The 57539-nt window shown below is 67.4% G+C and carries 50 protein-coding genes (1 of these 50 only partly in view); 33 read left to right on the top strand and 17 right to left on the bottom strand.

Annotated features, from left to right (window positions below; genetic code table 11):
- The 6 genes from cobT to GGR47_RS01625 form a co-directional block, all read left to right on the top strand.
- Positions 1-1025, top strand: partial view of a cobaltochelatase subunit CobT gene (gene cobT, locus GGR47_RS01600; protein WP_147036105.1) — the 3' portion only. It extends 802 nt beyond the left edge of the window; 1025 of the gene's 1827 nt are visible here — the last part of the coding sequence; its start codon lies beyond the left edge, outside the window; it ends in the stop codon at positions 1023-1025.
- A 180-nt stretch (positions 1026-1205) separates the two neighbouring features.
- Positions 1206-2423 carry a dipeptidase gene (locus GGR47_RS01605; RefSeq protein WP_147036106.1) on the top strand — a complete coding sequence of 406 codons (1218 nt, stop codon included), beginning with the start codon at positions 1206-1208 and terminating at the stop codon, positions 2421-2423.
- A 12-nt stretch (positions 2424-2435) separates the two neighbouring features.
- Positions 2436-3374 (top strand): bifunctional riboflavin kinase/FAD synthetase, encoded by a 939-nt coding sequence (locus GGR47_RS01610; RefSeq protein ID WP_147036107.1) that lies wholly within the window; start codon positions 2436-2438, stop codon positions 3372-3374.
- A 39-nt stretch (positions 3375-3413) separates the two neighbouring features.
- Positions 3414-6203: an isoleucine--tRNA ligase gene (gene ileS / locus GGR47_RS01615; RefSeq protein WP_147036108.1), complete on the top strand. Its 2790-nt coding sequence runs from the start codon at positions 3414-3416 to the stop codon at positions 6201-6203.
- On the top strand, positions 6196-6705 hold the full coding sequence (gene lspA / locus GGR47_RS01620) for a signal peptidase II (RefSeq protein ID WP_116462034.1): 510 nt from the start codon (positions 6196-6198) through the stop codon (positions 6703-6705). Before ileS ends, lspA begins: the two co-directional genes overlap by 8 nt.
- Positions 6698-7114: a DUF3035 domain-containing protein gene (locus GGR47_RS01625; protein ID WP_017977575.1), complete on the top strand. Its 417-nt coding sequence runs from the start codon at positions 6698-6700 to the stop codon at positions 7112-7114. The genes lspA and GGR47_RS01625 overlap by 8 nt, the downstream gene beginning before the upstream one ends.
- A 376-nt stretch (positions 7115-7490) precedes the next feature.
- Here the strand turns inward: GGR47_RS01625 and metC are convergent, their stop codons facing one another.
- The 3 genes from metC to GGR47_RS01640 form a co-directional block, all read right to left on the bottom strand.
- On the bottom strand, positions 7491-8705 hold the full coding sequence (gene metC, locus GGR47_RS01630) for a cystathionine beta-lyase (RefSeq protein WP_147036109.1): 1215 nt from the start codon (positions 8703-8705) through the stop codon (positions 7491-7493).
- Positions 8695-9549: a 3-mercaptopyruvate sulfurtransferase gene (gene sseA, locus GGR47_RS01635; protein ID WP_147036113.1), complete on the bottom strand. Its 855-nt coding sequence runs from the start codon at positions 9547-9549 to the stop codon at positions 8695-8697. The genes metC and sseA overlap by 11 nt, the downstream gene beginning before the upstream one ends.
- Before the next feature lie 67 nt (positions 9550-9616).
- Positions 9617-11161, bottom strand: a complete 1545-nt coding sequence (locus GGR47_RS01640; protein WP_167509738.1) for a cryptochrome/photolyase family protein — start codon at positions 11159-11161, stop codon at positions 9617-9619.
- Between the two features lie 29 nt (positions 11162-11190).
- On the opposite strand from GGR47_RS01640, the gene queF reads away from it, so the two are divergent.
- From queF to GGR47_RS01655, 3 genes are all read left to right on the top strand, one after another.
- The gene (queF, locus tag GGR47_RS01645; protein ID WP_147036110.1) at positions 11191-11637 is read left to right on the top strand and encodes a preQ(1) synthase; all 447 of its coding nucleotides are present in this window, start codon (positions 11191-11193) and stop codon (positions 11635-11637) included.
- Between the two features lie 123 nt (positions 11638-11760).
- The gene (locus tag GGR47_RS01650) at positions 11761-14037 is read left to right on the top strand and encodes a glycosyltransferase family 4 protein (protein ID WP_147036111.1); all 2277 of its coding nucleotides are present in this window, start codon (positions 11761-11763) and stop codon (positions 14035-14037) included.
- Positions 14038-14090: 53 nt separating this feature from the next.
- Positions 14091-15371, top strand: a complete 1281-nt coding sequence (locus tag GGR47_RS01655) for a glycoside hydrolase family 130 protein (RefSeq protein ID WP_043059863.1) — start codon at positions 14091-14093, stop codon at positions 15369-15371.
- Between the two features lie 236 nt (positions 15372-15607).
- Here the strand turns inward: GGR47_RS01655 and GGR47_RS01660 are convergent, their stop codons facing one another.
- Positions 15608-15775, bottom strand: coding sequence for a hypothetical protein (locus GGR47_RS01660; protein WP_156002590.1), 168 nt, complete (start codon positions 15773-15775; stop codon positions 15608-15610).
- A gap of 144 nt (positions 15776-15919) precedes the next feature.
- Positions 15920-17899, bottom strand: coding sequence for an OPT family oligopeptide transporter (locus GGR47_RS01665; RefSeq protein ID WP_183949413.1), 1980 nt, complete (start codon positions 17897-17899; stop codon positions 15920-15922).
- A 138-nt stretch (positions 17900-18037) separates the two neighbouring features.
- Here GGR47_RS01665 and GGR47_RS01670 point away from each other — a divergent pair, with 138 nt between their 5' ends.
- Positions 18038-19333 carry a homoserine dehydrogenase gene (locus GGR47_RS01670; RefSeq protein ID WP_147036606.1) on the top strand — a complete coding sequence of 432 codons (1296 nt, stop codon included), beginning with the start codon at positions 18038-18040 and terminating at the stop codon, positions 19331-19333.
- 155 nt (positions 19334-19488) lie between these two features.
- Here GGR47_RS01670 and GGR47_RS01675 read toward each other — a convergent pair whose 3' ends face one another.
- The 5 genes from GGR47_RS01675 to GGR47_RS01695 form a co-directional block, all read right to left on the bottom strand.
- Positions 19489-19926, bottom strand: a complete 438-nt coding sequence (locus GGR47_RS01675; RefSeq protein WP_147036605.1) for a hypothetical protein — start codon at positions 19924-19926, stop codon at positions 19489-19491.
- The gene (locus GGR47_RS01680) at positions 19923-20270 is read right to left on the bottom strand and encodes a hypothetical protein (protein ID WP_063687601.1); all 348 of its coding nucleotides are present in this window, start codon (positions 20268-20270) and stop codon (positions 19923-19925) included. The genes GGR47_RS01675 and GGR47_RS01680 overlap by 4 nt, the downstream gene beginning before the upstream one ends.
- Positions 20271-20350: 80 nt before the next feature.
- On the bottom strand, positions 20351-20626 hold the full coding sequence (locus GGR47_RS01685; protein WP_017977587.1) for a hypothetical protein: 276 nt from the start codon (positions 20624-20626) through the stop codon (positions 20351-20353).
- A gap of 60 nt (positions 20627-20686) precedes the next feature.
- Positions 20687-21118: a CoA-binding protein gene (locus GGR47_RS01690; protein ID WP_063687603.1), complete on the bottom strand. Its 432-nt coding sequence runs from the start codon at positions 21116-21118 to the stop codon at positions 20687-20689.
- Positions 21119-21341: 223 nt separating this feature from the next.
- Complete coding sequence (locus tag GGR47_RS01695) at positions 21342-22289, bottom strand: Mrp/NBP35 family ATP-binding protein (protein WP_147036604.1); 948 nt, start codon at positions 22287-22289, stop codon at positions 21342-21344.
- Positions 22290-22360: 71 nt separating this feature from the next.
- Here GGR47_RS01695 and hflK point away from each other — a divergent pair, with 71 nt between their 5' ends.
- The 7 genes from hflK to GGR47_RS01730 all read left to right on the top strand — a co-directional run bounded on the left by hflK (position 22361) and on the right by GGR47_RS01730 (position 30987).
- On the top strand, positions 22361-23491 hold the full coding sequence (hflK, locus tag GGR47_RS01700) for an FtsH protease activity modulator HflK (protein WP_017977590.1): 1131 nt from the start codon (positions 22361-22363) through the stop codon (positions 23489-23491).
- Between the two features lie 32 nt (positions 23492-23523).
- Positions 23524-24363, top strand: a complete 840-nt coding sequence (gene hflC, locus GGR47_RS01705; RefSeq protein WP_017977591.1) for a protease modulator HflC — start codon at positions 23524-23526, stop codon at positions 24361-24363.
- A gap of 153 nt (positions 24364-24516) precedes the next feature.
- A complete protein-coding gene (locus GGR47_RS01710) occupies positions 24517-26073 on the top strand; it encodes a Do family serine endopeptidase (protein WP_147036603.1) in 1557 nt (518 codons plus the stop codon).
- Positions 26074-26220: 147 nt separating this feature from the next.
- Entirely contained in the window at positions 26221-27870 is a 1650-nt protein-coding gene (locus tag GGR47_RS01715; protein ID WP_147036602.1) for a helicase HerA-like domain-containing protein, read from the top strand.
- 206 nt (positions 27871-28076) lie between these two features.
- Positions 28077-28808: a DNA repair protein RecO gene (gene recO, locus GGR47_RS01720; protein ID WP_147036609.1), complete on the top strand. Its 732-nt coding sequence runs from the start codon at positions 28077-28079 to the stop codon at positions 28806-28808.
- Positions 28809-28842: 34 nt separating this feature from the next.
- Positions 28843-29880: a 3-isopropylmalate dehydrogenase gene (leuB, locus tag GGR47_RS01725; RefSeq protein WP_147036608.1), complete on the top strand. Its 1038-nt coding sequence runs from the start codon at positions 28843-28845 to the stop codon at positions 29878-29880.
- A 9-nt stretch (positions 29881-29889) separates the two neighbouring features.
- Positions 29890-30987: a glycosyltransferase family 2 protein gene (locus GGR47_RS01730; protein ID WP_017977596.1), complete on the top strand. Its 1098-nt coding sequence runs from the start codon at positions 29890-29892 to the stop codon at positions 30985-30987.
- On the opposite strand, the gene GGR47_RS01735 is transcribed toward GGR47_RS01730, so the two are convergent.
- Positions 30984-32204: a phospholipid carrier-dependent glycosyltransferase gene (locus tag GGR47_RS01735; RefSeq protein ID WP_147036601.1), complete on the bottom strand. Its 1221-nt coding sequence runs from the start codon at positions 32202-32204 to the stop codon at positions 30984-30986. The genes GGR47_RS01730 and GGR47_RS01735 overlap by 4 nt on opposite strands.
- Positions 32205-32368: 164 nt before the next feature.
- On the opposite strand from GGR47_RS01735, the gene GGR47_RS01740 reads away from it, so the two are divergent.
- From GGR47_RS01740 to GGR47_RS01755, 4 genes are read left to right on the top strand one after another with little or no spacing between them, the layout of a single operon-like run.
- Positions 32369-33574, top strand: coding sequence for a trans-sulfuration enzyme family protein (locus GGR47_RS01740; RefSeq protein WP_043059852.1), 1206 nt, complete (start codon positions 32369-32371; stop codon positions 33572-33574).
- 7 nt (positions 33575-33581) lie between these two features.
- Complete coding sequence (apaG, locus tag GGR47_RS01745) at positions 33582-33980, top strand: Co2+/Mg2+ efflux protein ApaG (protein ID WP_043059851.1); 399 nt, start codon at positions 33582-33584, stop codon at positions 33978-33980.
- Positions 33977-34765 carry a LysR family transcriptional regulator gene (locus GGR47_RS01750; protein ID WP_147036600.1) on the top strand — a complete coding sequence of 263 codons (789 nt, stop codon included), beginning with the start codon at positions 33977-33979 and terminating at the stop codon, positions 34763-34765. The genes apaG and GGR47_RS01750 overlap by 4 nt, the downstream gene beginning before the upstream one ends.
- A complete protein-coding gene (locus tag GGR47_RS01755) occupies positions 34762-35277 on the top strand; it encodes a GNAT family N-acetyltransferase (RefSeq protein WP_147036599.1) in 516 nt (171 codons plus the stop codon). The genes GGR47_RS01750 and GGR47_RS01755 overlap by 4 nt, the downstream gene beginning before the upstream one ends.
- Here GGR47_RS01755 and GGR47_RS01760 read toward each other — a convergent pair.
- Both GGR47_RS01760 and GGR47_RS01765 read right to left on the bottom strand, forming a co-directional pair.
- The gene (locus tag GGR47_RS01760) at positions 35255-36589 is read right to left on the bottom strand and encodes a serine hydrolase (RefSeq protein WP_147036598.1); all 1335 of its coding nucleotides are present in this window, start codon (positions 36587-36589) and stop codon (positions 35255-35257) included. The two genes, GGR47_RS01755 and GGR47_RS01760, sit on opposite strands and share 23 nt — an antisense overlap.
- Positions 36547-37401 (bottom strand): ABC transporter permease, encoded by an 855-nt coding sequence (locus tag GGR47_RS01765; RefSeq protein WP_017977603.1) that lies wholly within the window; start codon positions 37399-37401, stop codon positions 36547-36549. The genes GGR47_RS01760 and GGR47_RS01765 overlap by 43 nt, the downstream gene beginning before the upstream one ends.
- Positions 37402-37467: 66 nt before the next feature.
- On the opposite strand from GGR47_RS01765, the gene GGR47_RS01770 reads away from it, so the two are divergent.
- Positions 37468-38172 (top strand): GcrA family cell cycle regulator, encoded by a 705-nt coding sequence (locus GGR47_RS01770; RefSeq protein ID WP_063687627.1) that lies wholly within the window; start codon positions 37468-37470, stop codon positions 38170-38172.
- Between the two features lie 329 nt (positions 38173-38501).
- On the opposite strand, the gene GGR47_RS01775 is transcribed toward GGR47_RS01770, so the two are convergent.
- The gene (locus GGR47_RS01775) at positions 38502-39335 is read right to left on the bottom strand and encodes an outer membrane protein (protein ID WP_063687629.1); all 834 of its coding nucleotides are present in this window, start codon (positions 39333-39335) and stop codon (positions 38502-38504) included.
- A 181-nt stretch (positions 39336-39516) separates the two neighbouring features.
- On the opposite strand from GGR47_RS01775, the gene parE reads away from it, so the two are divergent.
- The 5 genes from parE (at position 39517) to GGR47_RS01800 (ending at position 46392) form a co-directional block, all read left to right on the top strand.
- Complete coding sequence (gene parE, locus GGR47_RS01780) at positions 39517-41499, top strand: DNA topoisomerase IV subunit B (RefSeq protein ID WP_043059846.1); 1983 nt, start codon at positions 39517-39519, stop codon at positions 41497-41499.
- Positions 41500-41562: 63 nt separating this feature from the next.
- Positions 41563-42708 (top strand): hypothetical protein, encoded by a 1146-nt coding sequence (locus tag GGR47_RS01785; protein WP_244305286.1) that lies wholly within the window; start codon positions 41563-41565, stop codon positions 42706-42708.
- Positions 42709-42818: 110 nt separating this feature from the next.
- Positions 42819-44015 carry an aspartate aminotransferase family protein gene (locus GGR47_RS01790; protein ID WP_147037288.1) on the top strand — a complete coding sequence of 399 codons (1197 nt, stop codon included), beginning with the start codon at positions 42819-42821 and terminating at the stop codon, positions 44013-44015.
- 146 nt (positions 44016-44161) lie between these two features.
- A complete protein-coding gene (gene argF, locus GGR47_RS01795; protein WP_147035744.1) occupies positions 44162-45079 on the top strand; it encodes an ornithine carbamoyltransferase in 918 nt (305 codons plus the stop codon).
- A 98-nt stretch (positions 45080-45177) separates the two neighbouring features.
- Entirely contained in the window at positions 45178-46392 is a 1215-nt protein-coding gene (locus GGR47_RS01800; RefSeq protein WP_147035743.1) for a M20 metallopeptidase family protein, read from the top strand.
- Positions 46393-46528: 136 nt separating this feature from the next.
- On the opposite strand, the gene GGR47_RS01805 is transcribed toward GGR47_RS01800, so the two are convergent.
- A complete protein-coding gene (locus GGR47_RS01805) occupies positions 46529-47494 on the bottom strand; it encodes an isopenicillin N synthase family dioxygenase (protein WP_147035742.1) in 966 nt (321 codons plus the stop codon).
- A 342-nt stretch (positions 47495-47836) separates the two neighbouring features.
- Here GGR47_RS01805 and GGR47_RS01810 point away from each other — a divergent pair, with 342 nt between their 5' ends.
- The 6 genes from GGR47_RS01810 to mtnP all read left to right on the top strand — a co-directional run bounded on the left by GGR47_RS01810 (position 47837) and on the right by mtnP (position 53569).
- The gene (locus GGR47_RS01810) at positions 47837-48976 is read left to right on the top strand and encodes a M23 family metallopeptidase (RefSeq protein ID WP_241769102.1); all 1140 of its coding nucleotides are present in this window, start codon (positions 47837-47839) and stop codon (positions 48974-48976) included.
- 253 nt (positions 48977-49229) lie between these two features.
- Entirely contained in the window at positions 49230-49562 is a 333-nt protein-coding gene (gene erpA, locus GGR47_RS01815) for an iron-sulfur cluster insertion protein ErpA (protein ID WP_017977613.1), read from the top strand.
- 4 nt (positions 49563-49566) lie between these two features.
- Positions 49567-50337: an exodeoxyribonuclease III gene (gene xth / locus GGR47_RS01820; RefSeq protein WP_147035741.1), complete on the top strand. Its 771-nt coding sequence runs from the start codon at positions 49567-49569 to the stop codon at positions 50335-50337.
- The gene (locus GGR47_RS01825) at positions 50334-51128 is read left to right on the top strand and encodes a transporter (protein ID WP_147035740.1); all 795 of its coding nucleotides are present in this window, start codon (positions 50334-50336) and stop codon (positions 51126-51128) included. Before xth ends, GGR47_RS01825 begins: the two co-directional genes overlap by 4 nt.
- Positions 51129-51323: 195 nt before the next feature.
- Positions 51324-52715 (top strand): amino acid permease, encoded by a 1392-nt coding sequence (locus GGR47_RS01830; RefSeq protein WP_017977616.1) that lies wholly within the window; start codon positions 51324-51326, stop codon positions 52713-52715.
- Positions 52712-53569, top strand: coding sequence for an S-methyl-5'-thioadenosine phosphorylase (gene mtnP / locus GGR47_RS01835; protein ID WP_147035739.1), 858 nt, complete (start codon positions 52712-52714; stop codon positions 53567-53569). The genes GGR47_RS01830 and mtnP overlap by 4 nt, the downstream gene beginning before the upstream one ends.
- Before the next feature lie 202 nt (positions 53570-53771).
- Here the strand turns inward: mtnP and acnA are convergent, their stop codons facing one another.
- A complete protein-coding gene (gene acnA, locus GGR47_RS01840; protein ID WP_147035738.1) occupies positions 53772-56459 on the bottom strand; it encodes an aconitate hydratase AcnA in 2688 nt (895 codons plus the stop codon).
- Between the two features lie 157 nt (positions 56460-56616).
- Positions 56617-57336, bottom strand: coding sequence for a L,D-transpeptidase family protein (locus GGR47_RS01845; protein ID WP_244305003.1), 720 nt, complete (start codon positions 57334-57336; stop codon positions 56617-56619).
- Positions 57337-57539: the final 203 nt, after the last annotated feature.

Genomic DNA, 57539 nt, shown 5'->3' on the forward strand with positions numbered 1-57539 from the left:
AGGACTCGATGGACGACCTCGACGGCGAGGCAGGCGAGGATGGCGACGACGGCACGCAGCCCGTCCGCCCCAACCGGCCGAGCGGCGACTATATGCCGCAGTTCGACTACAAGCCGTGGACGACGCAGTTCGACGAGGTGATCGCGGCGACCGATCTGTGCGACGCGGACGAACTGGCGCGGCTGCGCGGCTATCTCGACCAGCAACTGGCGCATCTGCAATCGGCGGTGTCGAAGCTCGCGAACCGGTTGCAGCGCCGCCTGATGGCGCAGCAGTCGCGCAGCTGGGATTTCGATCAGGACGAGGGCATGCTGGACGCCGCGCGGCTCGCCCGCGTCGTCGTCAACCCGACGCAGTCGCTGAGCTACAAGATCGAACGCGAGACCGACTTCCGCGACACCGTCGTCACGCTGCTGATCGACAATTCGGGCTCGATGCGCGGCCGCCCGATCGGCATCGCTGCGATCAGTGCCGACATCCTTGCACGCACGCTGGAGCGCTGCGGCGTGAAGACCGAGATCCTCGGCTTCACCACCCGCGCCTGGAAGGGCGGGCAGAGCCGCGAGACGTGGCTTGCTGCCGGTCGCCCGCCGCAGCCGGGCCGCCTCAACGACATCCGCCACATCGTATACAAGAAGGCCGACGAGCCGTGGCGGCGCGCGCGCAACAACCTCGGCCTGATGATGCGCGAGGGGCTGCTCAAGGAAAATATCGACGGTGAGGCGCTGCTGTGGGCGCACAACCGCCTGATCGCGCGACCAGAGGATCGCCGCATCCTGATGGTCATCAGCGACGGCGCGCCGGTCGACGATTCGACGCTCTCGGTCAATTCGGGCAGCTATCTCGAACGGCACCTGCGCCAGGTGATCGGCTGGATCGAGAGCAAAAGTCCGGTCGAACTCGTCGCGATCGGTATCGGGCACGACGTCACGCGCTATTACGCACGCGCCGTCACGATCATGGATGCCGAACAGCTGGGCGGCACGATCATCGAACAGCTCGCGGCGCTCTTCGATACGCCGTGAGGATGGCCGGGGGGCGGACACATCGGCTCTGGATTGCATCGCTCCGCTCGCAATGACGACTCCCTGCGATGCCTCCGGCCCTAGCACTCCCTTCGGCGTAGCGATTTCGGGTGGCTCATGCTCCGGCGATTGCCCATAGTCGGCTCCAGGGGGCGGACGATCCCCGCGGGAGACGGCGGCATGCGCAAATGGCTGATCGGCGGCGGTGTGATCCTCGCGCTGGCACTCGCCGGCTTCTTCGGCATCGCGCCGGTATTGATCGACCGATCGATGAACCGCGTCATACCCGTGCCGATCCGCGTCACACCGCAGGCCCGCGCGCTGCACCGCACGCTCGCCATTGCCGACATGCACGCCGATACGTTGCTATGGCGCCGCGACCTGCTCGATCGCGCCTCGCGCGGTCAGGTCGACCTGCCGCGGTTGCAGGCGGGCAATGTCGCGCTTCAGGTGTTCTCGTCGGTCACCAAGACGCCCAAGCACCAGAATTACGACGCCAACGGCGCCGATACCGACAATATCACCTTGCTCACGATCGCGCAGATGCAGCCGCCGCGCACCTGGGGGTCGCTGCTGCAACGCTCGCTATGGCATGCGGAGAAGCTGGACCGCGCCGCTGCGGCGTCGGGAGGACAACTGCGCCTGGTGCGCGCGCCCGCCGACGTCGACCGTCTGCTCGCCGATCGCAAGGCGTGGACGCAATGCTATGGCGACCATTGCCTCACCGCCGCGCCGGTCGGGGCGATGCTGTCGATCGAGGGGTTGCAGGACCTCGAAGGGCGGCTCGACAATCTCGATCGCCTGTATGCGGCGGGCTTTCGCATGGCGGGGATGGCGCATTTCTTCGACAATGACGTCGCGGGATCGATGCACGGCATCGCCAAGGGCGGCCTGACGCCGTTCGGCCGACAGGTGATTGCGGCAATGGAAGCGAAGGGCATGATCGTCGACGTCGCGCATGCCAGCCACGCCGCGGTCGCCGACATCCTGCGCGTCGCCAGGCGCCCCGTCGTCTCCAGCCATGGCGGCGTGCAGGCGACTTGCCACGTCAACCGCAATCTGACCGACGCGGAGATCAAGGGCATCGCCGCGACCGGCGGGGTCGTCGGCATCGGCTATTGGGACGCGGCGGTCTGCGCGACCGATCCCGCCGCCGTCGCCCGCGCCATCGCGCATGTCCGCGACCTCGTCGGCGTCGACCACGTCGGCCTCGGCTCCGATTTCGATGGCGCGGTGACGACCGGGTTCGATACCAGCCAGCTCGTCGGGATCACGCAGGCTTTGCTCGATCGCGGCTTCACGCCGGATGATATCGCCAAGGTGATGGGTGGCAACGTGCTGCGGCTCCTGCGAAACGGTCTTGCGCCCGCTCTTGCTCCGGGGGCGCCACGGTCCTAGGGCGCGCATGACATGGAGCGGCTGGACGGCGGCTCGACGGTGCCGCCGCATCTGGCCGGGGGGATCGTCGCGCTCGGCAATTTCGATGGCTTTCACCTCGGTCACCAGGCGGTGGTCGGGCAGGCGGTCGCGCGGGCCCGGGCCGAGGGGCGGCCGGCGCTGGTCGCGACCTTCGATCCGCACCCCGTCCGCCACTTCCGCCCCGACACGCCGCCCTTTCGCCTGACCACGCTCGACCAGCGCGAACGCCTGTTCGCGGCGGCGGGAGTGGATGCGATGGTCGTCTTCGCGTTCGACGCGGCCCTCGCGGCCTTGTCTGCTGAGGCCTTTGCCGAACGGCTGGCGGCGCGGTTGCAGGTGGCGGGCGTCGTCACCGGCGAGGATTTCACCTTCGGCCAGGGCAAGCGCGGCGACGTCGCGATGCTGGCGGCGCTCGGCACGGCCCATGGCTTTACCGCGGAAACGGTCGGTGCCGTGACGCTGGACGGGGAGACGGTGTCGTCCAGCCGCATCCGCGCGTTGCTGCGCGCCGGCGATCCGCGCGGGGCCGCACGCCTGCTCACCCGCCCGTTCGTGATCAAAGGCACCGTGCAGCACGGCGACAAGCTGGGCCGGACGATCGGCTATCCCACCGCCAATCTCGACTTGGGCAAATATCTCCGCCCCGCCTACGGCATCTATGCCGTCACCGCGCGATTGCCCGACGGGCGACAGGTGCAGGGCGCTGCCAATCTCGGCATCCGCCCGACCTTCGATCCGCCCAAGGAATTGCTCGAACCCTATTTCTTCGACTTTTCCGGCGACCTGTACGGCCAGACGATCGAGGTCGCGCTGATCGACTATATCCGCCCCGAAGCGAAGTTCGACAGCCTCGACGCGCTCACCGCCCAGATGGAGGCGGATTGTGCCGAGGCACGGGCGCGGCTCTCCGCTGGGCCCCGAGCATTGTGAATGACACGTTCACACCTTGCCGCTAAGCCGTAACGACCTATGAGCGACACGCCCGACACTGCCAAAGATTGGCGCGACACCGTCTTCCTGCCGAAGACCGACTTTCCGATGAAGGCGGGCCTCGCCGCGAAGGAGCCCGCGATCCTGGAGCGCTGGGCGCGGATCGGCGTGTACGATCGCCTGCGCGAACAGCGTAAGGGCCGGGATTTGTTCGTTCTTCACGACGGCCCGCCCTATGCCAACGGCGACATCCACATGGGCCATGCGATGAACAAGGTGCTGAAGGACATCATCGTCCGCAGCCAGTCGCTGATGGGCAAGGATGCCCCCTATGTGCCCGGCTGGGACTGCCACGGCCTGCCGATCGAATGGAAGGTCGAAGAGGCGTATCGCGCCAAGAAGCAGAATAAGGACGAGGTGCCGGTCGCGCAGTTCCGCGCCGAATGCCGCGCCTATGCCGATCGATGGGTGGGTGTGCAGCGCGACCAGTTCCAGCGCCTCGGCGTGATGGGCGACTGGGCCGACCCCTATCTCACGATGAATTACGACGCCGAGGCGACGATCGTCGGCGAGTTGCTGAAATTCGCCGAAAGCGGCCAGCTGTACCGCGGCGCCAAGCCCGTCATGTGGTCGCCGGTCGAAAAGACCGCGCTGGCCGAAGCCGAAGTCGAATATGAGGACATCGTCTCGACGCAGATCGACGTCGGGTTCGAGATCGACCATGCGCCCGAAGCCGACATCCTGGTCGGCGTGACCGCGGTCATCTGGACGACGACGCCGTGGACGATTCCCGTCAACCAGGCGCTCGCCTATAATCCGGCGCTCGATTACATCCTCTTCGGCTGCGGCGGCCGGCGTTTCCTCGTCGAGGAAAACCTGATGGGTGCGTTCATGAAGCGCACCGGTCTGAAGATGGAAGAGTTTATCGCGCTGGTGAAGGGCGCGGTGCTGGAAGGCGCGACGGCGAAGCATCCGATGCATGGCCTCGGCGGCTTCTTCGCCAAGCCGCGGCCGTTCCTGGCGGGCGAGTTCGTGACGCGCGATGCCGGCACCGGCCTCGTCCACATGGCGCCCGACCACGGCGAGGACGACTTCCTGCTGTGCAAGGCGCATGGCATCGACCCCGTGTTCGCGGTCGATGGCGCGGGCATGTACCGGCCGGACTGGGCGTGGCTCGGCGGACAGGGCAGCGTCATCAACAAGAAGTTCACCAGCGCCGAAGGCCCGATCTGTTCGGACCTGCGCGCGGCGGGCGCCTTGCTGTCTGCGAGCGACGATTTCGCGCACAGCTACCCGCATTCGTGGCGGTCGAAGGCGAAGGTGATCTTCCGCGCGACGCCGCAATGGTTCATCCCGATGGACCGCCCGATCCTGAACGATGGCGAGGGCCGCGCCAGCAACGGCGCGACGCTGCGCGAAACCGCGCTCGATGCGATCGAGCATACGCGCTGGGTGCCCGAACGCAGCCGCAACCGCATCCGGTCGATGGTGGAGGGGCGCCCGGACTGGGTGATCAGCCGCCAGCGCGCCTGGGGCGTGCCGATCGCGCTCTACGTCAATCGCACGACCGGGGAGTATCTGAACGACGCTGCGGTCAACGCGCGCATCGTCGCCGCCTTCCGCGATGGCGGTGCGGATGCGTGGTTCACCGCGGACCACCAGACGCTGCTCGGTGCCGATTACGATCTCGCCGACTTCGAACCGCAGAACGACATCCTCGACGTGTGGTTCGACAGTGGCTCGACCCACGTCTTCACCGTCGAGGCGCGGTACGGCGCCGACGTGCGCGCCAACCTGTACCTCGAAGGCAGCGACCAGCATCGCGGCTGGTTCCAGTCGTCGCTGCTGGAAAGCTGCGGCACGCGCGGGCGCGCGCCCTATGACGCGGTGCTGACCCATGGCTTCGCGCTCGACGGGCAGGGGCGCAAGATGTCGAAGAGCCTCGGCAACGTCGTCGATCCGCTGAAGGTGATCGGCGAAAGCGGCGCGGACATCCTGCGCATGTGGGTCGCCTCGACCGACTATTTCGACGACGTGCGCATCGGCAAGGAAGTGCTCGGCACCGCCAGCGACGGCTATCGCAAGCTGCGCAACACCTTCCGCTACCTGCTCGGTGCGCTCGATGGCTTCACCGAGGCGGAGCGCGTGCCGGTCGAGGCGATGCCGGAGCTGGAACGTTATGTCCTCACCCTGCTCGGCCAGCTCGACATGGACCTGCGCGAGGCGGCGGAGGCGTATGAGCTCAACCGCTACCTGCGCCGCCTGACCGATTTCGCGAACGAGGACCTGTCGGCCTTCTTCTTCGATATCCGCAAGGATTCGCTCTATTGCGATGCGGCGACCGATCCCAAGCGCCGAGCCTATCGCACCGTATTGGACGTGCTGTTCCATGCGCTGGTCCGCTATGCCGCGCCGATCCTGTGCTTCACCGCCGAGGAAGTGTGGCAGGCCCGCTTCCCGAGCGACGACGGGTCGGTGCATTTCCTCGAATGGCCCGAGCTGCCCGCGCTGCCGGGTGACGAGCCGCTCGGCACCGACTGGGCCGACGTCCGCTCGTTGCGTGCGAGCGTCACCGAGGCGATCGAGCCGCTGCGCCGCGAGAAGAAGGTGAAGTCGAGCCTGGAAGCGGAAGTGACCGTGCCCGAGATGCCGCTCGATGCGGCGGCGCTCGCCGAGACGTTCATCGTTGCGCGGGTCAGTGAGGGCGACGAGGTGACCGTGACGCGCACCGACTATCACAAATGCGGCCGCTGCTGGCGCCACCTGCCCGACGTCGCGGTGGATGGCGATCTGTGCACGCGGTGCGAGAGCGTCGTCGGTCATGCGTAACCTGCCCGTCTCCGGCCTGGTCACCGCCGCGCTGCTCTTCGTCGCCGATCAGGCGTCGAAGTTTGCGATCACCGACGTGCTGCAACTCAACGATCTGACCGCCGAACGCTACGTCACGCCCTTCTTCAACCTGCGCTTCGTCGCCAACCACGGCATTTCGCTGGGGCTGCTCCACGCCGATACCAACACGATGCGCTGGGCGCTCGTCGCGATGACCGGTGCGATCGCCATTGCCGTGGCGATCTGGATGACGCGCGAACCGGCACGGCCCGACCGCATCGCTCTGGGCGCCATCCTGGGCGGCGCGCTGGGCAATATCGTTGACCGCGTGCGCTTCGGTTACGTCGTCGACTTCGCCGATCTGCACTTCGGCGATTGGCGGCCCTTCCTTGTCTTCAACGTCGCGGATGCCGCGATCACCCTCGGCGTGCTGGTGCTGCTTGTCCGCGCGCTCCTGATGCGCGACAAGCGCGACATTCCCTCGGAGAATCCCCATGCGTAAGTCAGTTCCGATTCTCGCCGGCCTCGCCTGCGTCGTTCTCCTCTCGGGCTGCGGCAAGCGCGGCTACGACCGTGCGCGTCCCGACGAATTCGCCGTCGCGCGTCAGGCGCCGCTGGTGATCCCGCCCGATTTCGCGCTTGTCCCGCCGCAGCCGGGCGCCGCCCGCCCGCAGGACAATCAGGCGACCGCGCAGACGCTCGACGCGCTGTTCGGCGGCAACACGGCACGCAGCGCCGCGGAGAATGGCGTCGTCAACCAGGCCGGCGGCGACGCGGCGGATGCCGGCATCCGTTCCGAGGTCGGTGACCCGCAGACCAACGTCGTCGACAAGGGCGCGACGACGCGCGACATCGTGGCCGCCCCCGAAGGCGACGGCCAGGACGCGCGCGCGGCGGCGACCAAGAAGTAACGCTTCCCCCGAGTCCGGGACACGCTGCCCGACCGTCGATAGAATCGACGGTCGGGTAAGTCGTTTGAAGGGCGGCCGGAGTCGCCGACGCCGTCCTACATCTGGCCATTTCGCTATGGAGCGGGACGGCCTCAGATCAGTCCGTCATGGCAAACGCAGCGAAGCCATCCATAGCCGGACCAGGACGCCCTGAATCGCCGCGCTACGCTCGCGATGACGGCTCAGTTTCGGCCGGACTTTACTCCGCCGTGGCGCGGAAAGACGAACCGGTCCGCCCGTTGACATGAGCCTATTGGAAACGATGGACCCCGAACGTTTCCGTTAAGGTGTTCATGGTGTCTATGCCGCCGCCGGGGAGGCAGCGGCACTCGCCCGGTCAGGCACGCGCCCGAAACGCGGCGAGCCCCCGGTCGAGGTCGGCGATCAGATCGTCCGGGTCTTCCAGCCCGATTTGCAGGCGGACCAGCGGCCCGGCATAGTCCCGTGGCGCCGCGGTGCGGATGCGCGCCGGATCCGCGGGGATGGCGAGGCTTTCGAACCCGCCCCAGCTATAGCCGATGCCGAAATGGTCGAGCGCGTCGATCAGCGCGGCCCGCGCCGCCTCGTTGCCGCCGTTGAGCACGAAGGAAAACAGCCCGCTCGATCCCTTGAAGTCGCGCACCCAATAGTCGTGGCCGGGGCAGGACGGCAGGGCAGGGTGGAGCACCTGCGCAACCTCGGGCCGGGTCGACAGCCATTGCGCGATGGCCAGCGCGCTCTTCTGATGCTGGGCGAGCCGGACCGCCATGGTGCGCAGGCCGCGGCTGCCGAGCCAGGCATCATCGGGCGACGTCACCTGCCCCAATTGATAACTGACGTCGCGCAGAGCCGCATAATGGCCGGGCGCGGCGGTCACCGACCCCAGCATGACGTCGCTATGCCCGACGACGTACTTCGTCGCGGCGAGGATGGTGAGGTCGATGCCCTTCTCGATCGCCGGGAAGAACAGCGGCGTCGCCCAGGTGTTGTCGAGCATGGTCGTCAGCCCGTGGCGCTTGGCGACGGCGACGATCGCGGGCAGGTCCTGCACCTCGAAGGTCAGGCTGCCCGGGCTTTCGAGGAAGATAGCCTTGGTGGCGGGGCCGATCAGCTGCTCGATCCCTGCACCGATCAGCGGATCGTAGAAGCGCGTGGTGACGCCGAACCGCTTCAACAGCTGCATCGCCTGTCCCCGCGTCGGGTCATAGGCGCTGTCGACCAGCAGCAGTTCGTCGCCCGGCGACAGGACGGACAGCAACGCCGCGGCGATCGCCGCGACGCCCGAAGGGTAGAGGAACGTCGCCTCCGCTCCTGGCTCGAGGCTCGTCAGCGCATCGGCGAGGCTCCATTGCGTCGGCGTACCGCGGCGGCCGTAATAGAGGCGGTGGTGCGTGTCGCCATGCCCATTGGCGCGCAGATCGGCGATGGTGTCGTAGAGGATGGTCGAAGCGCGCCAGACCGGCGGATTGACGATCCCGGCGGTCCATTCGGGGCGGCGGCCCGCCTGGACGACGCGCGTGGCGTCGCCCAGGCGAGCTTCCGGGGAGGTTTCGTCGTCGGAGTTACGCGTCAACGGCTTCCTTGGCTCCCATGGCCTTGGGCGTCGAGCGATCCGCTCCCCATTCCGACCAGCTGCCGTCGTACAGCGCCGAATCCTTGCCCAGCAAGTGCAGACCGAATGCCAGCGTGGATGCGGTGATGCCCGAACCGCAGGTCAGCGTAATGGGTTTGTCCAGGTCGACGCCCGCACCCTCGAACGCGGCCCGCAGCGCGTCGCCCTGTTTCCAGGTGCCATCGGCGTTGAAGATGCCGGTGTACGGCAGGTTCTTCGATCCGGGGATATGGCCGGCGTGCGTCGCTGGGCGCGGATCGGGTTCCTCGCCGGTGAAGCGCGCCGCCGATCGGGCGTCGAGCACTTGTTCGGCCCGGCTGTCGACGTTCGCCTTCATCTGGTCGAGGTCGCGCACGGTCTTCTTGTCCGCCCAGACGGTGAAGTGGCGGTGGCGCAGCTGTTCCTTGCCGCTCGCCGTCTCACGCCCCTCGGCCTGCCATTTGGCGAGGCCGCCGTCGAGGATCGCGACATCATGGGCGCCGAACGTGCGCAACATCCACCATGCGCGCGCTGCGGTATGCCAGGGGGAATTGTCGTAGAGGACGATGCGGCTGCCATCGCCCAGCCCCAGGCTCTGCATGCGGCTGGCGAACTTTTCGGCGGAGGGCAGCATCATCGGCAGATTGCTGTCGGTATCGCGCAGCTCGCCGAGATTCATGAAAACGGCGCCGGGGATGTGCGCTGCTTCATATTCCGCTGCCGCATCGCGACCCAGCGCGGCGTCCACATAAGTGGCATCGACGATCCGCAGGTCGCTTGCGCCCATCTCTGCGGCCAGCCATTCGGTCGTCACCAACGCGTCCATCACACTCTCTCCATTCACGTTTGCACGTTCACGTTCGGGCTACGCTGGGGAGGAGTGCCCGGCTGTCTCAATAACCGGATTCGCCTGTGGTGTCGAGACTCTGTAAGAAAGTTTTAGCTTGAGCGCGTGTTTCATTACGAGATTGCGCGCTTTGCTTCTTCCATGTCGCGTACGGCATGCGTAGCCGCTGGTTGTCGCCAAGCTTGCCTTCGTGCCGCGCCAGGAAATCCCAGTAGAGGGCGTTATACGGGCAGGCATCCTCGCCCACCCGCTTCTTCACGTCGTAGCGGCACTGCCCGCAATAATCGCTCATCCGGTCGATATACGCGCCCGACGAAATGTACGGCTTCGATCCCAGCAGGCCACCGTCGCCGAACTGGCTCATGCCGAGCGTGTTGGGCAGCTCGACCCACTCATAGGCGTCGACATAGACTTCCAGATACCAGCGATGCACCTCGGCCGGATCGGCGCCGATCAACAGCGCGAAATTGCCCGTCACCATCAGCCGCTGGATGTGATGCGCATGCGCGGTCTCCAGCGTCTGGCCGATCGCTTCCTTCAGGCAGTGCATGTCGGTGTCGCCGGTCCAATACCAGCCGGGCAGCTTGCGCTTATGGTTCAGGAAGTTGCGGGTCAAATAGTCGGGCCCCTCGCGCCAATAGATGCCGCGCATATATTCGCGCCAGCCGATAATCTGGCGGATATAGCCCTCGACGGAGTTGAGCGGCGCACGGCCGGCGCGATATTCCGCCTCGGCGCGGCGGCACAGGTCGAGCGGATCGAGCAGGCCCGAATTGATGTAGGGCGACAGGATCGAGTGCCACAGATAGCGCTCGCCGGTCAGCATCGCGTCCTCGTAATCGCCGAACTGCGGCAGCGCCTTGGCCAGGAAATAGGCGGCCTGTTTCTCGGCATCCTTGGCGGTGACGGCATAAGCGAAGCTGTCAAGCGTGCCGGGGTGGTCGGCAAAGCGCTCCGCCACCAGCGCCAGCACCTCTTTGGTGACCGCGTCGGGTTTGAAGACATGCGGCTGCGGCATGAACAGGTCCGCCTTGGCGGGCTTGCGATTCTCCTTGTCGAAGTTCCAGCGGTCGCCGACGGGTTTCTTGCCGTCCATCAGCAGCCCGGTCTTGCGACGCATGTCGCGATAGAAGAACTCCATGGTCAGCTGCTTGCGCTCACTGGCCCAGGCGTCGAATTCGGCATGCGTGGCGACGAAGCGGTCGTCGGCACGGATCTCGACGGGGATGCCGAAGATCGTTTCCCAACTCTCCAGCATCGCCGCAACGCGCCATTCGCCGGCCTCGGTCACGACGATCCGGTCGGGCGCGTGCCGCTCCACCGCGCGCGCGATTTCGCCGGTGAAGCTGCCGGCATTGTCGGGATCGTCGAGCTTGACGTAATCGACCGTCCATCCGGCCTTTTCGAGCGCCTTGGCGTGGTGGCGCATCGCGGACAGGATATAGGCGATCTTCTGCTTGTGATGGCGGACGTAGGTCGTCTCGTCGCCGACCTCCATCATCAGTACGACCGTATCATCCGGGTCGGCATCGCGCAGCGAGGACAATGTGGGCGTCAACTGGTCGCCCAATACGGGAACAAGCGTTTTCATCCGGCCTCGCGTCTCCTACATGGGCCGCCATGACCCCGATGCATCTTGGCCAGACCAGCCAGCTGCCCGCTTCTCCCGAAGAAGCGGTGCTCGATTATGTTCCCAATCCGCGTCTCGGCACGACGTATCTCGTTCGGTTTGCGGTGCCCGAATTCACGTCGCTGTGCCCGGTGACGGGGCAGCCCGACTTCGCGCACCTCGTCCTCGACTATGTGCCGGGCGACACGATCGTCGAATCAAAGTCGCTGAAGCTGTTCCTCGGCAGCTTCCGCAACCATGCGGCCTTTCACGAGGATTGCACCGTCGGCATCGGTCGGCGGCTGTTCGACGAGATGAAGCCGCAATGGCTGCGGATCGGCGGCTATTGGTATCCCCGCGGCGGCATTCCCATCGACGTCTTCTGGCAGTCGAGCGCGCCGCCGGCCGACCTGTGGCTGCCCGATCAGGGCGTTGCGTCCTATCGCGGGCGAGGTTGATCGAGATCAGCATCATTGCCAGGTTGCACTGCAACATGAGTGCAACCTTTCGGCCGATCGGCTGTTCATCCCTCGGCAAGGTTGCGGCTCTGCCCGTAATGTTGCGCCAGCGAAGGATGAGGTATGGTGACCACGGCAGCACAGGGTGACGCGATCCGGCATCTGGCCTTGATCGGGAACTTCCTGCCGCGCCAATGTGGTCTGGCGACGTTCACGACCGACGTGTGGCAGGCGATGCGCGATCGGTTCCCGGACGTGCAGGTCGACGTCTATGCGATGGACGATCATCCGGGCCGTTACGCCTATCCCCCCGCGGTGACGGGGACGATCCCGCAGCACGATCTGTCCGCCTATCTTTCGACGGCGCGCACGATCGAAGCGAGCGGCGCGCAGGCGATCTGGGTGCAGCACGAATACGGCATCTATGGCGGGCCAGCTGGCGAGCATCTGCTTAGCCTGCTCGATCGCACCACTTTGCCGGTCATCGTAACCCTGCATACGGTCCTGGAAAAGCCGAACGCTGACGAGCGTCGCGTGCTGGAAGGCCTGTTGCATCGCGCTGCCAAGATCGTGGTGATGGCCGAGCGCGGTCGCGACATCCTGCGCCGCGTCTATGGCGCAAATCCGCGCCAGATCGCGATGATCCCGCACGGCGTGCCCGACCGCGCGTTCGTCGATCCCGAGACGTTGAAGCCGCGCTTCGGCTGGCAGGGACGCGACGTCGTGCTGACCTTCGGCCTGCTCGCCCCAGGCAAAGGCATCGAGACGATCATCGAGGCACTGCCCGCGATCGCGGAGCGGCATCCCAATCTGCTCTATGCGGTGTTGGGCGCCACCCACCCCAATCTCGTTGCGCATGAGGGCGAGGCGTATCGCGATCGGCTGAAGGCGCTCGCCGATCAGCTGGGTGTCGGCGACAATGTCGCGTTCATTGACGGCTTCGTCGAGCATGACGAACTGCTCGACTATCTGCAGGCCGCCGACATCTATGCGACGCCCTATCTCAACCCCGCGCAGATCACGAGCGGGACGCTGTCCTACGCGGTCGGTGTCGGCAAGGCGGTCATTTCGACGCCCTACGTCCACGCGACCGAGATCCTGGCGGATGGCCATGGCGTGCTGGTCGACTTCCGCGACGTCGCCGCCTTCGCGCGCGAGATCGATCGCCTGCTATCGAGCAAGCGCGACCGGACGCGGCTGGCGCAGCGTGCCTATGATCGCGGTCGCACGATGATCTGGCCCCGGCTCGCCGAATCGGCGCTGCACGAACTGGAGGTTGCCGTCGCCTCGCGCCCGCGCCGCCTCGCCCAGTCGGCGCCGCATGGCCTGCGCGCGCTGGAGCCCAATTTCGCGGCGGTCGAGCGGATGAGCGATGCGACCGGCATGCTGCAGCATTCGATCTATTCGGTGCCCGATCGCCGCCATGGCTATTGCATCGACGATAATGCCCGTGCGCTGATGCTGATGAGCGCGATGGACGACCTCGATCCCGTCGCGCGGGACAAATGGACGACGATCTATGCCTCGTTCATTCAGTACGCCTGGAATCCGGAGGCACGACGGTTCCGCAACTTCATGAACTTCGACCGGACTTGGTGCGAAGACGTGGGGTCGGAGGATTCGAACGGCCGCGCGATCTGGGCGCTTGGCGTCACGGCGCGCGACGGCAAGGACGCCAAGCATCGCGACTGGGCGCGGACAATGTTCGATCGCACCGCCAGCCTGGCGCTGGAGCTGGGGTCGCTGCGCGCGCAATCGTTCGCGATGCTGGGTGCCGCAGCGATGCTGGAGACGTCGCCGGGGCATGAGCTTGCGCGATCGATCCTCCAACGCTTCCCGGACGATCACCTTGCACTGCTGGCGGCAGCACGCCGGCCGGAATGGCGCTGGTTCGAGATCGTGCTGGCCTATGACAACGCGCGCCTGCCACAGGCGCTGGTCGTTGCCGGTCAGGCGCTGGGCCGACAGGATTTGATCGATTGCGGGCTGGAGACGCTCGACTGGATCGTCGCCAAGCAGACGTCGCCGGAGGGGCGCTTCCGCGCGGTGGGCACGGAGAGCTTCCATCGCCCCTATGCCGATCCGTTGCAGTTCGATCAGCAGCCGTTGGAGGCGCAGGCGACGGTCGATGCCTGTCTCGCCGCCTGGCGGGCGACGAGCGACGCGCGCTGGGTCGCCGAGGCGGAGCGGGCGTATGGCTGGTATCTGGGCCACAACGACCTCGACCTGCCGCTGGCGACGGCCGCGGACGGCGGCTGTTTCGACGGCCTGATGCCGACCGGGCTCAATCGCAATCAGGGTGCGGAGTCGATCCTGGCGCTGCAGCTGGCAAGTTGTGCGATTTCGGGGCTTTCAAAGGCGACCCAAGGCGTGGCAGGGACATCGCGCGCCGTCGCCTGATACGATCGGGTGACGACGTCATAACGACCGGTCGACGAGGGTTCTGAAGCGCGATGGATCTGTTCAATCACGGGTTGCGGCTGCATGCCGATCCGTCCCGCGTCGTCGTCCGCCCGTTCCACATCGCGTGGGGCGGCAAGGGCGGCGCACCCAATCGGACGGAACGGCTGGTGGGCGAAGTGCTTGCCATGTCGACGGAAGAGGCGCGCGATCAGCTCGAGGCCGTGCTGAAGGATTTCGAGGCACGCCACTGGCAGACCCGGCGCGTCTTCATGACGCGCTACGACGAAATCGAGGAGTTGCTCGGCCTCGACGGCACCGAGATCAGCGACGAAAAGCGCCAGCTGATCGGCGCCTATTTCTGCCACGAATACAGCTATGCCGCCGCGGCGCTGATGAACCCCAGTGCGGTGCCGCATTTCGACCAGTCGGGCATGCCCGAAGGATCGATGCGCATCCTGATGAGCTTGCGCTCGGTCGGCGAGGGGCACATCTCCTCGGTCGCGTTCCGTGAAGGCATCATTTCGAACGGCCACGAACTGGAACTGGCGCCGGAGCCGCCCTTTGCCACCGCCACGGACGTGATCGGCGGCGAGGAAGAAATGCCGGCGGGGCCGGTCACGGTCTGGCGCCATCGCGATTCGACCCTGTCGGGCACGGTGATCTTCCCGATCACCCAGGCGCAGTCCAAGGGGCTGGAAGATCTGCGCATCAGCCACTTCCAGCATGACGACGGCAGCTTCGAATGGATCGGCACCTACACGGCTTATAACGGGTCGGTGATCCAGTCGGAACTGATGCGCACGCGCGATTTCCGCAGCTTCGACCTCGTGCCGATGTCGGGTTCCGCGGCGCGGAACAAGGGCATGGGCCTGTTCCCACGCAAGGTCGGCGACCAGTATATGATGATCGGCCGGCAGGACGGCGAGAATCTGTTCCTGCTGAAGTCGGACAGCCTGGAGCATTGGGACGAGGGCGAGAAGATCCTGACCCCCGTCTTTCCGTGGGAGCTGGTGCAGATCGGCAATTGCGGTCCGCCCATCGAGCTGGACGAGGGCTGGCTGCTGCTGACCCATGGTGTCGGCGCGATGCGCAAATATTCGATCGGCGCGGCTCTGCTCGACAAGAACGATCCGTCGAAGGTGCTGGGCCGCACGCGCGAACCCATCCTCGCCGCGAAGGATCAGGATCGCGAGGGCTATGTCCCGAACGTCGTCTACAGCTGCGGCGCGATCCGCCATGGCGACACGCTGTTCCTGCCTTATGGGATCGCCGACAGTTCGGTGGGCTTTGCGTTCGTAGCGATCAAGGACCTGCTCGCCGCGATGGTGTGAGCGGGTCGAGTTTCGGCACTGTCACCCGTCGTCCCGGCGCAGGCTTGGGTAGAGCCTTTGAGCGTGGCAGCGGTGCGCCGTCATCGCCTTAGAGCCGGAGGCCATGACCTAGAACCGTTCGTGCTGAGCTTGTCGAAGCACAGGTGCCCGCAAGTGCCGACCTCGCTTGTGGCACCCCGCCCTTCGACAGGCTCAGGGCGAACGGAGAAGGGGGATTAACGCCATCTCATCACGCTCTAGCGCGCGTCGCGAGAGTCGCGCGTGGCGGGAATCTGCGACAATTTGGTCAGCAGCAGAGGAATGTCGTCGGTGATGAACGTGTCGGTCGGCACGGGCATGCTACGACGCAGCGTACGGCCAACGGTGCTGAACCGATCGCGATGCTGCTGTGCTGACGATGTCACGACTGACCCCAAATGACGCATACGGCAAACCCGGCGATCGCCGGCCGGGGGGGGGATGGCTGGGCGATCACCGGGTTCTGAGTGCATAACGGCGTGCATCGGTAAGGGTTCCCGGCGCGACGAACGGTTCGTCGCTTTTTGGGATCAGGGCTGCGTCACCGATCGGCGTGTCAGGCGATAGAGGCCCGCGACCAGCGCCAGGAAGGCGATCGTGCCGCCGATCAGCGCGATCGTGTCGAACCCCGCCGGCGCGATCGCCAATGGCGCGTCGGACCCGGTGACATAGACGATGACGGCGAAGGCGACGCCCCACAGGCTTTCGCCGACGATCATGCCGGTCGCGGTGAGCACGCCCATGCGCCTGGCGAATTCGACGTCGGGCGTGCGGTCCGCCCAGCGGTCGTACAAAGCGCCGATCACCGCGCCGAGCACGACCGGCAGCGTCACCGCCATCGGCAGATAGACGCCGAGGCCGACGCCGAGCGGCGGCAGGCGGAGCTTGCCGGTGCGGCCCAGCGTCTCGTCGAGCGCGATCACGCCGACGCCGATGAGGGCGCCGTAACCGATCATCGCCCAATTGAGGTTGCCGCCGAGCACGCCCTTCGCCAGCGCGGAGATCAGCGCTGCCTGCGGGGCGGCGAGTGCATTGGGCCCGGCGCCCGGCGCGCCCTGGAACCCGAGGGTCGTGGCGAGCAGTTCGAGCACGGGCGGCACGACCAGACTGCCGAAGATGACGCCGAAGATCAGCGCGACCTGCTGCTTCCAGGGCGTTGCGCCGACCAATTGGCCGGTCTTGAGGTCCTGCAGGTTGTCGTTGGAGATGGTCGCGACGCCGAAGACGATACCGGTGACGATCAGCGCATAGGCGACGAGCGCCTGCGTCGTGTCCGCGCCCGCACCGCGCCCGAACAGGCCGACCAGCATTAACGAGGCGGCGAGGACGGAGAGGATGCCGATCCCCGACACCGGACTGTTCGATGCGCCGATCAGGCCCGCCATATAGCCGCACACCGCCGCGATCACGAGGCCGAGGACGAGTACGAACACCAACGCGCCGGCGATCAGCACGACCGCCGATCCCGCCAGCGGCCCCCCTGCGATCACCGACCAGAGCAGGCCCGCGATCGGCACCAAAGTCGCGAGGCTGACGATTGCGACGATACCGATCGGCAGATCGCGCTCGCCCAGCGCCAACGTCGCGCCGCTGCGCTTGGCTGCGCTGGCCGCGATCGACGAGCGGATGCCGGCGATCACCGGCCCGATGATCTTGAGAAGCGTCCAGATCGCCGCAACGCCGATGACGCCCGCGCCCAGGAAACGCACGTCGGTGTGGAATACGCCGCCGACCCAAGCCTCCAGGCCGACGCCGGCCGCGGCAGGCGACAGGCCGGTGAGGATCGGCAGGGCGACCCACCAGCCGATGACGACGCCGGCGAACATCGCGAGGCCGACCGACAGGCCGACCAGATGCCCGGCACCGATCAGCGCGAACGAGAGGCCGCCGGAGATTGCGGTCGCGCCGCTGCCGACGCGGAAGAACTGCGCCGCCTCTGCAACGACCAGCTTTGTCTGGGTGAGCAGTGCGAAGCCGGCCGAGACGATCGCGTTGACGACGATGAGCTTGAGGCCCTTGCCACTTTCCGCTTCGCCCGCCCGGTTGCCGGCGCCGACCATCAGCACTTCGGCGGCGGCGCGGCCTTCGGGATAGGGCAGGTCGGTATCGACCACGAGCGCGCGGCGCAGCGGCACCGAGAACATGACGCCGAGGATGCCGCCGGTCATCGTGATCCCGGCAGTGAGCAAATAGGGGAACCCCTGCCACCAGCCGATCATCACGAGGCCGGGGAGCACGAAGATGATCGCCGCCAATGTGCCCGCCGCCGACGCGACCGTCTGGACGATGTTGTTTTCGAGGATCGTCGCGCCCGGCAGATAGCGCAGGATCGCCATCGAGATGACCGCGGCCGGGATCGACGTCGCAAAGGTGAGGCCGACCTTCAGCCCGAGATACACGTTCGCCGCGGTGAACAGCAACGTGATGAGCCCGCCGAGCAGGATGCCGCGAACGGTGAGTTCGGCGACGGGCGTCGTGCGGTCGGACCGGGGGGAGGGGGCGGTGGCCATGGATCGGGGCGCTCGTCGGCAAAGGGAGGTGTCGTGTGGTTCTGCACGTCGCATGGCGGATCGGCAATGGCGGGTGTCCGCGCGACATAAGCTTGCGCTATCTCGACAGCGGACGCTGCTTTCCGCTAGGCGGCGGCCATGACCACGAACACACCCTTGCGCGTCGCCTTGTCCGGTCTCGGTACGGTCGGCGGCGGCGTCATCCGCCTGCTCGATGCGAACCGCGACCTCATCACCCGCCGCGCGGGCCGCGGGATCGAGGTGGTGGCGGTATCCGCCCGCGATCGCAGCAAGGACCGTGGGATCGACCTGACCCGCTTCGACTGGGTGGACGACACGCGCGAATTGGCGTCGCACCCGCAGGCGGATGTGGTGGTGGAGCTGGTCGGCGGCTCCGACGGCCCGGCGCTGACGCTCGCCCGCTCGACGCTGGCGGCGGGCAAGGGCTTCGTCACCGCGAACAAGGCGATGCTGGCGCACCATGGCCTGGAACTGGCCAGCGCGGCGGAGGCGGCGGGCGTGCCGCTGAAGTTCGAGGCGGCGGTCGCGGGCGGCATCCCGGTGATCAAGGGGCTGCGCGAGGGCGCTGCCGCCAATGCGATCGGCCGGGTGTACGGCATTCTCAACGGCACGTGCAATTTCATCCTGTCCAAGATGGAAGCCGAGGGCCGCGATTTCGCCGAGGTGCTCGCCGAGGCGCAGGCGCTGGGCTATGCCGAGGCGGATCCGAGCTTCGATATCGATGGCGTCGATGCGGCCCACAAATTGTCGATCCTGGCGAGCATCGCCTTTGGCACGCGGCCGGCGTTCGCGGATGTGGCGGCGACGGGCGTGCGCCATGTGATCGCGGCGGACATCGCGGAGGCGGCGGCGCTGGGGTATAAGGTTCGCCTCGTCGGGGTCGCCGAATCCGGCGCGAACGGGCTGTTCCAGCGCGTCCATCCGCATCTGGTGCCGATCGACCATCCGCTCGCCCATGTCACCGGGTCGCTCAACGCGGTGGTGGCGGAGGGCAATTTCGTCGGCCGGCTGTTCTTCCAGGGCGCCGGCGCGGGCGAGGGGCCGACCGCGAGCGCGGTGGTCGCCGACCTGATCGATATCGCGCGGGGCGAGTTCGGCCCGCCCTATGCAATGCCCGCCGCCTCGCTGACCGCCGAGCCGAAGGCGGACAGCGGCGAACGCCGTGCCCGCGCCTATCTGCGCTTCACCGTCGAGGACAAGGTGGGCGTGCTCGCCGAGATCGCCGCGGCAATGCGCGATGCCGGCGTGTCGATCGAAAGCCTGATCCAGCGCGGCGTCGCCGCCGACGGCAGCGTCATCGTCGCGATCGTGACGCACGAAGGGCCGGAACGCAGCGTCGCGCATGCGCTGGAGAAGCTGCGCGGATCGCAGAGCCTTGCCGGCCAGCCTTTGTGGATGCCGATCCTGGGGTGACGTTCGCCGTTTCGAGGAAGATGGACGACAGGAACACCTGAACGGAAACGGTCGGGGTTATCGTTTGGGGCAGTGTCCCACGGCTCATCGTTGGCGCGTGTTGCTCCCGCCATTTTCGTTTTCCCGGCGTGCGCCGGGATGACGAAGATGGAGGGTTACGGCTTGACCGTCACGGCGCCCGTGGACGGCGGGTCGTCGAGCGGGATGGCGATGCGGCCGCGTTTGTCGGGTTTCTTGGCGAAGGCGGATTTGAGTGCTTTCGCCGCGGCGATCGCCATCGGCACGATCGGCGGGCCGAAGCCCACCGTGCAGCCGCCCTGGCGTGCAGCGCAGGGCGTTCCCTGCAATTCCAGCGCGCGAACGCTCGACAGTTCGGGGTTGGCGCCGCGGCCGGGGGCGGGGTCGCGCTCCTCGGGCAGGGGCAGGCGATTGCCGGTGTCGCCGTTGCCGCAGACGACGATCGAGCCCTTGTCGTCGGGCTGGCCGCATTGCTTGGCGAGGATCGAGAAGCGCTGCGGCGTGGTGGCGGGTTGCGGGGCGGTGGCCGGCTGCGTCGCGGCCGCGGCCTGCAAAGCGAAGGCGAGCAGGATCATGGCGCCAGCGGCCGGTCGGTGGTGCCGGTCAGGCCGTTGCGACTGCTCATCGTGACACCCGCCATGCCGCCGCCGACCTTGAAGGGCGAGAGTTCCTCGACCGGATTGGTACGGTGGAGCAGGCGGTCGCGCTCGACGGCGACCGCTTCGTAGCGCGGATCACCGGCATCGTGGACGATCAGCGGCACGCGGAAGCGGTCGGCGCGGCGACGACCGCAGACGGTGATGTCGGTCGTGTTGGGATCGGCGACGCAGCGTTCGCCGGCGATCACGTCGCGCGATCGCCCGATCAGCCCCTGCGCATCGTCTCCCGCCTGTACGGCCAGCAGCATCATCCAGATCATGCATCCCCCCTCATGCGGGCAGGGCCTATCGTCGCGGGTCGATCGCGTTCGGTCAATCGTCTCCGATCAGTCGCCCCCGATCAGTCGTCGAAATCGGTCTTGAAGATCGTGCGGCCGCGGCTGGTGCAGAATTTGTCGCCGACCACCTGACATTTCGTGCCGTCATTGGCAAAGGCGCGATCCTTCGAATTGCGGGCGAGCGGATCGGGTTCATAGGGAACGCGATAATCCTCCTGCCGCGGCGGCGGGGTGCAGGCGCCGCTGATGCAGCCGAGCGTCGGTTTGGAGGGCGTCAGCTTGAACCCCGCGACGGTGTCGTTGGCGGCGGACGGGATCAGCAACAGTAGCGCGAACATGGGACGGGCACTCCCGAACGGCTTTGGTGGGAACGAATGTTGGCCGAAACGTCGCGACGATCAAGCGCTAACCGGGGCGACCTGCAGGCGGGGGATTTCGATCGCGGGGCAGCGGTCCATCACGACCTGCAATCCGGCGGCCTCGGCACGGGCGGCGGCGGCCTCGTCGATCACGCCCAGTTGCATCCACACCGCCTTGGCGCCGATCGCGATCGCCTGATCGACGATCGGACCGACCGCGTCGGAGCGGCGGAAGATATCGACGATGTCGATCGGATCGCCCAATTGGTCGAGATCGCGGAAGACGAATTCGCCGTGCAGGTGCTCGCCGGTGATTTGCGGATTGACCGGGATCACGCGATAGCCGTGGGTCTGGAGCGTCGCCATGACGCGGTAGGAAGGGCGATCGGGCCGATCGGACGCACCGACCAGCGCGATGGTGCGGGCGGTTTCAAGCAGCGTCTTGATCGCGGCATCGTCGGTGAGGGGCATCGGTGCGTCTCCGGCTGGGTGGGAGCTATACCGTTGCCGGGGGCGGTGGTTCCTTGGGCGCGTGTGAGGTGTTGGCCTTTGGCGGGGCGACGCGCACCTTTTGCTTCGTCACCCCGGACTTGATCCGGGGTCCCGCTGATTGGCGACGTTTGAAGAAGAAGAAGCGGGACCCCGGCTCAGGGCCGGGGTGACGGGAGTGTGGTGGGCGCGCGGGCGGGGGGTGTTAGTGGGTGGCGAGCCACTCCGCGACGCGGGCGGCGATGGGGGCGAAGATCGTGTCGTTCGGGTCCGCGGCGGGCGGGCGGCCGGCGTCGGAGGCGGTGCGGATGTCGATTGCCAGCGGCACGCGGCCGAGGAAGGGCAGACCGAGCCGCTCGGCGGTGGCTTCGGCGCCGCCCTGGCCGAAGGGATCGGAGATTTCGCCGCAATGCGGGCAGGCATAGCCCGCCATATTCTCGATGAGGCCGATCACCGGGACGCCGGCCTTGTCGAACAGGTCGATCGCGCGCGTCGCATCGATGAGCGCGAGGTCCTGCGGCGTCGAGACGATCACGGCCCCGGCGGGCTTATGCTTCTGCACCATCGTCAATTGCACGTCGCCGGTGCCGGGCGGCAGGTCGAGCACGAGCGTATCGGTCGCGCCCCAGTCGGCCTCCACCAGCTGCGTCAGCGCGCCCGCGACCATCGGCCCGCGCCAGGCGAGCGCACGGCCGTCCTCGACCAACTGCCCCATCGACAGCATCGGCACACCATAGGGGGTGGGGACGGGATCGAGCACCTTGTCCTTCGCGGTCGGGCGCTGGCCCTCGGCGGCCATCAGCCGCGGCTGCGAGGGGCCATAGATGTCGGCGTCGACCAGCCCGACGCGGCGGCCGCTCTGCTTCAGGGCGATGGCGAGATTGGCTGCGAGCGTCGACTTGCCGACGCCGCCCTTGCCGCTCGCCACCGCGATCAGCCGGCGCGCCACCCGCTCGGCGGTGACGACGATGCGGACCTCGCCAGCCCAGCTGCGTTCGGCGGCGGCGCGGACCTCCGCCTCCAGCGCCGCGCGCGCGCGCGCCGACAGGCCGGTCGCGTCGAGGACGATGCCGGCGCGGTCGCCTTCGAAGCGCAAGGTGGCGCGGCTGCCGGCGGCGGCGCGGACGGCGGCGATCGTAACGTCTTGTGTCATGGGCGCGCAGATAGGGGCCCGGCTGCGGCTTGGCACTGTTTTTCCGCAAACACCCTCCTATAACAGAGGGCATGACGATCCTGCCGGGCAACACCAATCGCCCTCCCATTCTCGCCGCCGAACCGCCGAAGAGCCCGTGGGGATCGGGCGATGACGATCAGGGCGGTGGCCCGCGCAACCCCTGGGCGCTGCCGCCGGGCGGTCGCAAGCCCGCCAACAAGCCGACGGCGCTCGACGAATTCCTGAAGAAGGCGCGCGGCGGCGGTGGCGGCGGCAATGGCGGCGGCGGGGGCTTCGGCGGCCTGCCCGTGTCGCCCAATCCGCGCGCGCTGTGGCTGATCGGGGCGGGGATCATCCTGCTCGTCTGGATCCTCTACACCTCGATCCACCCGATCGCGCCGCAGGAACGCGGCGTGGTGACCTACCTCGGCCGCTATTCGGGGACGCTCGATCCCGGCATCGCGATGACGATGCCCGCGCCGATCGCGCGCGTGGTGAAGGTGGACGTGCAGAATATCCGCATCGAGAATTTTCCCGAGACCGGCTCGGAAAATCTGATGCTGACGCGCGATCAGAACATCATCGACCTCGCCTATGCGGTGCGGTGGAAGATCGCGAACCCGCAGGATTACGTGTTCCAGATCGACAAGCCGCGCGAGACGGTGCGCGCGACGGCGGAAAGCGTGATGCGCGAAGTGGTCGCCAACCAGACGCTCGACGCGGCGCTCGGGCCGGGCCGCGCGCAGATGGAGAATCAGGCGCAGGAGCGGATGCAGAAGGTGCTGGATGATTACAAGTCGGGCATCGTTGTGGTCGGCGTCGGCATCAAGCAGGCCGATCCGCCTGCGCGCGTCAACGATGCGTTCAAGGACGTGACCGCCGCGCAGCAGGACGCGCAGGGCGTGCGCAACCAGGCGCAATCCTATGCCAAGCAGGTGATCGCGCGGGCCGAGGGCGAGGCGTCACAGTTCGACAAGGTGTACGAGCAATATAAGCTCGCCCCCGCCGTCACCCGTCGCCGCATGTATTACGAGACCATGGAGGCCGTGCTGGCCAAGTCCGACAAGACGATCGTCGAGCCGTCGAACGTCGTGCCCTATCTTCAGTCGCAGGGCGCGCGCCGCCTGCCCGACAGCGTGCCTGCGGCACCGGCGGCGGTGACGCCGACCCAGCCCGTCACCACGACGGGAGGCGGCCAGTGAAGGGGCTCTGGCGGCACCCGATCGCGCTCGGCATGGCGGCGCTGATCCTCGTCATCCTGCTTGCCGCGACGATCGTGATCGTGCCCGAGACGCAGCAGGTGGTGATTCTGCGCTTCGAACAGCCGGTGCGCACGGTGAACGCGTGGAAGCCGAACGAACAGTTCGGGCGGACCGGTGCGGGGCCGATCCTGCGCATTCCGTTCGTCGATCGGCTGGTATGGCTGAACAAGCGCGTGCTGGACGTCGATTACGACAACCAGCAGGTGCTCTCGTCCGACCAGCTGCGGCTCGAGGTGGATGCCTATGCGCGCTTCCGCATCATCAACCCGCTGAAGGCGGTGAACGCGACCGGCAGCACGTCGCAGACCGAAAGCGCGATCACCGATGCGCTGCGGCCGCTACTCGGCAGCTCGATCCGCAACGAGTTGGGCAATCAGCCGTTCGCGACATTGCTCAGCCCCGAGCGTGACCAAGTGATGGACAATATCCAGGCGCGCCTGCAACGGCTCGCCAGCCAATATGGCGTGCAGATCGTCGACGTGCGGATCAAGCATGCCGACCTGCCCGACGGCAGCCCGCTCGACCGTGCGCTCGCGCGGATGGCGACGGCGCGCCAGCAGCAGGCGATCACGATCCGCGCACAGGGGCAGAAGGACGCGCAGATCATCCGCGGCGAAGCCGATGCGCAGGCCGCGCGCATCTATGCCGAAAGCTTCACCAAGGACGCCGACTTCTACGACTTCTATCGCGCGATGCAGTCGTATCGTCACACGTTCGGGGCAGACGGCGGCCCGGCCCCCAGCGGGTCGACGAACATCATCCTGTCACCGAACAACAGTTACTTGCGCGAGTTCGAAGGGCGTGGTCGGTAACGGGGAGGCCAGCGGGGCGTTGATTGTCGGCGCCCCGCTCCCCAGCTGAACAGTCCCAGCTTTCGGGGCCGTGAACATTCAAGCGGCGTTCAGGCGTTCGGGGCCAGTACGGCCCCGCTCCGGGACGCCATTCAAGAAGAGGATTTCCCCCTAGTGCGCTACGCCTACGCCATCACCAGTGCGCTTCTCCTCGGCGGTGCGACCGCCACGCTCGCGCTGCAGCCGAGCGTTGCCCAGCAGGCCCAGAACGAACCGGGTGCCATCCAGGCGAGCGTGCCGCGCTCGGGCGCGCCGATGAGCTTTGCCGACATGGTCGCCAAGCTTCAGCCGGCGGTCGTCAACATCTCGACCAAGCAGACGATCGTGCAGCGTCAGCAGGCGAACCCGTTCTCAGGGACCCCGTTCGGCGACCTGTTCGGCGGCATGGGCATGGGCGGCCAAGGCGCGCCGGTGAAGCGTGAGGGCGCGTCGCTGGGTTCAGGCTTCCTGATCTCGCCGGACGGCTATGTCGTGACCAACAACCACGTCATTGCGCCGGGTGCGCAGGGCGCGACGGTCAATTCGATCACCGTCACGCTGAATAACAACAAGGAATATACCGCCCGCGTTATCGGCAAGGACCAGGATTCGGACCTGGCGCTGCTCAAGATCGACGCGACCAACCTGCCCTATGTGAAGTGGGGCGACAGCAGCAAGGCGCGCGTCGGCGACTGGGTGCTGGCGATCGGCGAGCCCTTCGGCCTGGGCGGCACGGTGACCGCGGGTATCATCTCGGCGATCAACCGCGTCACCGGGCAGGGCGGCGCATATGACCGCTTCATCCAGACCGACGCCTCGATCAACCAGGGCAATTCGGGCGGCCCGATGTTCGACCTCAACGGCAATGTGATCGGCGTCAATTCGCAGATCTTCAGCCAGTCGGGCGGCAATATCGGCATCGGCTTCGCGATCCCCGCGGCGACCGCCAAGCCGATCATTGAAACGTTCATGAAGGGCGGCAAGATCACACGCGGCTATATCGGCGTGACGATCGGCGGCGCGGTGGACGACGATGCGGCGGCGGCACTCGGCATCCCCAAGAACCAGGGCGAGCTGATCGCCGGGGTCGAACCGACGGGGCCGTCGGCGAAGGCGGGCCTGCGGTCGGGCGACGTGGTGACGCGGATCAACGGCCAGGACGTCAATCCGAACCAGACGCTGACCTATCTCGTGTCGAACCTGCAGCCGGGCACGACCGCGCGCTTCGATATCCTGCGCGGCGGCAAGCCGATGACGATCAACATCGCCGTCGCGACGCGTCCGTCGAACGAGCAGTTGCAGGCGCGCGCCAACGGCGGCGAGGATTCGGGTGGGTTCGGGCCGAACGGTGGTCAGGGCGACGACGACGGGTCGGATGAGGGCACGACGCAAGGGACGACGGCCCCGCTCGGTCTGAACGTCCAGCCGCTCACGCCGGGTATCGCTCGCGCGATCGGCGTCGATCCGACCGTGCAGGGCGTCGTCATCGCGACGGTCGACGCGAGCAGCGACGCCGCCGGCAAGCTGAAGCGCGGCGACGTCATCCAGGGCATCAATGGCAACCCGGTGCGCACCGCGGCGGATGTCGCGCGGATCGTCGCGCAGGCGAAGGCGGCGGGTCGTCCGCAGGTGCTGCTGCTGGTGCAGCGTGGCCGCGGCGCGCCGGGCTTCATCCCGCTCAAGGTGAAGTGATCGCGACCGGTACGACATTACGCCGTCACCCAAGGTCGAGCCTGGGGTGACGGGAAAGGGGTCGCTGCTCTTTCAGGGCTGCGGCCCTTTTCCTTTGGCCGCCCGCCGCGCTACGTCTGCCGCCGGGAACAAGCAGGAGCGCGAGGCATGGCGGACGGGATCTTCATCGGGGCCGGCGAAGGCGAGGGCGGCAAGCCGCAGATGCTCGACCTCAAGCGTGCCAACCGCCACGGGCTGATCGCCGGGGCGACCGGCACCGGCAAGACGGTGACGGTGCAGGGGATCATCGAAGGCTTCAGCAAGATCGGCGTGCCGAGCTTCGTCGCCGACGTGAAGGGCGACCTGTCCGGCCTCGCCATGGCCGGATCGCCGACGGCCAAGACGCACGCCGCCTTCGCCGCGCGTGCCGCGGAGATCGGCGAGAGCGACTGGGCCTATGCCGACACGCCCGTGCAATTCTGGGACCTGTATGGCGAACAGGGGCATCCGATCCGCACCACCGTCAGCGAGATGGGGCCGCTGTTGCTCAGCCGGCTGCTCGATCTCAACGAGGTGCAGGAGGGCGTGATGACGATCGCCTTCCACGTCGCGGACAAGGAAGGGCTGCTGCTGCTCGACCTCGACGATTTGCAGGCGATGCTGGCGCATTGCGCGGAGCGGGCGGACGAGCTGACGACGACCTACGGCAACGTCTCGAAGCAGTCGATCGGCGCGATCCAGCGGTCGCTGCTCCAGCTGCGCACGCAGGGGGGCGAGCATTTCTTCGGCGAGCCGGCGCTGGAGATGGACGACTTCCTCCGCACCGACGACAAGGGGCGGGGCATCGTCAACATACTCGCTGCCGACAAATTGATGGCGGCGCCGAAGCTCTACAGCACGTTCCTGCTGTGGCTGATGAGCGAGCTGTTCGAGCATCTGCCCGAGGTGGGCGACCCCGATAAGCCCAAGCTCGTCTTCTTCTTCGACGAGGCGCATCTGCTGTTCGACGATGCGCCCAAGGCGCTGCTCGACAAGATCGAGCAGGCCGTGCGGTTGATCCGCTCGAAGGGCGTCGGCATCTATTTCATCACGCAGAACCCGATCGACATCCCCGATACGGTGGCGGGGCAGCTGGGCAATCGCGTGCAGCATGCGTTGCGCGCCTTCACCCCGCGCGATCAGGCGGCGGTGCGCAGTGCCGCCGAGACGTTCCGCGCCAATCCCGGCGTCGATGTGGCGACCGCGATCACCGAATTGAAGGTCGGCGAGGCTTTGGTGTCGCTGCTCCAGCCCGATGGGTCGCCGTCGCCGGTCGAGCGCACGCTGATCAAGCCGCCCGCGAGCCGCGTCGGCCCGGTGACGCCGCAGGAGCGCGGCGTGATGATCCAGACGGATGCGATCGGCGACAAATACGACACGGCGGTGGATCGCGAATCGGCCGAGGAAATCCTCGCCGCCAAGACGCAGGAGGCGGCGGCGTCCGCGGCGGCGGCACGGGCGGCCGACGATGCGGAAAAGGCGGCGGCGGTGCAGGCCAAGCAGGACGCGCAGGCTGCGAAGGAAGCGGCGCGTGCCGCGGCGGCGCAGGCGAAGGCCGAGGCGCAGGCGCAACGGGCGGCGGAGCGTGAGGCGGCGAATAGCCCTTGGGCGAAGGCGATGACCTCTGCGACGCGGGCGGCGAGTTCGTCGATCGGGCGGCAGGTGGCCAACGAGATCGGCAAGCAGGTGTTCGGCACGGGATCGCGACGGTCGTCGTCGTCCGGCGGTCTGGTGGGGACGGTGCTGCGCAGCGTGCTGGGGAATTTGATGCGGCGGTGAGGGAGGGCTCCGGTCGCCCCATCCACCGCGTCACCCCGGACTTGGTCCGGGGTCCACCGGGCCGCGGGGGGCTGGCCTGAACCTTTGACCGTCCCCCTTGCCGCGGAGTGGACCCCGGAACGAGTCCGGGATGACGGGTGGATTGGGGGAAAGACGCGTTCGAAGCGGCCCGCGACTTCTCCTCTTCGCGCGCCTATATCCCGGCCATGCATCTGCGCGCGCCTGCCATCGTTCTCGCCGTTCGCGCGCATGGCGAGCATGGGGCGGTGGTGCGGGCGCTGACGCGCGATGATGGCGTGCAGCCGGGCTATGTCCGGGGCGGTCGGTCACGGCAGATGCGGCCGATCCTGCAGCCCGCCAATGCGATCCAGGGGGAATGGCGGGCGCGGACGGGGGAGCAATTACCGGCGCTGACCATCGAACCGCTGCACAGCCGCGCCGCTTTGCACGGCGAGCCGCTCGCGGCGGCGGCGCTCGCCTGGGTGACGGCGCTGACCGCGGCGGCCTTGCCGGAGGCGCAGCCCTATCCGCACCTGTACGATGGTTTGGGCGCGGTGCTCGATGCGGTGGAGGCGGCGCCGTCCGCGCGTGGCTGGGCGAGCGTGCTGGTGCGCTACGAGCTGCTGCTGCTCGCCGAGCTGGGGTTCGGGCTGGATCTCGGCCGGTGCGTGGTGACGGGCGGCGATGCGGATCTGGCCTATGTCTCGCCGCGTAGCGGGGGGGCGGTGTCGCGCGGCGCGGCCTATGGCTATGAGGAGAAGCTGTTCACATTGCCCGCATTTCTGCATGCCGGCGGGGCGGCGGAGTGGCCGGATATCTTTGCCGGGCTGGCGATCACCGGCCATTTCCTCAGCCGCGACGTGCTGACCGACCGGCACGCCGATCCGCTCGCGGCACGCGCACGGCTGGTCGCCATGCTGAAAAGGGCCGTTGCGTGAGCAAGGCCCGCGCGGCTAGGCAGCGGCCATGGCAATGATCGCTCTCCTCGCCGGTGACGGCATCGGTCCCGAAGTCGTCGCACAGGCGCGCCGCGTGCTCGACGCGCTCGACCTCGATCTCACCTATGAAGAGGCGCTGGTCGGCGGGGTCGCCTATCATCAGGCGGGCCATCCGCTGCCGGAGGCGACGCTGGACGTGGCGCGGCGTGCAGACGCGTTGCTGTTCGGTGCGGTCGGCGATCCGACGTGCGACAGTCTGGAGCGCGGCCTGCGGCCCGAACAGGCGATCTTGGGCCTGCGCAAGCACCTCGGCCTGTTTTCCAACCTGCGGCCTGCGACCCTGTTCGAGGGGCTGGAGGATGCGAGCGCGCTGAAGCCGGAGGTCGCGAAGGCGATCGATCTGCTGATCGTGCGCGAGCTGAACGGCGATGTCTATTTCGGCGAGAAGGGCCGGCGCGCGGGCAAGGATGGCGCGCGCGAAGGCTATGACATCATGTCGTACGACGAGACCGAAGTGCGCCGCATCGCGCATGTCGGCTTCCAGGCGGCGGCGAAGCGGCGTGGGCAATTGTGTTCAGTCGACAAAGCGAACGTGCTCGAAACATCGCAATTGTGGCGCGACGTGGTGATCGAGGTATCGGCCGAATACCCCGACGTGCAGCTCACCCATATGTACGTCGACAATGCCGCGATGCAGCTGGTGCGCAATCCGGGGCAGTTCGACGTGATCGTCACCGGCAATCTGTTCGGCGACATCCTGTCGGATCAGGCGTCGATGTGCGCAGGGTCGATCGGCATGCTGCCCTCGGCCAGCCTGGATGACGCGGGCAAGGGGCTGTACGAGCCGATCCACGGGTCGGCGCCCGATATTGCGGGGCAGGGCAAGGCCAATCCGTGCGCGGCGATCCTGTCGGCGGCGATGATGCTGCGCCATTCGCTCAGCGAACCCGCGGCGGCGGACCGGATCGAGGCGGCGGTGGCGCGCGCGATCCGCGATGGCGCGCGTACCGCGGATTTGGGCGGCACGATGAGCACCGCCGCGATGGGCGACGCGGTCCTCGCCGCGCTGTAAGCGACGCGCATGAGCACGCTCCTCGAGATCGCGGTCGTCATCCCGACCTTCAACGAGCGCGCCAACGTGCCGACGCTGATCGCGCGGCTCGACCAGGCGCTGGCCGGGCGGCGCTGGGAGGCGATCTTCGTCGACGACGACAGCCCGGACGGCACCGCCGACGTGGCGCGCGAGCTGGCGCGGATCGATTCGCGCGTGCGGGTGATCCACCGTATCGGCCGGCGCGGCCTGTCGTCGGCGTGTATCGAGGGGATGTGCGCGACGGCGGCGCCGGTGGTCGCGGTGATCGACGGCGATTTGCAGCATGACGAAACGCTGCTGCCCAAGATGCTCGACCTGTTGCAGGCGGACGAGGCGCTCGACGTGGTGGTCGGATCGCGTTTCGTCGATGGCGGCGGCACGGGCGACTGGGACCGCGATCGCGTCGCCAAGTCGGCGTTCGCGACCAAGCTGTCGCGCCGGGTGCTGAAGGGCGACCTCAGCGATCCGATGAGCGGGTTTTTCGCGATCCGCACCGCGGTGGTGCGCGAACTGGTGCCCGACCTGTCGGCGATCGGCTTCAAGATCCTGCTCGATTTGATGACGACGAGCACGCGGCCGCTGAACTTCGCCGAGCTGCCCTATACGTTCCGGGTGCGGACGGAGGGCGAATCGAAGCTCGATCACGTCGTCGCCATGGAATATCTGATCGCGCTGTACGACCGGATGTTCGGCCGGTTCGTGCCGGTGCGCTTCGCGATGTTTTCCGGCATCGGCGTGCTGGGCGTGGGCGTGCATATGAGTGTGCTGGGCGTCGCCATGCTGGCCGGTGCCGACTTCCTGTTCGCGCAGATCCTGGGCGCGGTGGCGGCAATGACGTTCAACTTCGCGCTCAACAATGCGCTGACCTATCGCGATCGGCGCTTGAAGGGATTCCGCCAACTGCTCGACGGCTGGGTGTCGTTCTGCGTCGTCTGTTCGGTGGGGCTGGTGGCGAATGTCGGCATCGCCGCCTTCGTCCATGATTTCCGCAACGGCGGGGCGGCGGCGTCGGCGCTGATCGGCATCTTGGTGGGCGCGGTGTGGAATTATGCCCTGTCGTCGAAGTTCGTCTGGGGCCGCTATTAGATCCAGCTCTTCAGCCACATCCACCCGTGGAACGAGTCCGCCCCCTTGAGCGGCGTCGCGGCGAGGATGGGGTAGAAGTGGACGAACAGCACCGCGGCGGCTGCGAGGATGGCCTCGTCCCAATAGCGCAGGCGCGCGCGCCAATGGTCGAAGGCGGCGGCGATGACAACGCACAGCCAGATGCTGGACAGATAGTAATAATAGAAGAAGCCCAGCGACTTGGGGATCAGCGCCCACATCGCGACGCTGGCGATCCACAGCAGCGCGACGCCGCCGGCGCGGACGTTGCCGCGCACCCAGGCGTACAGGCAGGCAAGGACGGCGATCAGCCCGCCCCACATCGCCACCGGATTGCCGAGCAGCAAAATGCCGCGCTGCGCGCCGTCGACGGGTTCGTACAGATACCAGACCGGCCGCCAGTCGAACGCCCAGGTCCACCAGGCGGACTGATAGGGGTGGGGCGGTAAAACCTGCGTCTGACGCGCGTACATGTCGAGCTGGAAGGGAAGCAGCGTCGACAGCGTGAGCGGTTGCGTCCGGTAGAGGAACGCCGGCCAGAAGGTGAGCGCGTAGGTGAGCGCGGCGACCACGCCGAGCGCGGCGAGGGCTGCGAGCGGGTGGAGGCGCGGTTGCGTGCGGTGCGCTAGCAGGAAGGCGAGGCCTGCAAAGCCGATATAGGGCAGCGCGGTCCATTTCGTGCCGACTGCGAGGCCGAGCAGCACCGCGCCGGCGATCCAGCGCCGCCAGGCCTGCCCGCGCGTCTGTGCCTGCATCGCCCAGAGCAGGGTCGCGACGCCAGTGACGACGAAGGCCGCCATATAGCCATCGAGCATCGCGGTGCGCGCCTGCACGAAGACGGTGAAGTTGAGGATGGCCAGCGTCGCGCCGATGCCGGCGGTGCGGACGCGGCCGAACAGCAGATACAGGATCGCGAAGACGCCGACGACCACGGCGGTTGCCGCTAGCGTCGAACCGATCCGCCAACCGAGCGGATCGTCGCCGAACAGCGCCATGCCGGCGGCGATCAGCGTCTTGCCGAGCAGCGGGTGTTCGATGTTCACCGGCCCGCCAAGGTCACGCAGCATGCGCGCGGCGGGGACGTAATGCACCTCGTCGAACACCAACGTGTGCGGCGTCGTGAGCCGCCAGCTGAACAGCAGTTGCGCGATCAGGCCGAGGCCGAGCGCGGCGGGCAGGGGGCGGTGGAACAGGCGCACCAGGGGCTTGTCGGGGCAAGCGGGCGGGTTGGCAAGCGGGTGCTGTCCGTGTCCACCCGTCACCCCCGGACTCGTTCCGGCGTGACGGGGTGGGCGGGGCGGCCGTCTCGCGCAACCGTACCCTGCCCTTGCACCCCCCGTCCGTGTCCGGCAAAGCGGGCGGCATGAAGCGCAAGGCAGGTCAGGACCGTTCGATCACCGCCAATTGGCGCCCCGCGACGCTGGCCGTCCGTGGCGGCACGGCCCGCAGCGAATATGGCGAGACGAGCGAGGCGCTGTTCCTCACCTCGGGCTATACCTACGACAAGGCGGGCGACGCCGCGGCGCGCTTTGCCGGCGAGCAGGAGGGGATGACCTATTCCCGCCTGCAGAACCCGACGGTCGAGATGCTGGAACAGCGGATCGCGCTGCTGGAAGGTGCCGAGGCGTGCCGGACGATGGCTTCGGGCATGGCGGCGATGACCGCGGTGCTGCTGTGCCAGTTGCAGGCGGGCGATCATCTGGTCGGCGGGCGCGCGGCGTTCGGATCGTGCCGCTGGCTGACCGATACGTTGCTACCCAAGTTCGGCATCCAGACCACGATCGTCGATGCACGCGATCCGCAGCAATTCCTCGACGCGGTGCGGCCCGAGACGAAGGTGTTCTTCTTCGAAACGCCGGCGAATCCGACGATGGACGTGGTCGACATCCGCGCCGTCTGCGCCATTGCGCGGGAACGCGGCATCACGACCGTGGTCGACAATGCCTTCGCCACGCCCGCGTTGCAGCGCCCGATGGACATGGGCGCGGACGTCACCGCCTATTCCGCGACCAAGATGATGGATGGGCAGGGCCGCGTGCTCGCCGGCGCGGTGTGCGGGACCGAGGATTTCATCACCAACACGCTGCTGCCCTTCACGCGCAACACCGGCCCGACGCTGTCGGCGTTCAACGCCTGGGTAGTGCTGAAGGGGCTGGAGACGCTGGACCTGCGCATCACGCGGCAGGCAGAGAGCGCGCTGACGGTCGGCCGCTTCCTGGAAGCCCGCGTGCCGAAGATCCTACACCCGGGCCTGCCGAGCCATCCGCAGCACGCGCTCGCGATGAGCCAGATGCGCGCGACCGGCCCGATCTTCGCGTTCGAGGTCGCCGACCGCACCCAGGCGCACGGGCTGCTCGACGCGCTGGCGCTGATCGATATCTCGAACAACATCGGCGATTCGCGCTCGCTGATGACGCACCCGGCCTCCACCACGCATGCCGGCGTGTCGGCGGAGACGCGTGCCGAGATGGGCGTGACGGAGGGCATGCTGCGGCTGAACGTCGGCCTCGAAGACCCGCAGGACCTGATCGACGACCTCGACCAGGCGTTGCGCGCGGTCGGGCTGTAGGGCGCGCATGAAGCAGTTGTTCCCCCATGCCGCGACCACCGATGGCGTGACCGTGCGCGTCGCGGTCAGCTATCTGCCCGAACAGTCGGAGCCGCAGCGCGGGCGTTGGTTCTGGGCCTATCACATCCGGATCGAGAATGAGTCGGACCGCACGATCCAGCTGCTGACGCGCCACTGGATCATCACCGACGGCCGCGGCGCGCGCCATTCGGTGGAGGGCGAGGGCGTCGTCGGCGAACAGCCGGTGATCGCGCCGGGCGGGAGCTTCGATTACGTGTCGGGTTGCCCGCTGCAAACGCCGAGCGGCGCGATGCAGGGGAGTTACAGGCTGATCGACGAGGCTGGGCAGGCGTTCGACGCGTCGATCCCCAGGTTTGCGCTGCTGGCGCCGGCGGTCGAGACGTGAAGCGCACACACCTTCCCCTCAACGGCCTGCGCGTGCTGGATGCGGCGGCGCGGCACCTGAGCTTCACGCGCGCGGCGGACGAGCTGGCGGTGACGCCGGCCGCTGTCGGCCAGCAGATCCGCGCGCTGGAGGATACGCTGGGCGTCGTGCTGTTCCGCCGCACGACGCGCGGACTGGAGCTGACGCCGGAGGCGGAGGCGGGGCTGCCGGCGCTGCGTGACGGCTTCCTGCAATTCGAGGAAGCGGTGCGTGCGATGCAGGCGGGGCAATCGTCCAAGTCGCTGACCATCGCCGCGCCGCGCGACCTGACCGAGAAATGGCTGATGCCGCGCCTTGCCGAAGTGGCGCAGGCGGATACGGAGCTGCGCTTCGTGCTGCTCGCTGCCGATGACACCGGCGATTTCACCGAGGCGAACCTCGACCTGGCGATCCGCTGGGGCGAAGGGCCGGGCGAGCATGAGGGCGAGGCACTCGAGTCGGAGGGTATGGTGACGGTGGCGGCGCCGGGCGGCGGGGACGCGGCCATCGGCTGGCCGGGTGCGCCGGGTGGTGACGGTGCGGCATTGGTGAAGGTCGCCGATGCGGGGCTCGCGATCGATGCGGCGGTGGCGGGACTGGGGCGCGCGACGGTGCCCGAACTGCTCGCGGCGCGGGCGATCGCGGCGGGGCAATTGGTGACGATCGGCGAGGCGCAACCGTCGCGTATGGGCTATTGGGTGGTCGCACCGCTGCCGCAATGGCGGCAGGCGAAGGTGAAGGCGCTGGTCGACGCGCTGACCGCGTGACGCCGACGCTGCATAGCGCGCGGCTGACGCTCAGTCCGCGCGTGGCGAACGATGCCGAGGCGCTATTTCCGACCATGGCGGATGCCGAGGCGATGCGCTGGTGGTCCTATCCGCCATTCACGCAGGTCGAGGATTTGCGCGCCCATTTCGCCGAGGCACATCCCGACTGGCGAGCCTGGGCGGTGACGTGGCGCGGCGAGGATCGGGCGATCGGCTTCGTCGCGGCAGGGCAGCGCCGGACTGGCGTGTCGGAGATCGGCTATCTGTTCGACCGCGCCACGTGGGGACAGGGTGTCGCGCGCGAGGCGTTGGGCGCGATGCTCGACCAGCTGTTCGCCGAGGGGCAGCGGCGGGTGTTTGCCGACATCGACCCCGACAATGCGCCGTCGATCGGGCTGGTCGAGCGGCTGGGCTTCGTGCTGGAGGGCCGCCTGCGCGCCGAGTGGGAGACTCACATCGGCGTGCGCGATACGCTGATCTACGGCCTGCTCAGGGACGAGTGGCGGGCGTAGCAACCAGCGCCAGCGCACGCGATACCAAGGCGACGAAGGCGGCATCGTCGACGCCTGCGTCCGGGCGGTGCCAGTCGCCGACCACTGCATACCAGCGTCCGTCCCGTGCCTGCGCCAGCAGGTTGAGCGTGATCACCCCCGGCTCCGACCCGCCCTTGAACCCGACATAGCGGAAGCGTGCCGCGGTGGCGGGGTCGATGCCCGGATTGATGCCCATGATGCCGCGCACCACCGGTCCCGCATCGCGCAGGTGGGCGAGCAGGCGCGCCATGTCGCGGGGCGATGCGAACCATTCGACGCTGGCGTTGGCGATCGGACCCGAAGAGAACATCAGCGGGTCGATGCGCTGGGTCGCGATTGCGGAGGCCTGCGCGGCGAGGAGGGTGCGGCGGCCGGCGGCGTCAGCGCCCTTCCATGCGGCGATCCGCGTAGGGTCAGCCTTGATCGCGAACGCCTCGCGCGTGGTCAGCACCGGCACGCTGCCGCCGAAACGCGCGGCCATGGCGTCGACCTCCTTGCGGCCCAGCACGCCGATCAACGTGTCGGCGGCGGTATTGTCGCTGATCGAGATCATCAGCGTCGCCAGCGTTTGGAGCGTCACCGGCGTCGCCGCGGGCCAGGCTTGCAGGATGCCGGAGGGGAGGGACGGTGCGGCAATTGGCACCACCTCGTCCCAGCGATGCTTGCCCGTGGCGACCTGCCGCGCGGTTTCGGCGAGCACCCACAATTTGAACGCGGAGCCGAGCGGGGCGGGCTGGGTGTCGCGGACCGCCAGCACGGGCGTCGGCGTCGCGCCGTCCAGTGCGTAGATGCCGAGCCGTGTCGTGCCGGGCAGCGCCGACAGGTCCTTTTCGATCGTCGCCGTGCTGTCGTCGCTGCGGGTGGTGCCCGTAATGCGCAACCCGGTGATCGCATGGGGCGCGGCGGGATCGATCGCGATCAGCATCGTCGCGGTGCCGCGTTCGTAGCCGACCAGCATTTGCGCGGCGTAGCGGCCTTTCGGGGTCAGCGTCGCGATCCGCTGCGGAGCCCCCAGCGAGTCGCGCAACTGCGCGGTGAGCGCCTGCCACTGGCCCAGCGGCACGGCCTGACGAAAGGCGGGGGCGAACAGCGTGTCATATCCCGGACCGCCGTTCAGCACGGGCAGCAGCGCCTCCGCCTGCGCGCGCACTGCCGGATCGGCATCAGCCGCGACGGGAGCCGCGGCGGGCGGCGGCGTCTGGGCGCTCGCCGCGACGGGCGCGAGGCAGCCCAGCGCCAGCGCGACGATCAGTTCTTGAGCTTCCAGCCTTTTCGCAAGAGCACGTAGCATGTCACCCCCAGCACGACGTCCACCGCCAATATCGCGATGCTGCCGACCATGATGGGCGAATCGGCGGTGCCAAGGAAGCCGTATCGGAAGCCCGAAATGATATAGAAGAAGGGGTTGGCGTGGCTGAACGCGCGGAACGCGGGGGCCAGGCGATCGACCGAGTAGAAGGTGCCCGACAGCAGCGACAGCGGCGCGATCACGAAATTGGTGACCGCGGCGGCATGGTCGAACTTCTCCGCCCAGATCGACGTCAGCACGCCGAGGAACGACAGGAAGGCCGCGCCGAGGAAGCCGAACCACAGGATCGCGAGCGGGTGCGCCGGCGTCACATGGACACCCGGATACAGCGCCATTGCGCACCAGCAGATGAAGCCGACGAGGAACGCGCGTGTCATCGCGCCGCCGACGAGCGCCGCGAGCAGCTCCGCGGTCGACAGCGGCGGTTGCAAATAATCGACGATCGTCCCCTGAATCTTGCCGACCAGCAGCGAAAAGCTGGCATTGGCGAAGGCGGGGCCCATCATCCCCTGGCTGATGATGAGGCCGGGCGCGATGAAATCGGCGAAGGGGACGATGGTGCCGCCGACCTGGACCGGGCTTTTCGCGCCGGTCGCGATGGTAAAGACGATCAGGAACAGCAGGGTCGTGATCGCTGGTGCCCATACCGTCTGGAGCTGCACCTTGAAGAACCGGCGCACCTCCTTCACATAGAGGGTCTTCAGGCCGCCCCAATTCACGTTCCGGATCACCGGCACACCGGGTGCGGACCGGATCGCCGATTGGATTTCGCCGATTGGGGGCTGGCTGCTCATGAGCGAAGCGGGTAATCGCCTGCGCAGCCGCCCGCAACCCGGCTGTGAGAATATAGGGAAGTACGAATGTCCTGGACCGACGAGCGGATCGACACGCTCAAGACGATGTGGGAAGCGGGCCAGACCGCCAGCCAGATCGCCGAGGCGCTGGGTGGCGTCAGCCGCAACGCCGTGATCGGCAAGGCGCATCGCCTGGGGTTGCAGTCGCGCCCGTCGCCGGTGAAGCCGAACGAGCCCGCCGCGGCCCCCGCACCGGTGCCGGCCGCGCCCGAGCCCGAACCCGTCGTCGCGGCGCCGCCCGCTCCGCCGCCCCCCGCGCCGAAGCCGACGCCGGCGCCCGAGCCGGTGGTCGCCGCCGCGGATGTGCGCGACGACGAAGACGAGGATGACGACGATACGGATGCGGTCGTCGCCGCGCCGCGTCGCGAGCCGCAGCCGATCCTGCGCTCGGTCGGCCCCGGTGGTTTCGTGCGCCAGTCGCCCGGCGAGCAGCAACCGCCCGCCACGCCCGCGCCGCCGCGCCGGCTGGTGCCGGCCAAGCCTTCGCCCGAGATCGCGGGCAAGACGACGCTGCTCGACCTCAACGACCGCATCTGCAAGTGGCCGCTGGGCCATCCGGGCGAACCGGATTTCCACTTCTGCGGCGAGAAGGTGAACCCGGGCTTCCCTTATTGCGTCGAACATTGCGGCCATGCCTATCAGGCGCAGCTGCCGCGCCGCGACCGCCGTCCGCCCCCGCCGATGCCGTTCGGCGGCCCGCGCGTCCGCTGAGGCCAAGCCTCAGCGACGCGGCCAAAAGGCCGCCCGGCCGGCGCGGCCAAAAGCCGCGTCCGACGTCATGGGCTTTGCCCATGACGGGCCTGGTTTAGTGCTCTTCCGTCTACTCCACGCCCGTTCGCCCTGAGCCTGTCGAAGGGCGGGGCGCCCCGAGTGATGGCCTCGCATCTGAAAGCTGTGCTTCGACAAGCTCAGCACGAACGGAGGTGGGTAGGTCCGCCGCGGCGAAGCCGCGTCGTCAGTCGTGTCCGCTGGTGCGGCACGCTGGCCGGGCTTGGGCGAGTCCTGAGCCATGCCGGGCATGGCTCAGGCCGCCCTGCGCCTTAGAAGCGGAACGCGGCTGTTGCGCGCAGCGAATGCCAGCGGAACTGCGTGTCCGAGCGGCGGAAGTCCGTGGTCGTTCCGCCCAGCACGAACGGATTCGTCGTCGGCGCGGCGCCCTGCGTCACCCGCACGCGCGCATCGTCGTCGCGATACTGGTGGTAGGTGTATTCCATGCCGATCGAGAAGTTCTTGCCGAGCTTCTGTTCGATACCGCCGCCGCCGACGATGCCCCACTGGTTGCGCTTGCCGAACTGGCTGAAGGCATTGGCGGTGTTGGTGGTCGTGAATTCGCGATCGATCCGCGCATAGCCCGGTCCGAACGTACCGTAGAACAGCGTTGTGCCCGGTGCGTAGCCGACGCGGCCGCGAATGCTCGCTTCCCAATCCAGCTTGCGGGTCATGACGTAATTGGCGGGCGTCGTCGAAAAGGCGCTGACGCTGTCGGTGATCTCGCTCTTGCCGAATTCGCCGACCGCACCGATCACGATGTTGCCGCGCTGCGAGTCCATGCCGATCCGCCCATAGTACGACCAGCCGTCGCGATCGTTGGCGCAGCCGCCGGGCGTCGGCGTCGCGCCGCGCGCACGGCCGTTGCAGAAGCCGGGCGAGAAGGCGTTGGCGCCCGCCGCGGTCGACACCGTATCGCCGAAGCTGCCGTTCGACCCGCGATCGAACAGGATGCGCGAGCCGACGTCGTTCGGCTGGACGTCATAGCCGCCGGCAGCACCGATATAGATGCCGCTGAATGGCGTATCGTCGGTCATCTCCTGCGCCTGCGCGGCGGTGGTGAAGGATGCCGCGGCAAGCGCGCCGGCGACCAGAATAGAACGCATATGTTTCTCCCGACAGACGTGACAGTCGGGCAAGGAACGTCCGCTCCGACGGAAAATATGCGTCAGATCAACCAAATCGCGGTAGTGTGGCTTTTGTGCATCAGCTTAGAAATATTCGAGCAACATGCGTCGCTCGCGCAATACTGGCATCGCCTGCGATGTTCCCTTATGGTTCCGCCTGATGGCCCAGGATTTGTTCGCTTCGTCCGCTACCCCCGCCAACAGCTATGACGCTTCGTCGATCGAGGTGCTCGAGGGGCTGGAGCCGGTTCGCCGCCGCCCCGGCATGTATGTCGGCGGTACGGACGAACGTGCGTTGCACCACCTCGCCGCCGAAGTGCTCGACAATGCGATGGACGAGGCGGTCGCGGGCCATGCGACGCGGATCGAGGTGACGCTGGAGCCCGGCAATCGGCTGACGATCGTCGACAATGGTCGCGGCATTCCCGTCGACCCGCATCCCAAGTTTCCCGACAAGAGCGCGCTGGAGGTGATCCTGTCGACGCTGCATTCGGGCGGCAAGTTCGCCGGCAAGGCCTATGCGACCAGCGGCGGCCTGCACGGTGTCGGCGTCTCGGTGGTCAACGCGCTGTCGAGCGACACGGTGGTCGAGGTGGCGCGTGACCGCCAGCTGTACCGCCAGCGCTTCAGCCGCGGGCAGACGCTGGGGCCGCTGGAACATGTCGGTGCAGCGCCCAATCGCCGCGGCACCTCGGTCGCGTTCACGCCGGATGTCGAGATTTTCGGGCCCGAGCTCGGCTTCAAGCCCAAGCGGCTGCACCAGCTCGTCCGCTCCAAGGCGTATCTGTTCGCGGGCGTCGAAATCCGCTGGCATTGCGCGCCCGAACTGGTCGAGGGCAGCGATACGCCGGCCGAGGCGGTGTTCCAATTCCCGGGCGGTCTCGCCGATCATCTGCGCGAACAGATCGGCGGTCGCGAATGCGCGACGGCCGATTTCTTTGCGGGGCGGCAGGATTTTCCGGGCGAAGCTGGGCGTGTCGAATGGGCGGTCGCCTGGCCGCTGTGGAGCGACGGCAGCTATAGCTGGTATTGCAACACGATCCCGACGCCCGACGGCGGCACGCATGAACAGGGCCTGCGCCAGGCGCTGGTCCGGGGCTTGCGCGCGTTCGGCGAGCTGGTGAACCAGAAGAAGGCCAAGGACATCACCGCCGACGACGTGATGGTCGGCAGCGAGCTGATGCTCAGCGTCTTCATCCGCGATCCGCAATTCCAGAGCCAGACCAAGGATCGCCTTACGTCGCCGGAGGCGGCCGGCCTCGTCGAAAAGGCGGTGCGCGATCATTTCGATCATTGGCTGGGCCACAATATGGAGCGGGGCAAGGCGCTGCTGGGCTATGTCCTGGACCGGATGGACGAGCGCCTGCGCCGCAAGGCGGAGCGCGAGGTCAAGCGCAAGACCGCGACCAGCGCACGCAAATTGCGCCTGCCCGGCAAACTGACCGACTGCGCCGCCGACTCGCCGGAAGGCACCGAGCTGTTCATCGTCGAAGGCGACTCGGCCGGCGGCTCGGCCAAGCAGGCGCGTGATCGCAAGACGCAGGCGATCCTGCCGATCCGCGGCAAGATCCTGAACGTTGCCAGCGCGACGAGTGCGAAGATCGTCGCGAACCAGGAAATCGCCGATCTGATCCAGGCGCTTGGCTGCGGCACGCGCAAGGACTGCGACGCCAGCCAGCTGCGCTACGAACGCATCGTCATCATGACCGACGCGGACGTCGACGGCGCGCATATCGCGACGCTGCTGATGACGTTCTTCTTCCAAGAAATGCCGGATCTTGTGCGACGTGGGCATTTGTATCTCGCGCAGCCGCCGCTCTATCGCCTGACCGTCGGCGCCAAGTCCCTGTACGCCCGTGACGACGCCCATCGCGCCGAGCTGGAACGCACCGCGTTCAAGGGCAAGAAGGTCGATGTCGCGCGCTTCAAGGGGCTTGGCGAAATGAACCCCGGCCAGCTGCGCGAAACGACGATGGACCCCAACACGCGCAGCCTGATCCGCGTGACGCTGCCGCAGGAATATGAAGAACGCGCAGGGGTGAAGGACTTGGTCGACCGGTTGATGGGCAACAATCCGGCGCACCGCTTTGCGTTCATTCAGGAAAACGCGGCGCGGATGGACGAAGAGGCGATCGACGCGTAAGCGCTGGACGAGCGCCTAATCCTCGCTCATGTTACGGGGGGTGCGGCGTTCGGAGTTGAAATCATGATCGGATGGGCGTTTCTATTACAGGCGGCGGCTGCCACGGCGCCCGCTCCACCGCCCGAAAGTGACATTATCGTCGTGGCGCGTAACGTTGCGGGGGCGAAGCGAGCACTGGACGCCTGCATCGCGCGGCAATGTCCTCCCAATGAAGAGATTAAGGCCGCGCTGGTCTATGCGACACGGCAGTTCTTGGCGGGGGACTATGCTTCATCCCGGCAGACATTACTAGAGACCCGTCATCGTACGGCGAAATTCGACGCGAAATATCCGATGGAGGTCTCCGACCTGCATCGAGCGCTGAACAGCCTCGCTAATCTGGGTGGTCGACCTGATTCGGCTAGGCTTTCAGCATTGGATGCGACAGATGCGCTGAAGGCGGGATTGTCGCCGGACGATCCCCTAATTTTGCTTCAGCGTCTCGATACTGCCGGGCAGTTTGCGAAGGAGGGGCGGATTATCGCGGCCCGCCAGATCCTCGATGATGTCGCATCGAAGGCACATAAGAAGGGCTATTACGGTGTCGAGGCACAGGCGCTGTTCCGCGGCGCGGCGCTGTACGCCGCCTTGGCCAACGCCAACCCGGATTATCAGGGTACGGCTAAGCTATGGCGCAATCGGATTGCCAAGCGGACCGAGTCCGAGTTTGCAGAGTATCGCGAAGCCCTAGGATTATTAGATACGCAGATCGCGGCATTGAACGCCAAGCCTCGTGATCGGGAACGCATAGTCGCCAACGCCAAGCCCGTCACCGGGGACGAAGTAGTGTTGCTCAGTGAACCCGAAGCACGGTTTACGGCATCCGAGAACGGATTGAATGGCAAGGATGGCGGCAATACCGATCCCGAATGGGCGGATGTCGCATTCTGGGTGCGGGCAGATGGGTCCGTCGCGGACGTCGATGTCGTGGGGCGGTCGAAGAGCCCGCCGGGGTCCTGGCTTGCGCGGAAGTTGAAAGCGGTGGCCGGCCGGCGATATGCACCGCTCAAGGGCACGACGGACAGTCGGGGTGTGTACAAAGTTGAGCGTTATTCGATGGTGTATCCGCTCGGCACAGCGACAGGTGCTCGCATACCGATCCGATCCGGCAGGGGGCAGTTGGAGACAACGGATATCACCGCAGCGTATCGTCACCCGCCTGCGAGTTAGCCAAACGACCCGTTGCGGCGAGTTGACCCCGCCCTCCCCCGTCCGGTAGTAGGGCTAAGGGCGGCCAGCACAGGCCGCCCTTTCTCGTTGAAGAGAAGAGGAGACCTTCCGTGACCATTACGCCGCTCATGCCCGTTTACCCACGGTGCGGGGTGCGTCCGGTCCGAGGGGAGGGGTGCTATCTGATCTCCGAAAATGGGGATCGCTATCTGGATATGGCGGCGGGGATCGCGGTCAATGCGCTGGGGCATGGCCACCCGCATCTGGTGAAGGCGATCGCCGAGCAGGCGGCGACGCTGATGCATGTCAGCAACCTTTACGGCAGCCCCCAGGGCGAGGCGCTGGCGGAGCGGATCGTCGCGCACAGTTTTGCCGATACGGTGTTCTTCACCAATTCGGGCACCGAAGCCGTCGAGTGCGCAATCAAGACCGCGCGGCGCTATCACTTCGCCAACGGCAATCCGCAGCGGCACACGATCATCACCTTCAACAACGCCTTCCACGGGCGGACGATGGGGGCGATTTCGGCGACCAATCAGCCCAAGATGCGCGACGGGTTCGAGCCGCTGCTGCCCGGTTTCGCCTATGCGCCATTCAACGACCTGGAGGCGGCGCTCGCGCTGGTCGACGAGAACACCGCCGGCTTCATGGTCGAAACGATCCAGGGTGAGGGCGGCGTGTCGGTGAGCACGCCTGAGTTCATTCAAGGCCTGCGCAAGGCGTGCGACGAACACGGACTGCTGCTGATCCTGGACGAGGTGCAATGCGGCTATGGTCGTACCGGCAAGATGTGGGCCTATGAGCATTACGGCATCGAGCCGGACATCATGTCGGTCGCCAAGGGTATCGGCGGCGGCTTCCCGCTCGGCGCGTGCCTCGCCACCGAAGAGGCGGCGAAGGGCATGGTGATCGGCACGCATGGATCGACCTATGGCGGCAACCCGCTCGCCGTGGCGGCGGGGCAGGCGGTGCTCGACGTGATGCTGGAGGAGGGCTTCCTCGAGAACGTCACGACGATGGGCGAGCGGCTGCGCGGTGCGCTGGAGCAGATGATACCCAACCACGACCACGTCTTCGAAGGCGTGCGCGGCAAGGGGCTGATGCTGGGCCTGAAGCTGAAGGCTGGGCTCGAGCCGCGCGAGTTCGTCGCGCATGCGCGCGACAATCACAATCTGCTGCTGGTCGCGGCGGGCGAGAATGTCGTGCGCATGCTGCCGCCGCTGGTGATTGAGGATGCGCATATCGCCGAGTGCATCGACAAGCTCAGTGCGGCGGCGCGCGTGTTCGCACCGGCGAGCGACGATTGATGATTTCTCCCCCGTCAGGGGGAGGTGGCACCGCGCATGCGGTGACGGAGGGGGAGGACGGCGGGGGCTGCGTTTGGGGAAGCGCCCCCTCCACCACGGCCTGTCGGCCGCGGTCCCCCTCCCCCGCTGCGCGAGGGAGGACTAAAATGCGTCATTTCCTGAATCTTACCGATGCCGGCGCCGATGGCGTTGCCGCGATGCTCGACGATGCGATGAGCCGCAAGGCGGCGCGGGCCGGCTGGCCTAAGGGGCGCGTCGATGCTGACGCACCGCTGGCCGGTCATGTGCTGGCGATGATCTTCGAAAAGAATTCGACGCGCACGCGGGTCAGCTTCGACATGGCGATCCGCCAGCTGGGGGGCACGTCGATCGTAATGGATGCCGGCAGCATGCAGCTCGGCCGCGGTGAGAGCATCGCGGATACCGCGCGCGTGCTGTCGGGCTATGTTGATGCCATCATGATCCGCACCGATGATCATGCCAAGGTCGAGGATATGGCGCGCCATGCCAGCGTGCCGGTGATCAACGGCCTGACCGACGCGTCGCACCCGTGCCAGATCATGGCCGACCTGCAGACGATCCTGGAGGACGGCAAGGCGCTGCCCGGGCTGAAGGTCGCGTGGCTGGGCGATGGCAACAACGTGCTTGCCTCGATCATGGAGGCGGCGGGGCTGATGCAGTTCGACGTCGTTGCGGCCTGTCCGCAGGGCTATCAGCCCAGCGAAGCGGACGTCGCGCTGGGCAAGGGCCGCGCGCGCGTCGTCGGCACCGCGGCCGAGGCGGTCGAGGGCGCGGACGTGATCGTCACCGATACCTGGATCTCGATGGGCCAGGCGCATGCCGACACCAAGCTTGCCGCGATGATGCCGTTCCAGGTCGACGAGGCGCTGATGGCGCGCGCCAAGCCCGACGCGCGCTTCCTCCACTGCCTGCCCGCGCACCGCGGCGAGGAAGTGGTCGATGCGGTGATCGACGGGCCGCAGTCGCTGATCTGGCGCGAGGCGGAGAACCGGTTGCACGCGCAAAAGGCGGTGCTGCGCTGGGTGTTCGGGCAGATCGGCTGAAGTCTGTGGGGGCGGTTCCGCCGCGCGCCGTGCCGCCCCGCACCTCGACAAAACGGCTCCCGAGGCGCACGATGTGCCTCAAGTAACGGAGCCTATTCATGTCCCTAGACGAGACGTTTGCCACCGACTGGGCCGCTGCGGGCGAAGCGGGGCTGGACGATACGATCGCATTGCGCCGCGCGATCCATGCCGAGCCGGAGGTCGGGCTGCACTGCCCGCTGACCACCGCGAAGATCAAGGCGGCGCTCGCCGGTCTGCCGCTGGACATCCACGACAGCACGTCCACCACCGGCTTCATCGCCATCCTGAAGGGGCAGGCGGGCGATAACGGCCGCACCGTGCTGCTGCGCGGCGATATGGACGCGCTGCCGATGCAGGAGGAGACGGGGCTGCCCTTCGCCAGCACGATCCCCGGCCGCATGCACGCCTGCGGGCACGATTCGCACACCGCGATGCTGGTCGGCGCGGCCAAGGCTTTGTGCGCGCGCCGCGAGAGCCTGCCGGGCACGATCGTCTTCATGTTCCAGCCGGGCGAGGAGGGCTATCACGGCGCCCGCTTCATGATCGACGACGGGCTGCTCGCCATCGCCAAGCCCGATGCGGCGTTCGCGCTGCACATCACGCCCAATGCGCCAGCGGGCGTGGTCGTGACGCGCGGCGGGCCGATCATGGCGTCGGCGGACACGATCCACGCGACGATTCGTGGTGCCGGTGGCCATGCGGCGATGCCGCACGATTGCATCGATCCGATCCCCGTCGCCTGCGAGATCGTCACCGCGCTCCAGACCTTCATCGCGCGACGTATTCCCGTCACCGATCCGGCGGTGCTGTCGGTGACGAAGATCGAGGCCGGATCGGCGCACAATATCGTGCCGGGCGAGGTGACGATGCTCGGTACGCTGCGCACCCTGTCGGAAGGCACGCGGGCGACGATGCAGGCGGCGTTCCAGCGCATTGCGGAGCATATCGCCGCCGCACATGGCGCGACCGCGGAAACGCGGATCGAGGCGGGCTATCCAGTGACGGTCAACGACCCGCGCGGTGCGGCGCTGATCGAGGGCGTGGCGGGTACGCTCGGCCAGCCGTTCGCGGCGATGCCGCAGCCGATGATGGGCGCGGAGGACTTTTCGTACGTGCTGCGCGAGACGCCCGGCGCCTTCGCCTTCATCGGCGTTGCGCCGGTGGGCAGCGACCCCGCGACCAATCCGCCGCTGCACAATACGCGGATGACGATCGAGGAATCGGTGATGGCGAAGGGCGTGGCGATGCACTGTGCGATCGCGACGCGGTTCTTGGAGAATGGGTTCGATTGAGGGCAGGCAGGCTCTTAGCCTTTACCCGTCACCCCGGCCGAAGAGCCGGGGTCCCGCTTCTGTCCGGCCGTGGTGAAAAGCGGGACCCCGGGTCGAGCCCGGGGTGCCGCGGTGGGGGTGGCCACCCCTTACGCGATCACTTCTTGATGAGGCCGATCTCGACCAGCCGCTCGTGCAGGTAATCGTGCGCGGTGATCGGCGTGGGGTAACGGTTCGGCCGGTCCGCGGTGATCGTCTGCGGTAGCGTCTCGATCAGGAAATCGGGCGCGGGGTGCAGGAAGAAGGGCATCGAATAGCGCGAATGGCCACGGCGTTCGACCGGCGGGTTGACGACGCGGTGCGTGGTCGACGGCAGGACGTGGTTGGTCAGGCGCTGCAGCATGTCGCCGACGTTGACGACCATCGCGCCTTCGGGCGGCTTGATCGCCAGCCAGTCCCCGGTGTTCTTGTCGAGCAGTTCGAGGCCCGCTTCCTCGGCGCCGAGCAGCAGGGTGATGAGGTTGATGTCCTCATGCGCGCCGGCGCGCACGCCCTCCGCATCGGCGGGGATGGGGGGATAGTGGAGCAGGCGCAACACGCTGTTGCCGTCCTTCACCGCCGGATCGAACCAGTCGGGGGCAAGGCCCAGATGGCGCGCGATCGCGGAGAGCAATTTGTCGCCCGCACGATCGAAGGCGGTGAACAGTTCGAGGAACGTGTCCTTGAACCCCTCAGGCCGCGCCGGCCAGATGTTGGGCGCCATGCTGTCGGCGTAGCGATGCCCCGCCGGCAGGTCGCGACCGATGTGCCAGAATTCCTTGAGGTCGACGTGCTTGGCGTCCTTGGCGATCTCCGTCTTGAACGGGGTGTAGCCGCGCGCGCCGCCACCGCCCGCGACGAAATAGTCGCGCTTTTCCGCCTCGGGCAGCGCGAACAACGCCTCGGTTTCGGACCAGGCACGGTCGATCAGGTCCTGCGGGATGCCGTGGTCGGCGACGATCGCGAAGCCGAATCGTTCGAACGATTCGCCGAAGGCCTTGGCGAAGCCGTCGGGGTCGCGCGCCTGGTCGGCGAGGCTGAGCGTCGGAACCTGTGCGTCCAGCGCGGTTGGGGTGTCGAGCATAAGGGCCATCCGTTTGATCAGGCGAGCGATATAGGACGCCGCGCCGACCGCGTCACGCCCGCATGTCACGCGCCTGTCATGGTGCGAACGACCGGGGATCGACGGCGATCGCACGGTCATGATGAACGGCCGCGTAACCTCATATCATCGGCTCGGCGCGCGCGTCAGCCGGTTGATCGCGGGAGCCATGTCCTATGGGTTGTGGATGCGCATCGATTGCAGGCAGAGACTGCGCGTCTGGGGCGCGGTGGGGCTGCGAATCACGACGATTGGATTACGGCCGGACCCGGTCCCCCGGGTTGCGGCGCATCGCACTGGGGTCTGATGAACAGCTTCGTTTCCATGAGCGCTCGACTCGGTAACCGCATCCGTTCGCTTTTCGTCGCACGCGACGTCCTGTTTCACGATGGCAACGCGCTGCGCCGCGTCAGCCTGACCGGCCGTCGTCAGGCGACGCTCGCCGCAGCAGCGACGCTGACTTTGGGGTTTTCGGGCTATGGCGCGGCACAGGCGGCGCAGCTGGTCGTCGCCCCCGCGCATGATACGCGCGTTGCGGGCATGGAGCACCGGCTCGACGCGATGCAGGCCCGCGTGTCGCACATCCGTGACGTCGCCCGCCTCCATGCCGAGCGGATCGAGCAGCGCCAGGCGCTGATCACCGCGGCGCTGACCGGCAAGGGCGACGAGGCCGAACTGGCGCTCGCGACGCTCGCGATCGATCCCACCGCCGATCGCCTCGCCGCCGATGTCGTCAAGCCGCTGGTGAAGGTGGAAGGGCGCCAGGCCCAGCTCGCCGACGCGGCGCAGAAGGTGGTGGACCAGCGCCTCGCCAAGGCGAATGCGACGCTGAAGACGCTCGGTGTCGCCAGCCGCGTGAACGCCAAGGCGATGGGCGGCCCGATGCTGGAGGCCAATGGCGCGGAGGCGCAGGCGGACCTGAAGGCCGATGCGCAGTTCCGCACGCTGTTCCAGAGCTGGAAGAAGCTCGACACGCTGCAGCAGGGGGCGATCGCCATTCCGTCGGTGCAGCCGGTGCAGCACCTGCAGTTCACCAGCAACTTCGGCATCCGCTCCGACCCGTTCCGCGGCACCGCGGCGATGCATGCGGGCGTCGACATCCCCGGTCCGGTCGGCACGCCGATCTATGCCACCGCCGATGGTATCGTCGATCATGCCGGCCGCCAGGGCGGTTACGGCAATCTGGTCGAGATCAACCACGGCAAGGGCATCGCGACCCGCTATGGCCATCTGTCGAAGATCCTCGTCGCCGATGGCGCGCGCGTGACGCGCGGCCAGCTGATCGCGCTGATGGGGTCGACCGGCCGCTCGACTGGCCCGCACCTGCATTATGAAGTCCGTATCGACGGCCATGCGGTGAACCCGGTGCCGTTCCTGACCACCGCCGATTACCTGCTCGCCGCGCAGGACCGTGCGGTCCATGCGATCCCGGTGTCGACCGACGGTCCTGCCGCGCAGGATTAAAGGTTTCTGAGGGCGCCGCCGTCCCTCCCACGGCGTCATCCCCGCGCAGGCGGGGATCCAGACGCGCTACCGCCAGCGGGATTCAGCAGCGTCGTGGTTATGGATTCCCGCCTGCGCGGGAATGACGGATGTACGGGGTAGATTAGCCCACGAGACACCCGTGTCCGTGAATCCCGTCCCTCGCACGGATGATGCCGCAGGGACGACGGGCTAACCGGTTGCCCCACTCGCCCGCCGCGCCTATCTCGGCGGCATGACCCAGCCCGACATCGCCCTCACCCCCGCTGCCGCCGCGCGCGTCGCGGCGATTGCGGGCAAGCAGAACAAGCCTGCCATCCTGCGCCTGTCGGTCGATGGCGGCGGCTGTTCGGGGTTCCAGTACAAGTTCGGATTCGCCGACGCGCCCGAGGGGGACGACACGATTGCGGAGACGGATGGCGTCCGTCTGGTCGTCGACAGCATCAGCCTTGACCTCGTGCGCGGCTGTCAGGTCGATTACGTCGAATCGCTGGGCGGTGCGGCGTTCCGCGTCGACAATCCCAATGCGGCGTCGGGTTGCGGCTGCGGCTCCAGCTTCGCGGTCTGAGGTGGTGAAGCTCGTCACCTATAACGTCAACGGCATCAAGGCGCGGTTGCCGCGGCTGATCGAGTATCTGACCGAACAGCAACCCGACGTCGTCTGCTTGCAGGAGCTGAAGACCACCGACGATACCTTCCCGATCGCCGATATCGAGGCGGCGGGCTATGGCGCGGTGTGGCATGGGCAGAAGGGGTTCAACGGTGTCGCCGTGCTCGCCAAGGGGCAGACCCCGATCGAAACGCAGCGCGGCCTCGACGGCGAACCCGAAGACGAGCACAGTCGTTACCTGGAATGCGCGGTCGACGGCCTGATCGTCGCGTCGATCTATCTGCCCAACGGCAATCCGCAGCCCGGACCCAAGTTCGACTATAAATTGCGCTGGATGGAGCGGCTTGCCAGCCGCGCGCGCGCGCTGCTGGAGGCCGAGGTGCCGACGGTGTTGATGGGCGATTACAACGTCATCCCCAACGACGACGACACCTTCTCGGTCCGCGCGATGGCGAACGACGCGCTTATGCAGCCCGAAAGCCGCGCCGCCTACCGCCGGTTGCTGGCGCAGGGGTGGACCGATGCGTTGCGCACGCGCCAGCCCAAGGGCGGGGTGTGGACCTTCTGGGACTATCAGGCCGGAGCCTGGCAGCGCGACGCGGGATTCCGGATCGATCACCTGCTACTCAGCCCGCAGGCGGCGGACCGGTTGCAGGACGCCGGCGTCGACAAGGACTATCGCGGCCGCGAAAAGGCGAGCGATCACGCACCCACCTGGGTACGACTGTCGTGAGGCGCAGCGCGGCGGCGCTGCTCGCGCTCGCCGCCGCGACGCCGGCCGCGGCGCAGGAACGGGAGTTCTGTCCGGAGCGACCGGGCCTCGAAACACAGGCCTGCATCGTCGATCGCGGGCGCGTGACCATCGAAATGAGCCTGGTCGACTGGACACGCGATCGGCAGAGCGACAGCGTGACCGATACGATCCTGGTCGGCGACACCCTGGTCCGCGTCGGCGTGACCGATCGGCTGGAGGTGCGCGCAGGCTGGCAGCCGTTCGGCTATGAGCGGACGCGCGATGCCGCGACCGGCGATATCGACCGGGCGAATCGCGTCGGTGACGCGGTGATCGGGCTGAAGGCGTCGCTGCTGCATCCCGACGGCAAGGGCCTGTCGATCGCGATCCTGCCATCGGTGACGCTACCGGTCGGGCGGCAGCCGATCGGCGCCGGCCGCGCGCAGCCGAGCCTGCTGCTGCCGCTGTCGTACGACGTGTCCGACACGGTCGAGATCGCCATTACACCGGCGATCCGGGCATTGGCGAACGAGGACGCGGGCGGCCAGCACGTGCGCTATGGCGCTGCGGCGGGCGTGACGGTGAAGCTCAGCGAGGCGGTGTTGGTCGGCGCGGATGCGTCGCTCGCGCGCGATCAGGACCCGCGCGATCACACGACCCGCGCACGCGCCGCGATGACGCTGGCGTGGCAGCCGAAGGACGATTGGCAGCTCGACACGTCGGCGATTGCCGGGCTCAATCGCGACACGCCGGACGTGCAGCTGATCGCGGGCGTGGCGCGGCGGTTTTAACCGCTTTACTCTTCCACCTCCGTTCGCCCTGAGCCTGTCGAAGGGCGGGTGCCTCAGGCGTGACGCACGTGGAAGCCCGCCCTTCGACAGGCTCAGGGCGAACGGAGGTGTGGAGGCGAAGGGGCTCTTGCCCATACCTACCCACGCCCCGACCAACCGCCTATACCCCGGTCCGATAACGACAAAGGGGAAGATATGAGCCTGTTCCGCCGCAAGACGATCCAGCCACAGCCGCCGGGCCAACAGCTCGCGCGCACGCTGGGCTGGCCGCATCTGGTGGCGCTGGGCGTCGGCGCGATCGTCGGCACCGGCATCCTGACGCTGATCGGCGTCGGCGCGGATCGGGCGGGGCCGGCGGTGATCCTGTCGTTCGTCGTCGCCGGAGCGATCTGCGCCTGCGCGGCGCTCTGCTATGCGGAGATGGCGACGATGATCCCCGCGTCGGGGTCGGCCTATACCTATAGCTATGCGGTGCTGGGCGAGGTGATCGCCTGGGTCGTCGGCTGGAGCCTGATCCTCGAATATTCGCTGGTCGTCTCGACCGTCGCGGTCGGCTGGTCGGGCTATGCCGTCGGGTTCCTGAAGGGGCTCGGCATCGTCGTGCCCAATGCGCTCGCCAATGGGCCGGGCCTCGGCGGCGTGGTCAACCTGCCGGCGGTGGGGATCATTGCGGTGGTTGCCGGGCTGCTGATGCTCGGCACGCGGGAAAGCGCGCGGATCAACACCGCGCTGGTCGTGTTGAAGATCGTGACGCTCGCGCTGTTCGTCGCGGTGGCGCTGCCGCACTTTGACGTGGCCAATCTGCACCCGTTCGCCCCATTCGGCTATGGTAGCCCTGAGCACGCCAACGGCGTGAAATATGGCGTGATGGGCGCTGCGGCGATCATCTTCTTCGCCTTCTACGGCTTCGACGCCATCTCGACCGCAGCGGAGGAGGCGAAAAACCCCGAGCGCGATCTGGCGATCGGCATTGTCGGATCGATGATCGCCTGCACCGCCATCTATATGATCGTCGCCGCCGTGGCGGTGGGGGCGCTCAGCTACACGCGCTTCGGCTCCAGCCCGGAACCGCTGGCGCTGATCCTGCGGGAGATCGATCAGGGCGGTATCGCGACGATCGTTGCGGCGGCGGCGGCGGTCGCGCTGCCGACGGTGCTGCTCGCCTTCCTGTACGGGCAGAGCCGCATCTTTCTGGTCATGGCGCGCGACGGCTTCCTGCCGCAGAGCCTGGCGAAGGTATCGAAGCGCGGAACGCCGGCGCGCATCACCGCGATGACCGCGGTGTTCGTCGCCGCGATCGCCGGTCTGGCGCCGCTCGACGTCATCGCCAGCCTCGCCAATGCGGGGACGTTGTGTGCCTTCGTCGCGGTCGCCGCCTGCGTGCTGGTGCTGCGCCGCCGCGACCCCGCCGCGCGCCGGCCGTTCCGCACGCCGCTCGCCTGGGTCGTCGCGCCGCTCGCGATCCTCGGCTGCTGCTATCTGTTCACCAGCCTGCAGGTGGTGACGCAGATCGCCTTCCTCGGCTGGAACGCCTTCGGCCTGCTCGTCTATTTCCTCTATGCGCGCGGTCGGGCGCAGATCGCGTGAGCGGCTGGCATATCGGCATCATCGGCGGGTCGGGACTGTACGACGACGCCGGGATCGAGGATGGCCGCTGGGTCGAGGTGGCGACGCCTTGGGGGCCGCCGTCGGACGCGATCTTCACCGGGCGCGTCGGCGCGGCGCGCGTGTCGTTCCTGCCGCGGCATGGCCGGGGGCATCGGATTAGCCCCGACGCCCTCAACGCCCGCGCCAATATCGATGCGCTGAAGCGGCTCGGCGTCACCGACGCGCTGGCGGTGTCGTCGGTCGGCTCACTGGTGGAGGAGCGGCCGCCGGGTAGCTTCACGATCGTCGATCAATTCATCGACCGGACGAAGGGGCGCGTGTCGAGTTTCTTCGGCACCGGCTGCGTCGCGCATGTCTCGATGGCCGTTCCGGTCTGCCCGCGGCTGTCGGCGCTGGTCGCAGACGCGGCGGGGGCGGGCGTGGATCGCGGCGGCACCTATCTGGCGATGGAGGGGCCGCAATTCTCGACGCGGGCGGAAAGCCTGCTCTACCGGCAATGGGGCTGCCATGTGATCGGCATGACCGCGATGCCCGAGGCCAAGCTCGCCCGTGAGGCGGAGCTGCCCTATGCGCTGGTCGGCATGGTGACGGACTACGACTGCTGGCGCGAGAACGAGGCGGCGGTCGATGTGACGCAGGTGCTGGCGCAGCTGTCCGCCAATGCGGCGAAGGCGCGCGACATGGTGCTGGCCTTGCTGCACTCACTGCCGGCCGAGCGGGCGGCGTCGCCGATCGATACGTGTCTGGATGCGGCGATCATCACCGCGAAGAGCGCGCGCGATCCGGCGCTGGTGGCGAAGCTGGACGCGGTGGCGGGGCGAGCACTCGCCTAACCCCCTCCGTCACCCCGGACTTGTTCCGGGGTCCACCGGGCCGCGGGGGGACGGCAAGAGACACTGGCCATCCCCCTCGCCGCGGAGTGGACCCCGGACCAAGTCCGGGGTGACGGCGAGATTGGGGCGATCTTCTTGCCCAACAAAAAAGGGGAGGGGCCTTGCGGCGCCTCCCCTTTTCTATTCCGGGAAACGAGCCCCCTTACGCGGCCAGCTTGCGCAGCACGTACTGGAGGATGCCGCCGTTGAGGAAATATTCCAGCTCGTTGACGGTATCGATGCGGCAACGCGTCTCGAACGTCTCGGTGCTGCCGTCGGCGCGCTTCAGCGTCACTTCGACGGTCTGACGCGGGCGCAGGTCGGCGACGCCGGTGATCGTAAACGTCTCGGTGCCGTCCAGCTTCAGCGTCTGGCGGGTCACGCCATCGGCGAACTGGAGCGGCAGCACGCCCATGCCGACCAGGTTCGAACGGTGGATACGCTCGAAGCTTTCGGTGATGACCGCGCGGACGCCGAGCAGGTTGGTGCCCTTTGCCGCCCAGTCGCGCGACGAGCCGGTGCCATATTCCTTGCCCGCGACGACGACGAGCGGCGTGCCGTCCGCCTTGTGGCGCATCGCGGCGTCGTAGATCGGCATCACTTCGCCGTCATACTGGGTCATGCCGCCTTCGACGCCCGGCACCATTTCGTTCTTGATGCGGATGTTGGCGAAGGTGCCGCGGACCATGACATGGTCGTTGCCGCGGCGCGCGCCGTAGCTGTTGAAGTCCTTGCGCGCGACCTGACGCTCGGTCAGCCACTGGCCGGCCGGGCTGTCCGCCTTGATCGAGCCCGCCGGGCTGATGTGGTCGGTGGTGATCGAATCGCCCAGGATCGCGAGCGGCTTCGCCTCGATGATGTCGTGGACCGGCTTCGGGGTCATTTCCATGCCCTCGAAATACGGCGGGTTGGCGACATAGGTCGACGCCGCTGGCCAGGCGTAGGTGGCCGAGCCGGTCACGTCGATCTCACGCCACTTGGCGTCGCCGGCATAGACGTTGCCGTAGCGGCTGCGGAACATCTCATCGTCGATATTCGCCGCCATCGTGTCGGCGACTTCCTGGTTGGTCGGCCACACGTCCTTCAGGAACACGTCCTGGCCGTCCTTGCCCTTGCCGAGCGGGGTTTCGACCATGTCCTCGGTCACAGTGCCCTTCAGTGCATAAGCGACGACGAGCGGCGGCGAGGCGAGGAAGTTGGCGCGCACGTCGGGCGAGACGCGGCCTTCGAAGTTGCGGTTGCCCGACAGCACCGAGGCGGCGACGAGGTCGTTCTCGTTGATCGCGGCGCTGATCGGACCCGGCAGCGGACCCGAATTGCCGATGCAGGTGGTGCAGCCGTAACCGACGAGGTTGAAGCCGATCGCGTCGAGGTCGGCGGTGAGGCCGGCCTTGTTAAGGTAGTCGGTGACGACCTGCGAACCGGGCGCCAGCGACGTCTTGACCCAGGGCTTGGGCTTCAGGCCCAGCGCGTTCGCCTTGCGGGCGACAAGGCCGGCGGCGACCAGCACCGACGGGTTCGAGGTGTTGGTGCAGCTGGTGATCGCCGCGATCACGACGTCGCCGTCGCCGATGTCATGGCCGCGCTCGGCGACGTCGACACGCTTCGGGCTGGTCTTGCTGTACAGCTTGGTGAGGTCGCCGTTGAACACGTCGTCGACATTGCCGAGGCTGACCCGGTCCTGCGGGCGCTTCGGGCCGGCGAGCGACGCGGTGACGGTGCCCATGTCCAGCTCCAGCGTGTCGGTGAACACGGGGTCGGCGGCATCGTCGTGGCGCCAGAAGCCGTTCGCCTTGGCATAGGCTTCGGTCAGCGCGATGGTTTCTTCGGGGCGCGCGGTGAGGCGCATGTATTCGATCGTCTTGTCGTCGATCGGGAAGAAACCACACGTTGCGCCATATTCGGGCGCCATGTTGGCGATCGTCGCGCGGTCGGCGAGCGTCATCGACGACAGGCCGGGGCCGTAGAATTCGACGAAGCGGCCGACGACGCCCTTGGCGCGCAGCATCTGCGTGACGGTGAGCACGAGGTCGGTGGCGGTGATGCCTTCCTTCAGCGCGCCGGTCAGCTTGAAGCCGACGACTTCCGGGATCAGCATCGACACCGGCTGGCCAAGCATCGCCGCTTCCGCCTCGATGCCGCCGACGCCCCAGCCGAGCACGCCCAGGCCGTTGACCATGGTGGTGTGGCTGTCGGTGCCGACGAGCGTGTCCGGGTAGGCGATCGCCGCCGAACCGCTGGCATGATCGCCCATTTCGGTCGACGACCAGATCGCCTGGCTGACGTATTCCAGGTTCACCTGGTGGCAGATGCCGGTGCCCGGCGGCACGACCTGGAAGTTGTCGAGCGCCTTGGAGCCCCACTTCAGGAATTCGTAGCGCTCGCCGTTGCGCTGATATTCCAGGTCGACGTTATCCTCGAACGCCTGCGGCGTGCCGAATTCGTCGACCATGACCGAATGGTCGATGACGAGGTGGACGGGGACCTGCGGGTTGATCTTGGCTGCGTCGCCGCCAAGCTTGGTGATCGCGTCGCGCATCGCGGCAAGGTCGACGACGCAAGGCACGCCGGTGAAATCCTGCATCAGCACGCGCGCAGGGCGATACTGGATCTCGCGGTCCGAGCGGCGCTCGTTCTGCCAGTCGACGATCGCCTTCACGTCCTCTTCGGTGACGGTCTTGCCGTCTTCGAAGCGGAGCATGTTTTCGAGCAGCACCTTCATCGAGAAGGGCAGACGGCTGATGTCGCCGTACTTTTCGGCCGCCTTCGCAAGGCTGTAGTAATCGTAGGTCTTGCCCGCGACGTCGAGCGTCGTGCGGGTCTTCAGGCTGTCCTGGCCGATGGCGGTCATTATGGTCCCTTCAATTTGGCTCGAGGGCGCTCGGGGAGGCGGCGGGAAAGCCGCGCGGGCGCGCGATGAGCGCTGCGAAAGCGTATGTCGCCGCGGCCTTAGCAAGGGGTTTACGGTTGGGGAAGCGCCTATGCTGCGCGTGCGTTCGCTTGGCGGCTCAGGTCGTGGGTGCGGGGAGGATCGCCTGTCCCGTCGCCAGCGTCTTGCCGCGGGTGATGATGACGCGGTCGCCGACCTTTGCCTGCGCGAACAGCAATTTGGCAAAGGCGACGGGAACGCCGATGCAGCCATGCGTCGCATAGCCCCATTCGACCTTCGAACCGTGGATCGCGACGCCATCGCCGGTGAGGCGCAGCGTGTACGGCATCGGCGCATTGTCATAGGTGCGCGATACGTGCGTCGCGTCCTTCATCAGGATCGGAAAGGTGCCGAGCGGCGTCGGTTTTTCGTCGGCGCCGTACAGGATGGCGGCGGCGCCGATCTCATAGCCGTCACGGAAGACGGAGAGTGTCTGCGCGGCGAGGTCGACGGTGATGATCAGCGGACCATCTGGCACGCCCTTGGTATCCCAGGCGTAATCGCCGAACTTGATCGGGCCGATATCGAGGATGCGCTTGACCTGCATGTTCTCCGGCGCGGGCATGGGCGTGGAGAGGGCGGCCGGCGTCGGCTTGGCGGTCGCCTCGGCGGGCGTGGTAATATGGGTTGCGGCCGGGGGCGGGGAGAGGGTGGCCCGCCGCTCGGTCGGCGTCCGGGCGGATGTGGGCCCGGCGACCGATGCCGTCCCATGCGGTGCCACCGCGGCAATCGCAGCGATTGCGATGACGGCGCCGGCGAGGATCAGTCTGGCCGCAATGGCCTGGCGACGGGCAACCACGATGCATCTTCCGGAAACGGTGTACGGAACGGCGAGGATGGGCGCGTTTCGCGGGCAATGCGAGTCGGCAAATCGCGGTGTGCCGTGGCGGTACGGAGCGGGGGCCCGTCAACCTTCCGGTAACCGCCTACCCAACCGGAACGGGAAGCCGGAAGCAGGAACCCAGAAACAGGAACATTGTCCGGCCCTATCCGGTTGAGTGG

This window comes from Sphingomonas aquatilis, assembly GCF_014196115.1.
Taxonomy (GTDB): domain Bacteria; phylum Pseudomonadota; class Alphaproteobacteria; order Sphingomonadales; family Sphingomonadaceae; genus Sphingomonas; species Sphingomonas aquatilis.

What these genes read in the sequence shown, in the direction of transcription:
- queF (WP_147036110.1), top strand. Translation starts at nt 11,191, where the DNA reads ATGACCCCGATGCATCTTGGCCAGACCAGCCAGCTGCCCGCTTCTCCC.
- GGR47_RS01830 (WP_017977616.1), top strand. Translation starts at nt 51,324, where the DNA reads ATGAGCCTGTTCCGCCGCAAGACGATCCAGCCACAGCCGCCGGGCCAA.
- GGR47_RS01695 (WP_147036604.1), bottom strand. Translation starts at nt 22,289, where the DNA reads ATGACACAAGACGTTACGATCGCCGCCGTCCGCGCCGCCGCCGGCAGC.
- apaG (WP_043059851.1), top strand. Translation starts at nt 33,582, where the DNA reads ATGAAGCAGTTGTTCCCCCATGCCGCGACCACCGATGGCGTGACCGTG.
- GGR47_RS01670 (WP_147036606.1), top strand. Translation starts at nt 18,038, where the DNA reads ATGACCACGAACACACCCTTGCGCGTCGCCTTGTCCGGTCTCGGTACG.
- leuB (WP_147036608.1), top strand. Translation starts at nt 28,843, where the DNA reads ATGATCGCTCTCCTCGCCGGTGACGGCATCGGTCCCGAAGTCGTCGCA.
- ileS (WP_147036108.1), top strand. Translation starts at nt 3,414, where the DNA reads ATGAGCGACACGCCCGACACTGCCAAAGATTGGCGCGACACCGTCTTC.
- argF (WP_147035744.1), top strand. Translation starts at nt 44,162, where the DNA reads ATGCGTCATTTCCTGAATCTTACCGATGCCGGCGCCGATGGCGTTGCC.
- GGR47_RS01715 (WP_147036602.1), top strand. Translation starts at nt 26,221, where the DNA reads ATGGCGGACGGGATCTTCATCGGGGCCGGCGAAGGCGAGGGCGGCAAG.
- GGR47_RS01685 (WP_017977587.1), bottom strand. Translation starts at nt 20,626, where the DNA reads ATGTTCGCGCTACTGTTGCTGATCCCGTCCGCCGCCAACGACACCGTC.
- GGR47_RS01665 (WP_183949413.1), bottom strand. Translation starts at nt 17,899, where the DNA reads ATGGCCACCGCCCCCTCCCCCCGGTCCGACCGCACGACGCCCGTCGCC.
- GGR47_RS01740 (WP_043059852.1), top strand. Translation starts at nt 32,369, where the DNA reads ATGAAGCGCAAGGCAGGTCAGGACCGTTCGATCACCGCCAATTGGCGC.
- GGR47_RS01765 (WP_017977603.1), bottom strand. Translation starts at nt 37,401, where the DNA reads ATGAGCAGCCAGCCCCCAATCGGCGAAATCCAATCGGCGATCCGGTCC.
- erpA (WP_017977613.1), top strand. Translation starts at nt 49,230, where the DNA reads ATGACCCAGCCCGACATCGCCCTCACCCCCGCTGCCGCCGCGCGCGTC.
- acnA (WP_147035738.1), bottom strand. Translation starts at nt 56,459, where the DNA reads ATGACCGCCATCGGCCAGGACAGCCTGAAGACCCGCACGACGCTCGAC.
- GGR47_RS01690 (WP_063687603.1), bottom strand. Translation starts at nt 21,118, where the DNA reads ATGCCCCTCACCGACGATGCCGCGATCAAGACGCTGCTTGAAACCGCC.
- parE (WP_043059846.1), top strand. Translation starts at nt 39,517, where the DNA reads ATGGCCCAGGATTTGTTCGCTTCGTCCGCTACCCCCGCCAACAGCTAT.
- GGR47_RS01640 (WP_167509738.1), bottom strand. Translation starts at nt 11,161, where the DNA reads ATGAAAACGCTTGTTCCCGTATTGGGCGACCAGTTGACGCCCACATTG.
- GGR47_RS01810 (WP_241769102.1), top strand. Translation starts at nt 47,837, where the DNA reads ATGAGCGCTCGACTCGGTAACCGCATCCGTTCGCTTTTCGTCGCACGC.
- GGR47_RS01760 (WP_147036598.1), bottom strand. Translation starts at nt 36,589, where the DNA reads ATGCTACGTGCTCTTGCGAAAAGGCTGGAAGCTCAAGAACTGATCGTC.
- sseA (WP_147036113.1), bottom strand. Translation starts at nt 9,549, where the DNA reads ATGGACGCGTTGGTGACGACCGAATGGCTGGCCGCAGAGATGGGCGCA.
- GGR47_RS01675 (WP_147036605.1), bottom strand. Translation starts at nt 19,926, where the DNA reads ATGATCCTGCTCGCCTTCGCTTTGCAGGCCGCGGCCGCGACGCAGCCG.
- GGR47_RS01610 (WP_147036107.1), top strand. Translation starts at nt 2,436, where the DNA reads ATGGAGCGGCTGGACGGCGGCTCGACGGTGCCGCCGCATCTGGCCGGG.
- hflC (WP_017977591.1), top strand. Translation starts at nt 23,524, where the DNA reads ATGGCGGCGCTGATCCTCGTCATCCTGCTTGCCGCGACGATCGTGATC.
- GGR47_RS01770 (WP_063687627.1), top strand. Translation starts at nt 37,468, where the DNA reads ATGTCCTGGACCGACGAGCGGATCGACACGCTCAAGACGATGTGGGAA.
- GGR47_RS01800 (WP_147035743.1), top strand. Translation starts at nt 45,178, where the DNA reads ATGTCCCTAGACGAGACGTTTGCCACCGACTGGGCCGCTGCGGGCGAA.
- GGR47_RS01730 (WP_017977596.1), top strand. Translation starts at nt 29,890, where the DNA reads ATGAGCACGCTCCTCGAGATCGCGGTCGTCATCCCGACCTTCAACGAG.
- GGR47_RS01650 (WP_147036111.1), top strand. Translation starts at nt 11,761, where the DNA reads ATGGTGACCACGGCAGCACAGGGTGACGCGATCCGGCATCTGGCCTTG.
- hflK (WP_017977590.1), top strand. Translation starts at nt 22,361, where the DNA reads ATGACGATCCTGCCGGGCAACACCAATCGCCCTCCCATTCTCGCCGCC.
- recO (WP_147036609.1), top strand. Translation starts at nt 28,077, where the DNA reads ATGCATCTGCGCGCGCCTGCCATCGTTCTCGCCGTTCGCGCGCATGGC.
- lspA (WP_116462034.1), top strand. Translation starts at nt 6,196, where the DNA reads ATGCGTAACCTGCCCGTCTCCGGCCTGGTCACCGCCGCGCTGCTCTTC.
- GGR47_RS01805 (WP_147035742.1), bottom strand. Translation starts at nt 47,494, where the DNA reads ATGCTCGACACCCCAACCGCGCTGGACGCACAGGTTCCGACGCTCAGC.
- GGR47_RS01605 (WP_147036106.1), top strand. Translation starts at nt 1,206, where the DNA reads ATGCGCAAATGGCTGATCGGCGGCGGTGTGATCCTCGCGCTGGCACTC.
- GGR47_RS01625 (WP_017977575.1), top strand. Translation starts at nt 6,698, where the DNA reads ATGCGTAAGTCAGTTCCGATTCTCGCCGGCCTCGCCTGCGTCGTTCTC.
- GGR47_RS01680 (WP_063687601.1), bottom strand. Translation starts at nt 20,270, where the DNA reads ATGATCTGGATGATGCTGCTGGCCGTACAGGCGGGAGACGATGCGCAG.
- GGR47_RS01785 (WP_244305286.1), top strand. Translation starts at nt 41,563, where the DNA reads ATGATCGGATGGGCGTTTCTATTACAGGCGGCGGCTGCCACGGCGCCC.
- GGR47_RS01775 (WP_063687629.1), bottom strand. Translation starts at nt 39,335, where the DNA reads ATGCGTTCTATTCTGGTCGCCGGCGCGCTTGCCGCGGCATCCTTCACC.
- GGR47_RS01655 (WP_043059863.1), top strand. Translation starts at nt 14,091, where the DNA reads ATGGATCTGTTCAATCACGGGTTGCGGCTGCATGCCGATCCGTCCCGC.